Annotated in this window: 55 protein-coding genes, 22 tRNA genes, 1 rRNA gene, 1 pseudogene and 2 riboswitches (2 of these 81 cut by a window edge); of the genes and pseudogenes, 66 read left to right on the forward strand and 13 right to left on the reverse strand. The window is 44.9% G+C overall.

What is annotated here, in order from left to right; all coding sequences use genetic code 11:
• The 5 genes in view from VQ00_RS02270 to VQ00_RS02290 are tightly spaced (at most 45 nt apart) and all read left to right on the forward strand, a layout consistent with a single transcriptional unit that may run on beyond the window.
• Positions 1-144: the final stretch of a pyridoxal phosphate-dependent aminotransferase gene (locus VQ00_RS02270; protein WP_046178484.1), read on the forward strand. 1,050 nt of this gene lie to the left of the window's left edge; 144 of the gene's 1,194 nt are visible here — the last part of the coding sequence; its start codon lies beyond the left edge, outside the window; its stop codon occupies positions 142-144.
• Positions 145-189: 45 nt separating this feature from the next.
• Entirely contained in the window at positions 190-1,389 is a 1,200-nt protein-coding gene (locus VQ00_RS02275; protein WP_046178485.1) for a 2,3-diketo-5-methylthiopentyl-1-phosphate enolase, read from the forward strand.
• On the forward strand, positions 1,386-2,039 hold the full coding sequence (locus tag VQ00_RS02280; protein WP_172645529.1) for a 2-hydroxy-3-keto-5-methylthiopentenyl-1-phosphate phosphatase: 654 nt from the start codon (positions 1,386-1,388) through the stop codon (positions 2,037-2,039). Before VQ00_RS02275 ends, VQ00_RS02280 begins: the two co-directional genes overlap by 4 nt.
• Complete coding sequence (locus VQ00_RS02285) at positions 2,036-2,647, forward strand: methylthioribulose 1-phosphate dehydratase (RefSeq protein WP_046178486.1); 612 nt, start codon at positions 2,036-2,038, stop codon at positions 2,645-2,647. The genes VQ00_RS02280 and VQ00_RS02285 overlap by 4 nt, the downstream gene beginning before the upstream one ends.
• Before the next feature lie 3 nt (positions 2,648-2,650).
• Positions 2,651-3,178, forward strand: coding sequence for a 1,2-dihydroxy-3-keto-5-methylthiopentene dioxygenase (locus tag VQ00_RS02290; protein ID WP_046178487.1), 528 nt, complete (start codon positions 2,651-2,653; stop codon positions 3,176-3,178).
• Between the two features lie 89 nt (positions 3,179-3,267).
• On the opposite strand, the gene VQ00_RS02295 is transcribed toward VQ00_RS02290, so the two are convergent.
• Entirely contained in the window at positions 3,268-5,130 is a 1,863-nt protein-coding gene (locus VQ00_RS02295) for a transglycosylase domain-containing protein (protein ID WP_046178488.1), read from the reverse strand.
• A 94-nt stretch (positions 5,131-5,224) separates the two neighbouring features.
• Positions 5,225-5,617, reverse strand: coding sequence for a kinase-associated lipoprotein KapB (gene kapB, locus VQ00_RS02300; RefSeq protein WP_046178489.1), 393 nt, complete (start codon positions 5,615-5,617; stop codon positions 5,225-5,227).
• 134 nt (positions 5,618-5,751) lie between these two features.
• Here kapB and VQ00_RS02305 point away from each other — a divergent pair, with 134 nt between their 5' ends.
• The 6 genes and pseudogenes from VQ00_RS02305 to VQ00_RS02330 form a co-directional block, all read left to right on the forward strand.
• Complete coding sequence (locus VQ00_RS02305; protein WP_046178920.1) at positions 5,752-5,955, forward strand: hypothetical protein; 204 nt, start codon at positions 5,752-5,754, stop codon at positions 5,953-5,955.
• 33 nt (positions 5,956-5,988) lie between these two features.
• A riboswitch (PreQ1 riboswitch) is annotated at positions 5,989-6,032 on the forward strand.
• Between the two features lie 73 nt (positions 6,033-6,105).
• The gene (gene queC / locus VQ00_RS02310) at positions 6,106-6,768 is read left to right on the forward strand and encodes a 7-cyano-7-deazaguanine synthase QueC (RefSeq protein WP_046178490.1); all 663 of its coding nucleotides are present in this window, start codon (positions 6,106-6,108) and stop codon (positions 6,766-6,768) included.
• Positions 6,768-7,205 carry a 6-carboxytetrahydropterin synthase QueD gene (gene queD / locus VQ00_RS02315; RefSeq protein ID WP_046178491.1) on the forward strand — a complete coding sequence of 146 codons (438 nt, stop codon included), beginning with the start codon at positions 6,768-6,770 and terminating at the stop codon, positions 7,203-7,205. Before queC ends, queD begins: the two co-directional genes overlap by 1 nt.
• Positions 7,202-7,912 (forward strand): 7-carboxy-7-deazaguanine synthase QueE, encoded by a 711-nt coding sequence (gene queE / locus VQ00_RS02320; protein ID WP_046178492.1) that lies wholly within the window; start codon positions 7,202-7,204, stop codon positions 7,910-7,912. The genes queD and queE overlap by 4 nt, the downstream gene beginning before the upstream one ends.
• Before the next feature lie 276 nt (positions 7,913-8,188).
• On the forward strand, positions 8,189-9,124 hold the full coding sequence (locus VQ00_RS02325; RefSeq protein ID WP_046178493.1) for an acetamidase/formamidase family protein: 936 nt from the start codon (positions 8,189-8,191) through the stop codon (positions 9,122-9,124).
• A 167-nt stretch (positions 9,125-9,291) separates the two neighbouring features.
• A pseudogene (locus tag VQ00_RS02330) lies at positions 9,292-9,741 on the forward strand (transposase); the annotation flags it as partial.
• A 162-nt stretch (positions 9,742-9,903) separates the two neighbouring features.
• Here VQ00_RS02330 and VQ00_RS02335 read toward each other — a convergent pair.
• Positions 9,904-11,073, reverse strand: coding sequence for a MalY/PatB family protein (locus VQ00_RS02335; protein WP_046178495.1), 1,170 nt, complete (start codon positions 11,071-11,073; stop codon positions 9,904-9,906).
• Positions 11,074-11,126: 53 nt separating this feature from the next.
• Here VQ00_RS02335 and VQ00_RS02340 point away from each other — a divergent pair, with 53 nt between their 5' ends.
• The 8 genes from VQ00_RS02340 to VQ00_RS02375 all read left to right on the forward strand — a co-directional run bounded on the left by VQ00_RS02340 (position 11,127) and on the right by VQ00_RS02375 (position 18,186).
• Positions 11,127-11,390, forward strand: coding sequence for a DUF1871 family protein (locus VQ00_RS02340; RefSeq protein ID WP_046178496.1), 264 nt, complete (start codon positions 11,127-11,129; stop codon positions 11,388-11,390).
• 103 nt (positions 11,391-11,493) lie between these two features.
• Positions 11,494-11,994, forward strand: a complete 501-nt coding sequence (locus VQ00_RS02345) for an Lrp/AsnC family transcriptional regulator (RefSeq protein WP_046178497.1) — start codon at positions 11,494-11,496, stop codon at positions 11,992-11,994.
• Complete coding sequence (locus VQ00_RS02350; RefSeq protein WP_046178498.1) at positions 11,994-13,175, forward strand: aminotransferase; 1,182 nt, start codon at positions 11,994-11,996, stop codon at positions 13,173-13,175. The genes VQ00_RS02345 and VQ00_RS02350 overlap by 1 nt, the downstream gene beginning before the upstream one ends.
• Positions 13,176-13,448: 273 nt before the next feature.
• Positions 13,449-13,814 carry a S1 domain-containing post-transcriptional regulator GSP13 gene (gene yugI / locus VQ00_RS02355; RefSeq protein ID WP_046178499.1) on the forward strand — a complete coding sequence of 122 codons (366 nt, stop codon included), beginning with the start codon at positions 13,449-13,451 and terminating at the stop codon, positions 13,812-13,814.
• Between the two features lie 95 nt (positions 13,815-13,909).
• Positions 13,910-15,154 (forward strand): Glu/Leu/Phe/Val family dehydrogenase, encoded by a 1,245-nt coding sequence (locus VQ00_RS02360; RefSeq protein WP_046178500.1) that lies wholly within the window; start codon positions 13,910-13,912, stop codon positions 15,152-15,154.
• A gap of 237 nt (positions 15,155-15,391) precedes the next feature.
• Positions 15,392-16,549, forward strand: a complete 1,158-nt coding sequence (locus tag VQ00_RS02365; protein WP_046178501.1) for an iron-containing alcohol dehydrogenase — start codon at positions 15,392-15,394, stop codon at positions 16,547-16,549.
• A 107-nt stretch (positions 16,550-16,656) separates the two neighbouring features.
• On the forward strand, positions 16,657-18,012 hold the full coding sequence (locus VQ00_RS02370) for a glucose-6-phosphate isomerase (protein WP_046178502.1): 1,356 nt from the start codon (positions 16,657-16,659) through the stop codon (positions 18,010-18,012).
• Between the two features lie 101 nt (positions 18,013-18,113).
• Positions 18,114-18,186: transfer RNA gene (locus VQ00_RS02375), tRNA-Ala, on the forward strand.
• Positions 18,187-18,260: 74 nt separating this feature from the next.
• Here VQ00_RS02375 and VQ00_RS02380 read toward each other — a convergent pair.
• Positions 18,261-18,959 carry an MgtC/SapB family protein gene (locus VQ00_RS02380; RefSeq protein WP_245617999.1) on the reverse strand — a complete coding sequence of 233 codons (699 nt, stop codon included), beginning with the start codon at positions 18,957-18,959 and terminating at the stop codon, positions 18,261-18,263.
• A gap of 263 nt (positions 18,960-19,222) precedes the next feature.
• Between VQ00_RS02380 and rrf the strand changes: the two genes are divergently transcribed.
• The 27 genes from rrf (at position 19,223) to VQ00_RS02515 (ending at position 29,644) form a co-directional block, all read left to right on the forward strand.
• A 5S ribosomal RNA gene (gene rrf, locus VQ00_RS02385) occupies positions 19,223-19,338 on the forward strand.
• A 22-nt stretch (positions 19,339-19,360) separates the two neighbouring features.
• Positions 19,361-19,436 (forward strand) — tRNA-Val (locus VQ00_RS02390).
• 12 nt (positions 19,437-19,448) lie between these two features.
• Positions 19,449-19,524 (forward strand) — tRNA-Thr (locus VQ00_RS02395).
• Between the two features lie 7 nt (positions 19,525-19,531).
• Positions 19,532-19,607, forward strand: a tRNA-Lys gene (locus VQ00_RS02400).
• A gap of 9 nt (positions 19,608-19,616) precedes the next feature.
• Positions 19,617-19,698, forward strand: a tRNA-Leu gene (locus VQ00_RS02405).
• A gap of 139 nt (positions 19,699-19,837) precedes the next feature.
• A tRNA-Gly gene (locus VQ00_RS02410) sits at positions 19,838-19,912 on the forward strand.
• A 13-nt stretch (positions 19,913-19,925) separates the two neighbouring features.
• A tRNA-Leu gene (locus VQ00_RS02415) sits at positions 19,926-20,014 on the forward strand.
• Between the two features lie 25 nt (positions 20,015-20,039).
• A tRNA-Arg gene (locus tag VQ00_RS02420) sits at positions 20,040-20,116 on the forward strand.
• 112 nt (positions 20,117-20,228) lie between these two features.
• Positions 20,229-20,302, forward strand: a tRNA-Pro gene (locus VQ00_RS02425).
• Between the two features lie 11 nt (positions 20,303-20,313).
• Positions 20,314-20,389 (forward strand) — tRNA-Ala (locus VQ00_RS02430).
• 17 nt (positions 20,390-20,406) lie between these two features.
• Positions 20,407-20,483 (forward strand) — tRNA-Met (locus tag VQ00_RS02435).
• 54 nt (positions 20,484-20,537) lie between these two features.
• Positions 20,538-20,614, forward strand: a tRNA-Ile gene (locus VQ00_RS02440).
• 19 nt (positions 20,615-20,633) lie between these two features.
• A tRNA-Ser gene (locus tag VQ00_RS02445) sits at positions 20,634-20,726 on the forward strand.
• 17 nt (positions 20,727-20,743) lie between these two features.
• Positions 20,744-20,817, forward strand: a tRNA-Met gene (locus VQ00_RS02450).
• 5 nt (positions 20,818-20,822) lie between these two features.
• A tRNA-Asp gene (locus VQ00_RS02455) sits at positions 20,823-20,899 on the forward strand.
• Between the two features lie 24 nt (positions 20,900-20,923).
• Positions 20,924-20,999, forward strand: a tRNA-Phe gene (locus VQ00_RS02460).
• Positions 21,000-21,010: 11 nt separating this feature from the next.
• A tRNA-His gene (locus tag VQ00_RS02465) sits at positions 21,011-21,086 on the forward strand.
• An 18-nt stretch (positions 21,087-21,104) separates the two neighbouring features.
• A tRNA-Gly gene (locus tag VQ00_RS02470) sits at positions 21,105-21,178 on the forward strand.
• A gap of 17 nt (positions 21,179-21,195) precedes the next feature.
• A tRNA-Ile gene (locus VQ00_RS02475) sits at positions 21,196-21,269 on the forward strand.
• A gap of 10 nt (positions 21,270-21,279) precedes the next feature.
• Positions 21,280-21,354: transfer RNA gene (locus VQ00_RS02480), tRNA-Asn, on the forward strand.
• A gap of 10 nt (positions 21,355-21,364) precedes the next feature.
• Positions 21,365-21,455: transfer RNA gene (locus VQ00_RS02485), tRNA-Ser, on the forward strand.
• Positions 21,456-21,458: 3 nt separating this feature from the next.
• Positions 21,459-21,530 (forward strand) — tRNA-Glu (locus VQ00_RS02490).
• Positions 21,531-21,775: 245 nt separating this feature from the next.
• Positions 21,776-23,650, forward strand: a complete 1,875-nt coding sequence (glgB, locus tag VQ00_RS02495; RefSeq protein WP_046178503.1) for a 1,4-alpha-glucan branching protein GlgB — start codon at positions 21,776-21,778, stop codon at positions 23,648-23,650.
• Between the two features lies 1 nt (position 23,651).
• A complete protein-coding gene (locus VQ00_RS02500) occupies positions 23,652-24,815 on the forward strand; it encodes a glucose-1-phosphate adenylyltransferase (protein ID WP_046178504.1) in 1,164 nt (387 codons plus the stop codon).
• Positions 24,815-25,825, forward strand: a complete 1,011-nt coding sequence (locus tag VQ00_RS02505) for a GlgC family sugar phosphate nucleotidyltransferase (RefSeq protein WP_046178505.1) — start codon at positions 24,815-24,817, stop codon at positions 25,823-25,825. The genes VQ00_RS02500 and VQ00_RS02505 overlap by 1 nt, the downstream gene beginning before the upstream one ends.
• Positions 25,822-27,273, forward strand: coding sequence for a glycogen synthase GlgA (gene glgA, locus VQ00_RS02510; protein ID WP_046178506.1), 1,452 nt, complete (start codon positions 25,822-25,824; stop codon positions 27,271-27,273). The genes VQ00_RS02505 and glgA overlap by 4 nt, the downstream gene beginning before the upstream one ends.
• The gene (locus tag VQ00_RS02515; RefSeq protein ID WP_046178507.1) at positions 27,263-29,644 is read left to right on the forward strand and encodes a glycogen/starch/alpha-glucan phosphorylase; all 2,382 of its coding nucleotides are present in this window, start codon (positions 27,263-27,265) and stop codon (positions 29,642-29,644) included. The genes glgA and VQ00_RS02515 overlap by 11 nt, the downstream gene beginning before the upstream one ends.
• Positions 29,645-29,660: 16 nt before the next feature.
• Here VQ00_RS02515 and VQ00_RS02520 read toward each other — a convergent pair whose 3' ends face one another.
• Both VQ00_RS02520 and VQ00_RS02525 read right to left on the reverse strand, forming a co-directional pair.
• Positions 29,661-30,182: a TraR/DksA C4-type zinc finger protein gene (locus VQ00_RS02520; protein WP_052728289.1), complete on the reverse strand. Its 522-nt coding sequence runs from the start codon at positions 30,180-30,182 to the stop codon at positions 29,661-29,663.
• Positions 30,183-30,258: 76 nt separating this feature from the next.
• Positions 30,259-31,170 carry a 1,4-dihydroxy-2-naphthoate polyprenyltransferase gene (locus VQ00_RS02525; protein ID WP_082091440.1) on the reverse strand — a complete coding sequence of 304 codons (912 nt, stop codon included), beginning with the start codon at positions 31,168-31,170 and terminating at the stop codon, positions 30,259-30,261.
• 290 nt (positions 31,171-31,460) lie between these two features.
• On the opposite strand from VQ00_RS02525, the gene VQ00_RS02530 reads away from it, so the two are divergent.
• From VQ00_RS02530 to VQ00_RS17605, 7 genes are all read left to right on the forward strand, one after another.
• Entirely contained in the window at positions 31,461-32,849 is a 1,389-nt protein-coding gene (locus tag VQ00_RS02530) for an isochorismate synthase (RefSeq protein ID WP_046178924.1), read from the forward strand.
• Positions 32,842-34,545, forward strand: coding sequence for a 2-succinyl-5-enolpyruvyl-6-hydroxy-3-cyclohexene-1-carboxylic-acid synthase (gene menD, locus VQ00_RS02535; protein ID WP_046178508.1), 1,704 nt, complete (start codon positions 32,842-32,844; stop codon positions 34,543-34,545). The genes VQ00_RS02530 and menD overlap by 8 nt, the downstream gene beginning before the upstream one ends.
• Positions 34,542-35,336, forward strand: a complete 795-nt coding sequence (menH, locus tag VQ00_RS02540) for a 2-succinyl-6-hydroxy-2,4-cyclohexadiene-1-carboxylate synthase (RefSeq protein ID WP_046178509.1) — start codon at positions 34,542-34,544, stop codon at positions 35,334-35,336. Before menD ends, menH begins: the two co-directional genes overlap by 4 nt.
• Positions 35,326-36,144 (forward strand): 1,4-dihydroxy-2-naphthoyl-CoA synthase, encoded by an 819-nt coding sequence (gene menB / locus VQ00_RS02545; protein WP_046178510.1) that lies wholly within the window; start codon positions 35,326-35,328, stop codon positions 36,142-36,144. The genes menH and menB overlap by 11 nt, the downstream gene beginning before the upstream one ends.
• Positions 36,145-36,201: 57 nt before the next feature.
• On the forward strand, positions 36,202-37,644 hold the full coding sequence (locus VQ00_RS02550; protein ID WP_046178511.1) for an o-succinylbenzoate--CoA ligase: 1,443 nt from the start codon (positions 36,202-36,204) through the stop codon (positions 37,642-37,644).
• Positions 37,634-38,734: an o-succinylbenzoate synthase gene (gene menC / locus VQ00_RS02555; RefSeq protein WP_046178512.1), complete on the forward strand. Its 1,101-nt coding sequence runs from the start codon at positions 37,634-37,636 to the stop codon at positions 38,732-38,734. The genes VQ00_RS02550 and menC overlap by 11 nt, the downstream gene beginning before the upstream one ends.
• 75 nt (positions 38,735-38,809) lie before the next feature.
• Positions 38,810-39,349 (forward strand): LemA family protein, encoded by a 540-nt coding sequence (locus tag VQ00_RS17605; RefSeq protein ID WP_052728291.1) that lies wholly within the window; start codon positions 38,810-38,812, stop codon positions 39,347-39,349.
• Here VQ00_RS17605 and yidD read toward each other — a convergent pair.
• Both yidD and ytzI read right to left on the reverse strand, forming a co-directional pair.
• Positions 39,335-39,577, reverse strand: coding sequence for a membrane protein insertion efficiency factor YidD (gene yidD / locus VQ00_RS02565; RefSeq protein WP_046178513.1), 243 nt, complete (start codon positions 39,575-39,577; stop codon positions 39,335-39,337). The genes VQ00_RS17605 and yidD overlap by 15 nt on opposite strands.
• The gene (gene ytzI / locus VQ00_RS17935; protein WP_082091460.1) at positions 39,574-39,720 is read right to left on the reverse strand and encodes a YtzI protein; all 147 of its coding nucleotides are present in this window, start codon (positions 39,718-39,720) and stop codon (positions 39,574-39,576) included. Before ytzI ends, yidD begins: the two co-directional genes overlap by 4 nt.
• A gap of 118 nt (positions 39,721-39,838) precedes the next feature.
• Here ytzI and VQ00_RS02570 point away from each other — a divergent pair, with 118 nt between their 5' ends.
• Positions 39,839-40,279 carry a Dps family protein gene (locus VQ00_RS02570; RefSeq protein ID WP_046178514.1) on the forward strand — a complete coding sequence of 147 codons (441 nt, stop codon included), beginning with the start codon at positions 39,839-39,841 and terminating at the stop codon, positions 40,277-40,279.
• A gap of 63 nt (positions 40,280-40,342) precedes the next feature.
• Here the strand turns inward: VQ00_RS02570 and VQ00_RS02575 are convergent, their stop codons facing one another.
• Complete coding sequence (locus VQ00_RS02575; protein WP_046178515.1) at positions 40,343-40,585, reverse strand: DUF6154 family protein; 243 nt, start codon at positions 40,583-40,585, stop codon at positions 40,343-40,345.
• A 123-nt stretch (positions 40,586-40,708) separates the two neighbouring features.
• Here VQ00_RS02575 and VQ00_RS02580 point away from each other — a divergent pair, with 123 nt between their 5' ends.
• From VQ00_RS02580 to VQ00_RS02595, 4 genes are read left to right on the forward strand one after another with little or no spacing between them, the layout of a single operon-like run.
• The gene (locus VQ00_RS02580; RefSeq protein WP_046178516.1) at positions 40,709-41,017 is read left to right on the forward strand and encodes a hypothetical protein; all 309 of its coding nucleotides are present in this window, start codon (positions 40,709-40,711) and stop codon (positions 41,015-41,017) included.
• A gap of 34 nt (positions 41,018-41,051) precedes the next feature.
• The gene (gene ytkD / locus VQ00_RS02585; RefSeq protein WP_245618001.1) at positions 41,052-41,525 is read left to right on the forward strand and encodes an RNA deprotection pyrophosphohydrolase; all 474 of its coding nucleotides are present in this window, start codon (positions 41,052-41,054) and stop codon (positions 41,523-41,525) included.
• Positions 41,522-42,277, forward strand: coding sequence for an alpha/beta hydrolase family protein (locus VQ00_RS02590; protein ID WP_046178518.1), 756 nt, complete (start codon positions 41,522-41,524; stop codon positions 42,275-42,277). Before ytkD ends, VQ00_RS02590 begins: the two co-directional genes overlap by 4 nt.
• Positions 42,277-42,519, forward strand: a complete 243-nt coding sequence (locus VQ00_RS02595; protein ID WP_046178519.1) for a DUF2584 domain-containing protein — start codon at positions 42,277-42,279, stop codon at positions 42,517-42,519. Before VQ00_RS02590 ends, VQ00_RS02595 begins: the two co-directional genes overlap by 1 nt.
• 188 nt (positions 42,520-42,707) lie before the next feature.
• Here the strand turns inward: VQ00_RS02595 and pckA are convergent, their stop codons facing one another.
• Complete coding sequence (pckA, locus tag VQ00_RS02600) at positions 42,708-44,294, reverse strand: phosphoenolpyruvate carboxykinase (ATP) (RefSeq protein ID WP_046178520.1); 1,587 nt, start codon at positions 44,292-44,294, stop codon at positions 42,708-42,710.
• Between the two features lie 271 nt (positions 44,295-44,565).
• A riboswitch (SAM riboswitch) is annotated at positions 44,566-44,674 on the forward strand.
• A 120-nt stretch (positions 44,675-44,794) separates the two neighbouring features.
• Between pckA and metK the strand changes: the two genes are divergently transcribed.
• Positions 44,795-45,991 (forward strand): methionine adenosyltransferase, encoded by a 1,197-nt coding sequence (gene metK / locus VQ00_RS02605; RefSeq protein WP_046178521.1) that lies wholly within the window; start codon positions 44,795-44,797, stop codon positions 45,989-45,991.
• A gap of 213 nt (positions 45,992-46,204) precedes the next feature.
• On the opposite strand, the gene VQ00_RS02610 is transcribed toward metK, so the two are convergent.
• The gene (locus VQ00_RS02610) at positions 46,205-46,735 is read right to left on the reverse strand and encodes a gamma carbonic anhydrase (protein WP_046178522.1); all 531 of its coding nucleotides are present in this window, start codon (positions 46,733-46,735) and stop codon (positions 46,205-46,207) included.
• Between the two features lie 107 nt (positions 46,736-46,842).
• Between VQ00_RS02610 and VQ00_RS02615 the strand changes: the two genes are divergently transcribed.
• From VQ00_RS02615 to VQ00_RS02640, 6 genes are all read left to right on the forward strand, one after another.
• Positions 46,843-47,652: an alpha/beta hydrolase gene (locus tag VQ00_RS02615; protein ID WP_046178523.1), complete on the forward strand. Its 810-nt coding sequence runs from the start codon at positions 46,843-46,845 to the stop codon at positions 47,650-47,652.
• Positions 47,653-47,661: 9 nt separating this feature from the next.
• The gene (locus VQ00_RS02620; RefSeq protein ID WP_046178524.1) at positions 47,662-48,738 is read left to right on the forward strand and encodes a tetraprenyl-beta-curcumene synthase family protein; all 1,077 of its coding nucleotides are present in this window, start codon (positions 47,662-47,664) and stop codon (positions 48,736-48,738) included.
• Between the two features lie 16 nt (positions 48,739-48,754).
• The gene (locus VQ00_RS02625; protein ID WP_046178525.1) at positions 48,755-49,750 is read left to right on the forward strand and encodes an LLM class flavin-dependent oxidoreductase; all 996 of its coding nucleotides are present in this window, start codon (positions 48,755-48,757) and stop codon (positions 49,748-49,750) included.
• A 119-nt stretch (positions 49,751-49,869) separates the two neighbouring features.
• Entirely contained in the window at positions 49,870-50,823 is a 954-nt protein-coding gene (locus VQ00_RS02630) for an iron-hydroxamate ABC transporter substrate-binding protein (protein WP_046178926.1), read from the forward strand.
• Between the two features lie 12 nt (positions 50,824-50,835).
• Positions 50,836-51,864 carry a FecCD family ABC transporter permease gene (locus tag VQ00_RS02635; protein ID WP_046178526.1) on the forward strand — a complete coding sequence of 343 codons (1,029 nt, stop codon included), beginning with the start codon at positions 50,836-50,838 and terminating at the stop codon, positions 51,862-51,864.
• On the forward strand, positions 51,861-52,865 hold the full coding sequence (locus VQ00_RS02640; RefSeq protein ID WP_046178527.1) for a FecCD family ABC transporter permease: 1,005 nt from the start codon (positions 51,861-51,863) through the stop codon (positions 52,863-52,865). The genes VQ00_RS02635 and VQ00_RS02640 overlap by 4 nt, the downstream gene beginning before the upstream one ends.
• A 56-nt stretch (positions 52,866-52,921) precedes the next feature.
• Here the strand turns inward: VQ00_RS02640 and mnmM are convergent, their stop codons facing one another.
• Positions 52,922-53,494 (reverse strand): tRNA 5-(aminomethyl)-2-thiouridylate-methyltransferase MnmM, encoded by a 573-nt coding sequence (gene mnmM, locus VQ00_RS02645; protein ID WP_046178528.1) that lies wholly within the window; start codon positions 53,492-53,494, stop codon positions 52,922-52,924.
• Positions 53,491-54,447 (reverse strand): tRNA modification radical SAM protein MnmL/YtqA, encoded by a 957-nt coding sequence (mnmL, locus tag VQ00_RS02650; protein ID WP_046178529.1) that lies wholly within the window; start codon positions 54,445-54,447, stop codon positions 53,491-53,493. The genes mnmM and mnmL overlap by 4 nt, the downstream gene beginning before the upstream one ends.
• A gap of 250 nt (positions 54,448-54,697) precedes the next feature.
• Between mnmL and leuS the strand changes: the two genes are divergently transcribed.
• Positions 54,698-56,041 carry the 5' portion of a leucine--tRNA ligase gene (gene leuS / locus VQ00_RS02655; protein WP_046178530.1) on the forward strand. 1,068 nt of this gene lie beyond the right edge of the window, so 1,344 of the gene's 2,412 nt are visible here — the first part of the coding sequence; the start codon lies at positions 54,698-54,700; the stop codon falls past the right edge of the window.

Consider the following 56,041-nt stretch of genomic DNA (forward strand, 5'->3'; position numbering starts at 1 on the left):
GTAACAGCACCTGGTATTGGCTTTGGTACGTACGGTGAAGGGTATGTGCGTGTCGGATTGTTAACGGATGAAGACCGGCTGACAGAAGCCTTAGAACGAATTGGAGAACTCGGTCTGTTTATTGACAAAACAATCGAAAAATGACACAATCCCAGTAAACTAGTAGGCATTTAGAATGGAGAAAAAGCAATGAGTGAAGTGATCGCAACGTATCGTCTTTTTGATCAAAAAGGCGCATTTGAGAAAAAAGCAGAAGGTATTGCACTTGGTCTCACAATCGGTTCATGGACAGATTTGCCCATCCTCGAACAAGAGCAGCTGAAACATCATAAAGGACGGGTTTTATCGATTCGGAAAACGGGAATTGAAACGGCATATGGACAGGAAGCAGACATAGAAATCGCTTATCCTGCCGCGAATTTCAGTGCGGATTTGCCGGCGATTTTAGTGACGGTGTTCGGGAAGCTGTCACTTGATGGTGCGGTCCGTTTAATCGATTTATCTTTTTCTGAGGAGCTGGCCAGCCTTTTTACGGGTCCGAAATTTGGTGTTGAAGGAATTCGTGCGTTGACCGGTGCTTACAATAGACCTTTATTAATGAGCATTTTTAAAGGAGTGATCGGCCGGGATCTTGCTTATATGGAGGAGCAGCTAAAAGCGCAAATCGCGGGCGGCATCGATATTGTTAAAGATGATGAAATTTTATTTGATAACCCGCTGACACCGTTTGATGAGCGGGTAAAGCTTGGCCGGCAGGTTATTGAACAAAGTGAAGCAAAAGCGCTTTATGCCGTCAACTTATCAGGGCGCACAAGTGAATTAAAAGAAAAAGCACGTAGAGGCATTGAACTTGGGGCATCGGCGTATTTATTTAACGTATTCGCGTACGGGCTTGATGTGTTGCAGGAGCTGGCGGAAGACCCGGAGATCCATGTACCAATTATGGCGCATCCGGCTGTTTCCGGCGCGTTCACGTCAGCGCCGCATCACGGTTTTTCAACTGAGCTCATGCTCGGCAAACTCGTTCGGATGGCAGGGGCTGATTTCACCTTATTTCCCTCGCCATATGGGTCTGTGGCACTTGAACGGTCTGCAGCGCTTAAAACGGCAGAAATGGCGCTCGAAAACAGCGGACATAAGCAGACGTTTCCGGTACCTTCAGCAGGCATCCACCCGGGGCTTGTTCCGGTATTGTATGAAGACTTTGGAATGGATTCGATTATTAACGCAGGCGGCGGGGTTCATGGCCATCCGAGTGGAGCAACAGGCGGCGGAAGGGCATTCCGGCAGGCCATTGATGCAGTTACAGCCGGCCGGACATTAGAACAAGCAGCTGTTAAAAATGAAGATTTGCGTTTGGCGCTCGATTTATGGGGGACAGGCAAATGATGCAAAACCCGGTGTTAATATGTGACTTTGACGGCACGGTCACTGAAAATGATAACATTATCGCGATTATGAAAAAATTCGCCCCGCCGGAATGGGTGTTGCTCAAAGACGGTGTACTGTCGCAGGGGATTTCTATAAAAGAGGGAGTCGGCCGTATGTTTTCACTGCTTCCGTCTTCTCAAAAAGAAGAAATTACTCAATTTATTTTACAGGATGCAAAAATTCGTGAAGGATTTGTTGATTTTGTGACGTATACAAAGGAAGCAGGCATTCCGCTTTATATTGTAAGCGGCGGTATGGACTTTTTTGTTAAGTCGATTTTAAACGGTCTTGTGCCGGATGATCACATTTATTGCAACGAAGCAGACTTCTCGAACAGTCATATTCATATTAGCTGGCCACACACATGCGACGGGCAGTGTACGAATGAATGCGGCTGCTGCAAGCCATCGATTGTCCGTCGAGTCGCCCCAGAGCAGGATATTATTGTGGTTGGGGACTCGGTAACGGACTTGGAAGCAGCCAAGCTTGCCGATCTTGTTATTGCCCGGGATTTGCTCTTGGAAAAAAGTGAAGTACTCGGCTTGAATTACAAACCGTTTCAAACATTTTACGATGTCATTGAGCATGTGAAAGAGGTGGTGAAATGAACGCACTGCAATTAAGATGGAACGATCTTGCAGATGTAAAAAGTGAACTGGCGGCGCGCGACTGGTTTCCAGGAACAAGCGGAAACCTTTCCATTAAAGTGGATGAGCGTTCTTTTTTAGTGACTGCAAGCGGCAAAGATAAGCGAAAAGAAACAAATGAAGACTTTTTGCTTGTCGATCTGGAAGGCAATGCGATTGACGGGTTTGCCGGCAAGCCGTCTGCTGAGACGCTTCTGCACGTTGAAGTATATGGGAAAACAAACGCCGGCTGCAGCCTGCATGTTCATACAGTCGATAATAATGTGATTTCTGAATTATATGGCAAAGCAGGAGAAGTATCGTTCAGCGGCCAGGAAATTATTAAAGCGTTTGGCATCTGGGAAGAAAACGCGTCGATCACCGTGCCGATTATTCCAAATCATGCGGACATTCCAGCACTTGCAAAAGAATTTGGCCAGTATGTCTCGCAAGATGCCGGCGCGGTATTGATTTGCAATCACGGAATTACCGCTTGGGGCCGTGACGCATTTGAAGCGAAGAAATTTTTAGAAGCATACGAATTTTTATTTTCGTGGCATATTAAATTACTTATGTTGAAAGGGAGATAATAAATGGCAGTCATTCAATTTCAAGAAACAGGCGAACGCATTACCGACAAAAACGCAATTGACGCGTTTTTAGGCGCACAGGAAGTCATTTATGAAAAATGGGATATGTCCAAGCTTCCGGAAAATCTGCGTGAAAATTATACCTTATCAGATGAAGACAAGCAGCAAGTACTCGATGCGTTCAGTGCGGAAATTAAAGACATTTCTGAACGCCGCGGCTACCAAGCACAGGATGTTATTTCATTGTCTGAGGGCACACCAAACCTGGATGAGCTTTTAACAAACTTCCAAAAAATTCACATTCACACGGATGACGAAGTCCGCTTTATCGTGAGTGGACACGGCATTTTTGCAATTCAAGCGAAAGACGGTCAATTTTTCAATGTTGAATTGGAACCGGGTGACTTAATCTCTGTTCCTGTGAACACGCGCCATTACTTTACCCTGATGGAAGACCGTAAAGTGGTAGCGGTCCGTATTTTCGTTACAAAAGAAGGCTGGGTGCCAATCTACGACGAAACGAATGCTTAATCTTGATAAGAAGGACCAGGTTTCGAACCTGGTTCTTTTTTATTCAAAAAAATACCCCCGCGTCCAATCGGATGCGAGGGTAAAAGTGTTTATTGCATAATGCGTCGCCAGATCAACTGGTGAGGTGCATATTTTTCCATGTAACGAATGTTATCCCATTCTTCTTCATATTTATCTTTTCCGGTCCATACGGCAGCTGTATACCCTTCTGTTAAGCCAACAAACCATAAGTCCCGGTAGTTGTTTGTTGTACCGGTTTTTCCACCGATATATGAAGTAGCAAAGTTTGCTTTTTTTCCGGTTCCGTTCTTTACAACACTTGTCAGCATATCACGCATTTTATACGAGGTTGCGGTTGACCAGACACGGACAGGTTCTTCATTCCATGTGAATAAGGTATTTCCTTCGAAATCGGTTACGCGTTTAATTGCGTGTGGCTTCGTATAGGTCCCATCGATAAATGAAGTATACGCACTGGCCATTTCAAGTGAAGAAACGCCGACTTCAAAACCTCCAAGAGAGGAAGAAAGGTGTTCTCGGTCAGATTCTAGAATTCTATCAAATTCAAATTTATCTAAATAGCTGAATGACCGCTCCATCCCAGTCCTTACATATAAGCGGGCAGCTGCGGTATTATGAGACTTTGTCAACGCTTCTTTTAAAGTAACCATCCCATATTCTTTTTCGCTGTAGTTTTGTGGGCAGTCACCTTGATAACAGAACTTGTCTGCTGAAACAAGGTCGTTCACACCGGCACCGAACGTATCCATGTAAGGAGCATAGTCAAGCAGTGGCTTGATCGTCGACCCGGGCTGCCGGTATCCTTGATAGGCCCGGTTAAACTGTGTATTGTTATATTTTTTTCCGCCTGACAAGGCAACGATATCACGTGACTGATTCCCGATAACGGCTGCCGATCCTTGCACGGTCGATCCGGCAAGCACGTTATTGACACCTCCGACCGCTTTTGCTTGAATAGACGGATCAAGTGCAGTGTGAATGATTACACCTGATGAGAGTACTTCCGCGACACGGGCACTCAATTTTTCCTGAATCGCGTCCCGCGCATCGCCTTCTGCGTTAATAAGCTGCTGGTCAAACCCTTCTGACTCTGAAATGAGCTTTCTGAATTCTGTCATTGCATAAGTAGAATAATCAGGATATTTATCCAGGCGCTGACGTATATTCAACGTGATTTTTTCATTCTTAATTTGTTCAGCTTCTTCAGATGTAATAAATTCTTCCCGCGCCATGATGTCAATTAATCGTTCCTGGCGTTTCTTTGTATTCTCGAATCGCTTTTGTGGATCATAAAGGGACGGATTGTTCGGAATCGCTGCGATAAAAGCCATTTGCGCTTTAGACAGCTTGTCCACCGGCGTTTGGAAGTAATACTGAGCTGCTGCTTCAACGCCATAGACGTTATGATTGAAGAAAATAACATTCAAATACAAATCTAAAATTTCATCTTTTTCAAGCTTTTTTTCAATTTGATACGAATACAGCACTTCCGCAATTTTTCGGGCAAGTGTCCGGTCCTGCGTTAAATAAATATTGCGGGCTACCTGCTGGGTAATCGTACTTGCACCCTGCTCAATTTCATCCGATTGTGCATTCACCATAAAAGCGCGAATCACGGCGGCCGCATCAACACCAGAATGCTCATAAAAATGCTGGTCTTCTGATTGAAGAAACAGCTCCTTTAAAAAAGCGGGAATTTTGTCGCCTTCCACCACAATTCGATTTGGCTGATGAAGCTCAACATACACATTTCCATTTGTATCTTTTATCTTGCTTGCCTGTGGCAAATCTACTTCATTAATGACTATTTTTTCTTCTACGTAACTATCAAAATTTTGTACTTTTCCAGCTTCTGCATCGGCATAGTAAAAAGTCAATACAGAAAGCGGAACAAGCAAAATAATGAGTACGTATCCTAAAACCGTTCTCATTCACTAACCGCCTTTTTCGAGGTTTAAACGTGCATATGTACCATCATAAAGGAAACAAACATGGAAATAAAGGGCTGTTCTTCACAAAAGTGGGCTATTCGAACGAAACTTTATACATGAGTGCATATTCTTTTTTTACCGACTGAAGTGCTTCAAGACTTCGGGCAGAAAAAGCATCGTTCTTCGCGCTCAATCTCGTTTCAAGCTTCCCGACAGCAGCAATGAGCGAATCATTATACTCACCCGGCTCTTCTTCAAATGGGTGGACGGCTGATCCAGGAATATTTGCTTGTTCGTTAAACGCCAGCGCTTTACGCTCATGGAAAAAAGCCACATTCGCTTCGTTTGGATTATGAAGATCGCCCTGGGCGGGGTGACGCAGAACCGATGAGATTTTTACTGTATAGCCGTCAGGACGTACACCTGTAATCGTCCCGGTGTATTTGCCGGATTTATAATGTGCTGTCACTAAGTCACCAATATTCATTATTTCCCCTCCTTAATGGCTTATTGTATCAATTTTCCTGTGCGAATGGAAATGTCACAATCACGTTGTTGGAATTGTGATGTTCTCCTGCTATAATATACGGGGAACAATGAATGGAGGCATGACGTGTGCTGATGAATCTGTTAATTGGCTTCGGCAACTTTTTATATTTTCCGGAAGACAAAAGCGAATACATTCCGGCAGCGATTTCCATGGGTTTTTTTGTGCTGATGGCGATCGGCACTTTTCTTCTTATTAAGCGTATGTCTAAAAAAGAAGAGGAAAAAACAAAGCATTTAGAAGAACAGATCCGCAGAGCCAACGAGCAGACGAAATAATAATTATAAATGAAAGAAGACATTCCGCTAAAAGCGGGAGAGGTTCGCGAATTCCCTCTATAAAAAACTAAGGAAAAAACCGGCGGATGACGGTTTTTTTCTCGTGTCTTCGCGCACCTTTTCTTTCGAATAGGAAAGAAGGAAACCAATATGTTAAAAAATGAAAAAGCCGTTGTTGTATTCAGCGGCGGACAGGACAGTACAACGTGCTTGTTCTGGGCAAAGCAGACATTTAAAGAAGTCATCGCGGTGACGTTTAATTACGGACAGCGGCATGATGCCGAAATCGATGTAGCAAAAGACATTGCGGCGGATTTAGAGATTCCGCACCATGTTCTGGATATGGGGCTGTTAAATCAGCTGGCGCCAAGTGCACTGACCCGCTCTGACATTAAGATTGAAACAAAAGAAGGGGAACTGCCGTCCACGTTTGTCGAAGGACGCAACTTGTTGTTTTTATCATTTGCGGCGATTCTCGGCAAACAAGCCGGCGCCCGCCATATTGTAACAGGAGTATGTGAAACGGATTTTAGCGGCTATCCGGATTGCCGTGACGCATTTGTGAAATCATTGAATGTGACACTTAATTTATCAATGGATCATGATTTTGTCCTTCATACGCCGCTTATGTGGCTTGATAAAAAAGAAACATGGAAGCTCGCGGATGAGCTCGGCGCGTTTAATTATGTGCGTGAGCGGACGCTCACGTGCTATAACGGTATAAAAGGATCGGGCTGTGGGGAATGTCCGGCATGCTCGCTGCGCCAAAACGGCTTGGATCAATATCTCGAAGAAAAAGGAGGAAACGTGTAATGATGCAGCAAATTTATCCAGCACCGGCGCACGATTTCCGGTACGAATTAAATAAGGACTTTCATTTTGCAGCCGCGCATTACGTGCCGCATGACGAAGCTGGCGCCTGCCGGAAAATGCATGGCCATACGTATTTTGTCAATATTACCGTAGCCGGAGATGAATTGAACGACTCCGGTTTTCTCGTGAACTTTCAGCTCATTAAGTCGCTTGTTCATAAGCGCTTTGATCATACAGTGTTAAATGAAGATGGGTTATTTTCACAAGACATATCGGAACGGTTCCCGACAACAGAAGTGGTGGCCCGAGTGATTTGGGAAGTCATCCAAAAAGAATTGGATGAAACAGCAAACAAGCCAAAATGCTTGCAAGTATTCGTGCGTGAAACACCGACAAGCTATATTATATTTCGTCCGAAAAAAGAGGATTTCTCATGATTCCGGTTCTTGAAATATTCGGTCCGACAGTGCAGGGTGAAGGGGCAGTTATCGGCCGTAAAACAATGTTTGTCCGGACGGCAGGCTGTGATTATCGCTGTTCGTGGTGCGATTCCGCTTTTACATGGGATGGAAGTGCAAAAGATGCCATTCGTAAAATGTCCCCTGCAGAAATTTATGAAGAGCTTGTAGCGACAGGCGGAGATACATTTGACCATGTCACTATTTCTGGCGGCAATCCGGCGCTTTTGCCTCACATCGGCGGACTGCTTGAGCTGTTTAAAGAAAAGGGAATTACGTCTGCACTTGAAACGCAAGGATCGAAATATCAGCCTTGGTTTCATGACATTGATGAGCTGACCATTTCACCAAAGCCGCCAAGTTCAGGGATGAATACCGATTATGACAAGCTTGCACATATTTTAAATGAAGTAAAAGGACAGTCGGTCAGCTTAAAAGTCGTCGTTTTTAATGAGGAAGACTTAGCGTACGCTAAACAAGTGCATCAGGGGTTTTTAGATGTGCCGTTTTATTTGCAGGTTGGAAACGATCAGCTTGATGAAACAGACGACGGCAGGCTTCTTACTCATTTAGCCAACAAATATGAATGGCTGATTAATTTAGTGATGCCAGACTCGGATTTTAAACGTGTACGGGTTTTGCCGCAGCTGCATACATTTGTATGGGGAAACAAAAAAGGGGTATGACAAAAGCCACGACGGCTGGCGTGGCTTGAGGTTGTAGACAAAGCGGTTCTCAAATATTTGACTTGAGACTGCTTTGTCTTTTTTCTTTGCTTAAGGTGAATTACTTAAGCTGGCTGGCGAGCTTTTTATGACTGAGCCGTTTTTATGGCGTTTGGAAAAGCAACCGTAAAGACCCGTTCAATGTTTGTTTATACGACTTGAGTAGCTGGAATACTAAGATATTTGAAATTTAAAAAAGCTTTATGTAAACTATATAGAATAAAGGAGAGATAACCAATGTCGAAAACTCATTATTTTCCAAATGATATTGTGCATTTTGCATGGAGCGTGAACAATGAACCTGTCTTAACTATTCAAAGTGGCGATACAGTGGTTTTTGAAACAAGAGAAGTGACAGATGGACAGTTCAATATTGATTCGACCACAGAAGCCATCGCTGGACTTGACTGGAATCGTGTATATCCCCTTGCAGGACCAGTATACATTGAGGGAGCGGAACCTGGAGATACGCTGGCGGTTGAAATTCTGGATCTAAAAACAAAAGGCTGGGGATGGACAGCTGTTCTTCCTGGATTAGGCCTATTAGCAAAAGAATTTCCAGAGGCCTACTTGCGCACGTTTGATTTATCTGATGGCGAATATATTCACTTCAGGGACGACATCAAAGTACCAATTGAACCTTTTTTAGGTACAATGGGTGTTTGCCCTAAAGATGCGGACAATGTTCCTATTATGCCTCCTGGAACATTTGGGGGGAATATGGATACAAAACAGCTTATGATTGGGACAACGTTATACCTCCCTGTACAAGAAGTCGGAGCACTTTTTAGCTGTGGTGATGGTCATGCTGCTCAAGGTGATGGGGAAGTGTGTGTATCAGCTTTGGAGTGCCCAATGACTTCGAAATTAAAATTTACATTAATTAAAGGAAAATCAATTTCTGCTCCACAGTTTCAAACAAAAGGTGCTTTGACACCAAAAGTAAATCATGCAGGTTTCTATGGGACAACAGGTGTTGGGGCTGATTTGTTTAAAGCGTCCCAAGACGCTCTTCGCGGGATGGTGGACCATATTGCAGAAACATACAATATGCCCAAAGTAGATGCCTACTTGCTTTCCAGCCTATGCGTTGACCTTAAAATATCAGAAATAGTCGATGCTGGGCATTACGTAGTCAGCGCGGTTCTCCCACTGGCAGTATTTGAACAATAATTATTGAGTGCAAACTATACTATTTAATATTTCAGTAGACCCATGTTAAATCACCACCCTTCAAAAAAGTTGTGGTTTTCTGCTTATATTAGGCGCCTTGCGAGAGCGGTACGCCTTCAGGCAAAACAAAAGAACAGCAAAAGCTGTTCTTTCAGAATGTAGGCAAAAAGGAAGGCTTCATGCGAAAGAGCGAATACGCTTATGATGAATACTACAACTGCTATATCTGTCCGCAAGGAGAGATAGTGCGCTACACCACAACCACGAAGGAAGGATACCGCCAGTACAAGTCTGATCCGATGGTATGCGCCGGCTGCCCGTTGCTCGCACAGTGTACACAAAGCCAGAATCACCAAAAGCTGATCCAGCGCCATCTTTGGGAAGGCTGCGTAGAAGAGGCGGACCATCTTCGTCATACATCCGAAGTAAGAGAAATCTATGCGCGGCGCAAAGAAACGATTGAGCGTGTCTTTGCCGATGCGAAAGAAAAGCATGGTATGCGGTGGACAACCCTGAGGGGGCTTAAAAAATTGTCCATGCAGGCGATGCTGACTTTCGCTGCCATGAATTTAAAGAAGCTGGCCTGCCGGACATGGAAAGGTCCGGCAGCCGCCTAAAAATAGGCACTCGCAGAGGGCAAATTGCACAATCCCTGCTCATTTTGCAGTTAGTTTCTGAGAAAACCTCATTAAAATTTGAAAAGGGACTTGGAATGAGGTCATTCCAAGTCCCTTTTGTCTACAGTCTGAAGCCACGCCGGCTGGCGTGGCTTTTTCCTTTTAAAGAGATTCGACCGCTTTTTTCATCCGTTCCATCGTTTCAACAACCATTGAGCGCGGACAGGCGACATTAATCCGCATAAACCCTTCTCCGCCTGGTCCGTACTTGGCGCCGTTTCCAAGCGCGACGCCGTGGTCCAAAAAAAGCGCCAATAATTCTTTATCTGAAAGCCCAAGCGGCCGACAGTCCACCCAGACAAGGTAGCTTCCTTCCGGCTCCATTACGGTAAGAGGCTGAATATGCTGTTCCGCGTAGTCCTTTACAAGACGGGCATTTTCTTGTATGTAATCTATGGCTTCATCGAGCCACTCATGACCATGACGGTAGGCAGCTTCCATTCCGGCAATGCCCATTTGGTTGAGCGTAAACTGACCTTGTTTTGCAAATACCTTTTGAAGCTTGGCACGAACGGCTTTATCCGGAATAATTAAAGAAGATGCCTGCAAGCCTGCTAAATTAAACGTTTTGCTTGGCGCAATGAGTGTCACAGTAAATGCGGCATAACGTTCTGATAACGAGGCAATTGAAATATGCTTATGCGGTTCACGTGTCAGGTCCGCATGAATTTCATCTGAAATGAGAAAGACGTTATGTTTTTCGCAAAGGTCGCCAAGGGTTGTTAATTCTTCCTTTGTCCAGACACGGCCGCCCGGATTATGAGGAGAACAAAGAACAACCATTTTTGCGTGCTCCGTCTTGACTTTTTCTTCAAGATCCGCAAAATCCATTTCATAGCGGCCATCTTTTAACAAGAGTTCATTATAAACAAGTTTGCGCCCATTTTTTTCGATCATATCGAAAAACGGATTATAAACAGGCGGTTGCACGATGACAGCATCGCCAGGCTCTGTTAATGCTTCGACTGCCGCGCCAATCGACGGGACGACACCGTGGTTAAACAGGAGCCATTCTTTTTCAATCGACCAATTATGCCGGTCCGCCATCCAATTGATAATTGCTTCGCGTGTGGAATCTGGCACAATCGTATAGCCGTATACTCCATGCGATGCTGATTGCCCAATAGCTTGGATAACCACATCCGGCGCTTTGAAATCCATGTCTGCTACCCACATTGGCAGCACATCCTCGCGGCCAAAAACTGCTTTTAATCCATCCCACTTTACCGCGTTCGTACCGCGGCGTTCAATTACTTCATCGAATCTTGACATGACTCTCACTCTCCTTGACAATAAACATACATTAAGTTGAAAGGTGAATACAAATGAATGAAACTGCCCAATTAAATTTTGCGCTTGCAGATGTCCTGCAGGCGTTTGATCCCTACAAAGCCGGAGAAGGTTTTTATGAAACAGAAATGGCCGATGCGATTTACGCGGTTCACCAGCAGGAAGATGCGGTGCAGCTTGCGGCTGAAATCCGGCGCATTTATGAACACTCATTTGATGCGCCAATGCCTGGTGGAAACCCAATTAAACTAGCGGAAACATTGTTGATCATTAAAAACAACTCATCTTGCTCTTTGTGAAAAATCACAAAAATGATATGTTTTTTTAGTGTATAAAACAAATGAAGATGATTTTTGTTATAATGAACGATGTAGTTTTGACCATCTAGAGGAGGATTAAGTAATGAAGCTGAATGAAAAAGAAGTGGAAATTCTGGAAATTCTGCAAAAAGACGCGCGTTTTGAAGCAACGGACATCGCGAAAATGATTGGCCTTTCAGAAGCCGAGGTTGCGGAGACGATTCGCCGCCTGGAAGAAGAAAAGGTGATTGTGCATTATGCCACGCTCGTTGACTGGGCAAAAATGGATAATTACACAGGTGTAACGGCGATGATCGACGTGAAAGTGACACCGAAACGTGGCGTCGGCTTTGATGAAGTGGCAGAACGGATTTACCGCTTTAAAGAAGTCAGCTCTGTTTATTTAATGTCGGGTGTATATGATTTGTCGGTGACCGTTGAAGGGAAATCGATGAATGAAATTGCCCGTTTCGTATCCGAAAAATTATCGACGCTTGATTCGGTTGTTTCAACGACGACTCATTTCCAGCTGAAAAAATATAAGCATGATGGCATGATTTATACAACAAAACTTGAAGACAATCGAATCGTGGTGTCACCATAATGACTGTGACGAAAAGTTACGTAGCGAAATCAGTAGAACAAATGCGTCCATCCGGTATCCGGAAGTTTTTTGACTTGGCGGCGACAATGGAAGGAGTTGTGTCTCTCGGTGTCGGCGAGCCGGATTTTGTTACAACGTGGTCGGTACGGGAAGCAGCGATTAACTCGCTTGAACGTGGCTTTACTTCGTATACGGCTAATGCCGGTTTGATCGAACTTCGGCGCGAAATTTCCTATTACATGACTGGACGATTTCATGTAGAGTACTCACCAAAAGAAGAAATTATTGTGACAGTCGGAGCCAGCCAAGCGCTCGATATTGCCATGCGTGCCATCACCGATCCTGGTGATGAAATTATTGTTGTGGAACCTTGTTTCGTTTCGTATGCACCGCTTGTAGAGCTTGCAGGAGGGCGTGCTGTGACGATTGGGACAACGGATGAGACAGGATTTAAATTGCAGCCTGAGCAGCTCGAGGCAGCGATTACAACGAAAACAAAAGCAGTTCTTCTTTGTTATCCGAATAACCCGACAGGTACACAGCTCGACCGGGAGGATCTTGAATTAATTGCCGATATTGTGAGAAAACACGATTTGCTTGTCATTGCCGATGAAATTTATGCGGAACTCGCGTACGATCAGCCGCATACGTCGATTGCGGCACTGGACGGCATGCGTGAACGAACGATTTTAATTAATGGCTTTTCCAAAGGGTTTGCGATGACCGGCTGGCGGCTTGGGTTTACATGTGCGCCGAAAGAAATTTCAAGTGCTATGCTGAAAATTCACCAGTATGCGATGATGTGTGCATCAACACCCGCGCAATATGCAGCGATCGAAGCACTACAGCACGGCATGAGTGACGTGGAAAGCATGAAAAAAGATTACCGGCAGCGCCGTAATTACATGGTGCAGTCGTTTAAAGAAATTGGGCTTGACTGCCACCTGCCGGGCGGCGCGTTTTACGTTTTTCCGTCTATTCAGTCGACGGGTCTTACGTCAGAACAATTTGCAGAGCAGCTTTTGTTAGAAGAAAAAGTAGCCGTTGTGCCGGGATCGGTGTTTGGAGAAGGCGGTGAAGGCTACATCCGCTGCTCATACGCTTCATCAATGAGCCAGCTTCAGGAAGCAGTGAAACGAATCAGCCGATTTCTTGAGAAACGAAAAGGAAGAGCCATTTGAGGCTCTTCCTTTTTTAATTAAATGATCTAAGTGATTGAAATAAGGTGAACAAAATCGCCGCTGGTGCCGCAAATTTAACGAGTACATACCACACATTAAGTAATCTAATGCTCATAGTAGAACCGCACAGTACTTTTTTACCTAAAAATATTGAAATGACTACTGTACTTCTTTTTTTTCGAAAAACCAGTCACTAATTTCATGTCAAACAAAAGTGTGATATAATATCGCGACGCATAAAACAAGAAACCAACTAAAAACTGGAGAGATTTGATGGAATTAAAATTTAAGCCGGGGCAGATTGTGACCGGGAAAATTACCGGCATTCAGCCATATGGCGCATTTGTTGCGCTTGAGCATGGCCGCCAGGGACTTGTTCATATATCGGAAATCACACACGGGTTTGTCCGTGATATTCACGATTATTTGACAGTGGGCGATGAGATTACAGTGAAAGTGTTGTCTGTAAATGAAGATGAAAGCAAAATCAGCTTGTCGATCCGTGCAACAGATGAAGGCGCCCGAAATCAACGGCGGGGCATTCAAATTGATGACGACGGGGATGGCTTTCATCCACTTCAGGACAAGCTGCAAGAATGGATTGAGCAATCAATGAAAGAAGAACGAAAAAAAGGATGACGTAATTGCTTGCGAAGGCTCTATAGGGCGGCGTACAATGAAAGCGGAAGCACGAATCAATGTTGAAAAAATGATAATAAAAGAGGCGAAGGTACATGGCTGAAAACTTGAACTTATTCACATCAACCCAGAATGTCATTAAAGAAGCGCTGACAAAACTCGGTTATACAGAAGAAATGTACGAGCTATTGAAAGAGCCGCTCCGTATGTTGACGGTGCGCATTCCGGTAAAAATGGATGATGGATCAGTTAAAATTTTCACCGGCTACCGGGCACAGCATAATGACGCTCCAGGCCCGACAAAAGGCGGTGTCCGCTTTCACCCAGAAGTAAATGAAGAAGAAGTGAAAGCGCTATCGATGTGGATGACGCTAAAAGCTGGAATTGTCAATCTGCCGTATGGTGGTGGAAAAGGCGGCGTTGTATGTGACCCGCGTCAGCTGTCCATGCGTGAAATTGAAAATATCAGCCGTGGATACGTCCGTGCGATTAGTCAGATTGTCGGTCCGACGAAAGATATTCCGGCACCTGATGTGTATACGAACTCGCAGATCATGGCATGGATGATGGATGAATACAGCCGGATCCGTGAATTTGACTCACCGGGATTCATTACTGGAAAGCCGCTTGCACTCGGCGGATCACATGGGCGTGAAAAAGCGACCGCTCAAGGCGTGACGATTTGTATCCATGAAGCCGCTAAAAAACGTAATATTGATATTAAAGGCGCCCGTGTCATCATACAGGGCTTTGGAAACGCGGGAAGCTTTTTATCGAAATTTATGCATGATGCCGGAGCAAAAGTCGTTGGTATTTCAGATGCATACGGCGGACTTTACGACCCGGACGGTCTGGATATTGACTATTTATTAGACCGGCGCGACAGCTTTGGCACGATTACAACTTTGTTTGACAAGACGATTACAAACCAGCAGCTTCTCGAAATGGACTGTGACATTTTAGTGCCGGCCGCTATTTCTAACCAAATTACGGCTGAAAATGCCCACAATATTAAAGCGTCGATTGTCGTAGAAGCCGCAAACGGTCCCACGACACTTGAAGCGACGAAGATTTTGACAGAACGCGGCATTTTACTTGTCCCGGATGTGCTGGCAAGCGCTGGCGGTGTGACGGTTTCTTATTTTGAATGGGTGCAGAATAACCAAGGTTATTACTGGACAGAAGAAGAAGTGAATAAGAAATTGCATGAAAATTTAACGAAAGCATTCAATAACATTTATGAAGTTGCGCAAACACGCGGTGTCAATATGCGTCTTGCTGCCTATATGGTCGGTGTACGCCGCGCAGCAGAAGCTTCTAAATTTAGAGGATGGGTATAAACCGGCTGATCGGCAGCCGGTTTTTTGTGATGTCAGCTCCAGGCACCCTCGAGGCCCACAGGAAGCAGGTCACAAAAGCGTTGTGATGATCCGGATGATAAAAATGCTTCCGCCAGAGCTCGTCTTATGCTTGTCGCCGAAAGACGGGCGCCTTGCGTTTTTCTTATTTCAAGTTCAATTAGTTGAAAAACGAACGGCTCTTTTCGCATAATGGTATGGAAAAGGAGCTGAGTCATAGTGAATGAATTTGTTTATTGGAATCCGGTAAAGTGGATTTTTGGTAAAGACACGGTTACACAATTACGGGAAAATGTCGCTTCATTCGGTGAAAATGTTCTTCTCGTTTACGGAGGAGGCAGTATTAAGAAAAGCGGCCTCTATGATCTTGTTTTAAAAGAGCTCGCCGGCTTTACTATTACAGAACTGTCCGGCGTTGAGCCAAATCCGCGTCTTTCAACAGTTAATCGCGGTGCGGAATTGTGCCGGGCAAACGATGTGTCCTTTATTCTTGCGGTTGGCGGTGGAAGCGTCATTGACTGTGCAAAAGCCGTTGCAGCAGCTGCGAAGTTTGACGGTGATCCGTGGGACTTTATTACGAAAAAAGCAGCGGTTGAAGGCGCACTGCCGCTTGGAACGATTTTAACGCATGCAGCTACAGCATCTGAAATGAACGCAGGATCTGTTATCACAAATTGGGAAACGAACGAAAAACTTGGCTGGGGAAGCCCGTATGTATTCCCGAAATTTTCGATTTGCGATCCGCATTGGACGCTTACCGTACCACGTGATCAAACGACTTATGGCGTTGTTGATATGATGACCCACATGTTGGAGCAATATTTCCATAATGCTGAGCAGACGGATGTGCAGGACCGGTTGATTGAAGGGACGCTGAAAACGCTTGTGGAAAAAGCGCCAGCGCTTATGAATGATCTTCAAGACGAAAAGCTGCGTGAAACGGTTATGTTTGCCGGCACGATTGGACTGAACGGTATGCTGCAAATGGGCTACCGCGGCGACTGGGCGACTCATAATGTCGAGCACGCAGTATCGGCCGTTTATGACATTCCGCATGGCGGGGGGCTGGCCATCTTGTTTCCGAACTGGATGAAGCACAATCTGGACGTGAAGCCGGAACGATTTAAGCAGCTTGCTGTCCGTGTGTTTGATGTGGATCCGGAAGGGAAGTCTGACAAAGAAACAGGGCTTGAGGGTATTGAAGCATTGCGAAACTTCTGGACATCAATCGAAGCGCCGGTCCGTCTTGCTGACTACAATATTGATGACAGCCGGATTGAGGAAATGGCGGACAAAACACTATTTAACGGACCATTTGGGAATTTCACCAAATTGGATCGTAAAGATGTGATTGCTATTTTGCGTGCATCACTTTAACCGGGCAGAATTCAGCCCGGTTTTTCTCTGCTTTTTTTCTTGCGAAACCGCGTTCAGTCGTATACAGTAAAGTGGAAAAATACAGTTTAGACGGAGGGTTATTGAGCATGACGCATATTAAATTTGATTATTCAAATGCGCTGCCTTTTTTCGGCGAGCATGAAATTGACTATTTACGGGATGCTGTAAAAGTGGCACATCATTCTCTGCATGAAAAAACAGGCCAGGGAAACGAATACCTCGGCTGGATTGATTTGCCTGAAGATTACGATAAAGAAGAATTTGCCCGTATTCAAAAATCGGCAGAAAAAATCCGTAACGACTCTGACGTATTAATTGTGATTGGAATCGGCGGCTCATATCTTGGTGCCCGTGCAGCAATTGATATGCTGAACCACAGCTTTTACAATGTGCTTTCGGCTGAAAAACGCAACGGCCCACAAGTATTTTTTGCGGGCAATAACATTAGCTCTACATACATGAGTGACTTGATTGAAGTGCTGGACGGAAAGAACTGGTCAATCAATGTTATTTCCAAGTCAGGTACAACGACAGAACCAGCGCTTGCATTCCGCTTGTTCCGTGATCTTCTTGAAAAGCAATACGGAAAAGAAGAAGCGAAAAGCCGTATTTATGCAACGACGGACAAAGCGCGTGGTGCTTTGAAAACAGTTGCAGATGAAGAAGGGTATGAAACGTTTGTCATTCCAGATGATGTCGGCGGCCGTTACTCTGTACTGACAGCAGTCGGGCTTCTTCCAATTGCAGCATCCGGCGCGGATATCGAGGCGATGATGCAAGGTGCACGTGATGCACGCGAAGCCTACAGTTCATCTGAATTAGAAGAAAACGAAGCCTATCAATATGCGGCAGTCCGCAACGTGTTATACAATAAAGGGAAAACAATTGAAATGCTGATCAACTATGAGCCGGGCCTTCAGTACTTTTCTGAATGGTGGAAGCAACTGTTTGGTGAAAGTGAAGGGAAGGACTTTAAAGGTATTTATCCATCATCCGCTAACTTTTCAACAGACCTTCATTCATTAGGCCAATACGTGCAGGAAGGGCGCCGTGACTTGTTTGAAACCGTCATTCGCGTTGAAAATCCGCGTAAGTCATTGATCATTGAAAAAGCGGAAAATGATTTGGATGGCTTGAATTATCTTGCTGGCGAGACAGTGGATTTCGTGAACAACAAAGCATTTGAAGGAACGCTTCTTGCGCATACTGACGGCGGTGTACCGAATTTGACAGTGTCGATTCCGGCAATGGATGCCTATACATTCGGCTATACAGCCTACTTTTTTGAAAAAGCATGCGCGATCAGCGGCTATCTTCTCGGTGTCAATCCATTTGATCAGCCGGGTGTAGAAGCATATAAAGTGAACATGTTTGCTCTTCTTGGCAAGCCAGGTTTTGAAAAAAAGAAAGCTGAGCTTGAAAAACGACTTCGCGGGGAATAATCCCCCCGAAGTTTTTTTATAAATAGGCTTGCATTAAATTGAAAAATAAGTATAATTTATTCTAGACGTTAATGGTTAATGAAATAAACGTATTTCATATGGGGGGCTTAGCTCAGCTGGGAGAGCGCTTGCATGGCATGCAAGAGGTCGTCGGTTCGATCCCGATAGTCTCCATCATATTTTAGCGTAAAAAGGACTGCTCACAGGTGTGAGCAGTCCTTTTTACGAAAATTGAAGAGAAGGAACATTTAAGCACTTTCTACATCGACAAATTGTATGTTTGGAATTTCAGAAAGTATGTAATAGACTTCTGTTGTTCTTCGTTTAAAGTATACTCCAGCTGTCAGTTCCAATAAATGTGTGTGGTTTTTCTCGTCATATAAAATATGAATTCTTTTCACTGAAATGTTCTCTTGCTCGACAGCGCGTATAATGTCCTGAACATGATGATGAGAGGCAGTACGGAGTTTTATATACAACATTTTTTCTCGAAGACGACTTGGACCTGCGAATCTAAGTATAAGGGGTAAAATCTCTAACGCTAAAAGGATCATAATTACACCTGCAAGAGCAGCAGCGTAAAAACCGGCGCCTACGACTATCCCAATACCTGCTGCTCCCCATATCATAGCGGCCGTCGTTAAGCCGGAAATGCTGTCATTTGCTCTATGCAAAATAACACCCGCTCCAAGAAATCCGATTCCGGAGACGATTTGAGCAGCAAGCCGTAACGGATCCATCGTTATATTTACATTCGTGTCTTTATGGTAAAAGTAGACGGACTCAACTGAAACAATAGTTAACAAACAGCTAATAATAGAAATAACAATACTGGTTTTTAATCCAACGGGTTTTCTTTTTAATTCACGTTCAAGGCCAATTACAGCACCGAGACCGCCGGATAATCCCAGCTTCATTAAAGTAGCTGTATCCATTACCCATTCCATCGAATAAGCACCTACTTTCGATTGAATCCTTTGTTCGTATTATACATGACACAAACAGGATCTAGACTGGTTTCTTAAAAGTCATATTTAAAACAAAATGTTCTTTTTAAAATGCTTGCATAATTACTTGCATAATTATAAGAAATTATGGTATATTACTTTTTGTCCGTTACAGATGAACAAAGAAATTCTTTCGAAAATTTATTATGAAAATGATTGCTAAATATTTTTGTTGTGCTATAATAATGATTGTCGCAAAATAGTCAGGTGGCTACAGCGAAGAGGTCACACCCGTTCCCATCCCGAACACGGCAGTTAAGCTCTTCAGCGCCGATGGTAGTTGGGGGTTTCCCCCTGTGAGAGCAGGACGCCGCCTGGCGAAGTGTTATTTATACATATGTGGAGGATTAGCTCAGCTGGGAGAGCATCTGCCTTACAAGCAGAGGGTCGGCGGTTCGATCCCGTCATCCTCCACCATTTCTTTTTTGTGCCGGTGTAGCTCAACTGGTAGAGCAACTGACTTGTAATCAGTAGGTTGGGGGTTCAAGTCCTCTTGCCGGCACCACAAATCCGAGCCATTAGCTCAGTTGGTAGAGCATCTGACTTTTAATCAGAGGGTCGAAGGTTCGAATCCTTCATGGCTCACCATTTTATATTGCGGGTGTGGCGGAATTGGCAGACGCACCAGACTTAGGATCTGGCGCCGCAAGGCGTGGGGGTTCAAGTCCCTTCACCCGCATCGTTGTAAAGCGGAAACGCCTGTCCAGAAACGGCAGCTTATAGCTGAGTTTCTAGGCGTTGCAGCTATGAGCAGGAAGTTCTCCTAATAACGCACATGTCCTGTGTGCAACAGAGAATCCAGAACATCCTGTTCAAGTGCGGAAGTAGTTCAGTGGTAGAACATCACCTTGCCAAGGTGGGGGTCGCGGGTTCGAATCCCGTCTTCCGCTCCAATTTTGATCCCGTGCCGGGGTGGCGGAACTGGCAGACGCACAGGACTTAAAATCCTGCGGTAGGTGACTACCGTACCGGTTCGATTCCGGTTCTCGGCACCATTTTTTCTTTGAAGTAAATAGCGCTGCGCCCGTAGCTCAATTGGATAGAGTACTTGACTACGAATCAAGCGGTTAGAGGTTCGAGTCCTCTCGGGCGCACCATATATATTTTCAGAACAGTATTTTGTTGAAAGGCTATCATCTTTAGCAGCGTCCTATCCCAAAAGGAACTTCTGCTAAGAACGTGCAGAAGCCAGAGCATCCTGTTCAAGTCCGGGAAGTAGCTCAGCTTGGTAGAGCACTTGGTTTGGGACCAAGGGGTCGCAGGTTCGAATCCTGTCTTCCCGATCGTTTTACATGGGGCCTTAGCTCAGCTGGGAGAGCGCCTGCTTTGCACGCAGGAGGTCAGCGGTTCGATCCCGCTAGGCTCCACCAATACTTTTTTGATTTATGGCGGTGTAGCTCAGCTGGCTAGAGCGTACGGTTCATACCCGTGAGGTCGGGGGTTCGATCCCCTCCGCCGCTACCATATAACGCTGCATTGTACGGTAACACATTCATGACTCACATCCTGTGAGCCCAAGGACCTTTAGCTCAGTTGGTTAGAGCAGACGGCTCATAACCGTCCGGTCGCAGGTTCGAGTCCTGCAAGGTCCACCACTTGAATCATTTTAAATTTGGAGGAATACCCAAGTCCGGCTGAAGGGATCGGTCTTGAAAACCGACAGGCGGGTTAAACCGCGCAGGGGTTCGAATCCCCTTTCCTCCTCCATTTTCATTTTTTATTGTCGCGGGGTGGAGCAGCCCGGTAGCTCGTCGGGCTCATAACCCGAAGGTCGCAGGTTCAAATCCTGCCCCCGCAATCGTTGGTCCGGTAGTTCAGTTGGTTAGAATGCCTGCCTGTCACGCAGGAGGTCGCGGGTTCGAGTCCCGTCCGGACCGCCATTTTTTATACATATTATTTTAAGTGGCTCAGTAGCTCAGTCGGTAGAGCAAAGGACTGAAAATCCTTGTGTCGGCGGTTCGATTCCGTCCTGAGCCACCATTTATATAGTGGCGGCTATGGCGAAGTGGTTAACGCATCGGATTGTGGTTCCGACACTCGTGGGTTCGATTCCCATTAGCCGCCCCAAATGATTTTAATTCGTATGCGGGTGTAGTTTAATGGTAAAACCTCAGCCTTCCAAGCTGATGTCGTGGGTTCGATTCCCATCACCCGCTCCATACATATAATTCGCTGCGGGCCTGTAGCTCAGCTGGTTAGAGCGCACGCCTGATAAGCGTGAGGTCGATGGTTCGAGTCCATTCAGGCCCATTCTAACTGTTCCGCAGTAGCTCAGTGGTAGAGCAATCGGCTGTTAACCGATCGGTCGCAAGTTCGAGTCTTGCCTGCGGAGCCAAATTTTATACGGGGAAGTACTCAAGAGGCTGAAGAGGCGCCCCTGCTAAGGGTGTAGGTCGGGTAACCGGCGCGAGGGTTCAAATCCCTCCTTCTCCGCCAGCTGGCCCCTTGGTCAAGCGGTTAAGACACCGCCCTTTCACGGCGGTAACACGGGTTCGAATCCCGTAGGGGTCATACGAAACACCAGGAAGTTATTTTTAACTTTCTGGTGTTTTTTTATTTGTGAAATTTTAACATGCAGTTTATAGTTATTTTTTTAAAAAACAGGGAAAATAATAAATAAATAAATAAATGTTGAAAATAAAGAAGGAAAACCAGGTATTTTTAAAGAATACTAACAATATGGAAATAAATACTGAATTCTCTGCATTTTCCTCTTTTCCACTTCACCAAGAATACATAAATAAAGGGTGTGGACCATGTCATCAAAAACTTTTTATCCAAGCAATTTTGATCTCCATTTATTCCATGAAGGAAATCTTTTTAAGGCGTATAAACTATTCGGGGCTCATATCCAAAATGAAAAGACATATTTTGTTTTATGGGCGCCAAATGCAAAGAAAATACGGGTTATTGGTGATTTTAACAATTGGGATGGCTCAGAATTCGAAATGAATCGAATATCAGCTGAAGGCGTATGGTTTTTAGAAGTTCCGCTTAACTTAGAAGGTTCATTGTACAAATATGAGATTGTAGCTCAAAGCGGCAGAGTTATTCATAAAACGGACCCGTTTGCATTTATGACCGAACTCCGCCCAAAAACAGCAGGTGTAGTTAAAGCGCTTAATGGATATGAATGGCGCGATCAAGAATGGGTTAATAATAGACAGCCTTCACACATATATGAGGAGCCACTGGCTATTTATGAAATGCACCTGGGTACATGGAAACGAAAAGGAAAAGATGAAAATGATCTTTATACGTACCGGGAATTAGCTGAAATGCTTATTCCGCACGTGAAAGAACAAGGATTCACCCATATTGAAGTGATGCCTATAACAGAGCATCCCTTTGACCGTTCCTGGGGCTACCAGGGCACTGGTTATTTTGCAGCAACGAGACGGTATGGTGAACCGAAAGATTTTATGTACTTTATTGATGAATGCCATCGTGCAGGATTAGGTGTCATTATGGACTGGGTGCCTGGTCATTTTTGCAAAGATGCACACGGACTTCATAATTTTGACGGCAACTTCAGCTATGAATATGAAAATAGCTGGGACCGCGAAAATTATGTATGGGGAACGGCTAATTTTGATTTAAGTAAAACAGAGGTACATAGCTTTTTAATTTCAAATGCTCTTTTTTGGATGGATTATTATCATATTGATGGTTTTCGTGTAGATGCCGTCTCCAATATTTTTTATTGGCCAAACCGGGATGGGCTTGAAGCTAATCCGCATGGTATATCTTTTTTGCAAAAACTAAATAAAGCTGTTTTTTCATTTAAGCCGGAGGCACTTATGATAGCGGAAGATTCAAGTGATTGGCCGCAGGTAACCGCCCCTGTTCATCAAGGCGGAATAGGTTTTAATTACAAATGGAACATGGGCTGGATGAATGATGTGCTTGAATACATGGAGACCCATTGGAACGAGCGTCCGGAAAAACATCACTTGATGACATTTTCACTTATGTATGCATACTCGGAAAATTACATTTTGCCGTTTTCACATGATGAGGTTGTTCATGGGAAAAAATCGCTGCTTGATAAAATGCCCGGTGACTATTGGCAAAAATTTGCTCAACTGCGCCTGCTGCTTATGTTTATGATTGCACATCCTGGAAAGAAACTCTTGTTCATGGGAACAGAGCTTGCTCCATTTTCAGAGTGGAAAGATCTTGAAGAAATAGATTGGCATTTAATGGATTATGATATGCATCGTAGCTTCAATCATTACTTTACGAAACTCATGGATTATTATAAAGCAGAACCAGCGTTATATGAGCGTGACCATAGTCCAGAAGGCTTTGAATGGATCGATGTGCATAATCATAAACAAAGCGTTTTGTCATTTGTTCGCAAAGATAAAGATGGAAACACACTCTTGATTGTGTGTAATTTTGGTGAATATGGGTACAGTGATTATAAAGTGGGTATTCCGGAAGAGGGGCTTTATGAAGAAGTTCTCAATAGTGACAGTGCTTTATATGGAGGCTCTAATCAAGTAAACAATAACCTTATTAAAACATTTTCAGATTCATTTCATGGGCAGCCGGCTTTTGTTGAAATAAATGTACCGCCATTTGGCGCAGTTTATTTGCGCCGCGTAGATAAAAAAGGGAGGAACTAACATGGCAAAACAAAAATGTGTAGCAATGCTTCTGGCTGGAGGAAAAGGAAGCCGTTTAAAAGAATTGACGGAGAGCCTTGCGAAACCAGCGGTGCCATTCGGTGGAAAATACCGTATTATTGATTTCCCGCTATCTAATTGTGTAAATTCAGGTATCCATACAGTTGGTGTATTAACACAGTATCAACCACTTGTGTTAAATTCATACATTGGAATTGGAAGCGCCTGGGATCTTGACCGTAAAAACGGCGGAGTAACCGTTTTACCTCCTTACAGTGAATCGTCTGAAGTGAAATGGTATTCTGGCACAGCAAGCGCCATTTATCAAAATTTAAATTATATTAAACAATATGACCCCGAGTACGTCCTTATTTTATCTGGTGATCATATTTATAAAATGAATTATGACACAATGCTTGATTATCATGTTGAAAAACAAGCCGATGTCACGATTTCTGTAATTGAAGTGCCTTGGGACGAGGCAAGCCGCTTCGGAATTATGAATACGGACGACGAATATAATGTAACACGCTTCGATGAAAAGCCTGAAAAACCGGAAAGCAACCTGGCTTCTATGGGGATTTACATCTTTAAATGGTCAGTTCTTCGCAAATATTTAGAAATGGATGAAAGCAATCCAGATTCATCGAATGATTTCGGCAAAGATGTTATTCCGGCGATGCTTGCAGATGAGTTGAAACTCATGGCTTATCCTTTTAAAGGATACTGGAAAGACGTAGGAACAGTAAAAAGCCTATGGGAAGCAAATATGGACTTACTCGATGACGAGCAGGATTTAAATTTGTTTGAACATTCGTGGCGTATTTATTCGGTCAATCCAAATCAGCCGCCTCAAATTATCGGAATGCAGGCAAAAGTAAAGCACTCACTTGTGAACGAAGGCTGCGTAATTGATGGATCGATTGAGCAGTCAGTCATGTTCCAGGGAGTAGAAGTAGAAGAAGATACGATTATTAAAGAATGTGTGGTTATGCCGAATGCCCGTATTGGCCGCGGTTCTTTTCTTGAACGGGCAATCGTTATGAGTGACTTGGAAGTACCGGAAAACACAGTCATTCGAAATAATTCTAATGACATCTTGCTCATAACAGAATCCTTTTTAGCAGAGTTCGCTGAACAACAGACAAGAGTGGAGGAAGCCTAATGAAAAAATCGATGCTTGGTGTCATTGATGCAACAATGCTCCCGGGAGAGATGGGTGAGCTCGCAGCTCACCGCTCTCCTGCGGCCATTCCATTTGCGGGACGATATCGGCTTATTGATTTCGTGTTATCCAATATGGTCAATTCGGACATTCAAAGTGTAGCCATTTTTCCACGGTCTCCATACCGTTCATTAATGGATCATTTAGGTTCTGGGAAAGACTGGGATTTGAATCGCAAGCGCGATGGGCTTTTTTTCTTCCCGGCCCCTGCAAAAGAAGGGCAGTTTAGCCGACTGGCGGAACACCTTGATTATTTCAACCGCAGTGATCAAAAATATGTCCTTTTGTCAAATTGTACTACTATAGCGAACATGGACTTTGCGCCTGCGTTGGACCGGTTCATTAATGAAAAATGCGATATTTTAGAAATTGTCCATAAAGGCGAATCTGCCCATATTTATCTTTTATCATTGGGTCTTTTGCTTGATTTAATTAAAAATCGTAATGAAACCGGCTATCAATCCGTACAGAATGTCGTCGAAGATTCTAGCTCTTCACTAACAAAATGCCAATATGAATTTGAAGGTTTTCTAAAGCGGATAAAATCCGTTGGCGATTATTATCAAACGAGCATGCAGCTGCTTGAAAAAGATAAATGGAGCGAGTTGTTTAATGAGTTTCAGCCAATTTATACAAAAGTTAAAGATGAACCACCAACAAATTATTTAGCAGGTTCATATGTAACAAATGCCATGATTGCGAATGGCTGCATTATTGAAGGAGAAGTAAATCATAGTATTGTGTTCCGTGCGGTAACCGTCGGGAAAAATTCAACAGTGAAAAACAGCATTGTTATGCAAAAAAGTAAAATAGGTCAAAATTGTATTTTAGAACATGTGATTCTTGACAAAGACGTATCAATAGAAGACGGTGCCGTGCTGCGCGGGACACCGGACAATCCACTTGTTATAAAAAAAGGATCTGTTGAAAGAGCGGTGGCAAACTCGTGAAAGTTTTATTTGCGGTCTCAGAGTGTGTACCGTTTGTTAAATCAGGGGGGCTTGCGGATGTGGCAGGCGCCCTTCCAAAAGAATTAGCCAAAATGGGAGTAGACGTGCGGGTTATTATGCCGAAATACGGTCTTATTTCCGAAAAATATGAAAAAGAAATGAAACAAGTGGCGGTTTTTACCGTGCCTGTCGGTTGGCGTAATCAATATTGTGCTGTTTTTGAGCTAGAGCAGGATGGTGTCACCTATTATTTTGTCGACAACCTTTATTATTTTAGAAGAGATAGTTTATATGGTCATTACGACGATGGGGAACGTTTTTCTTATTTTACGAGAGCGGTTCTAGATTCATTGTATCAGCTTGACTTTTTCCCGGATATTCTGCACTGTCACGATTGGCATACTGCAATGATTCCGTTTATGCTCAAGGTTGAGCATCAGCATCGCCCGGGATATGAAAAAATCCGCTCGATTTTCACTATTCATAATTTAATGTTTCAAGGCATCTTTCCACCTCAGGCTGTGACAGATTTATTAAACTTACATAGCCAGCACTATCAGACAGGACAGCTTGAATTTAATGGGAATGCGAATTTTATGAAAGGAGCACTTGTCGCTTCCGATGAAATTACGACCGTCAGCCCAACATACAGGAATGAAATTTTAAATCCCTATTTTGGTGAGCAGCTTGAAGGCGTACTTCAAGAACGGCAGGACGATTTAACCGGCATCTTAAACGGGCTCGATTATTCGATTTACAGCCCGGAAACGAATGAAGCGATTGAACCCTACAGCGTCGATGATATGTCTGGAAAAGGAGAAAACAAGCGCCGACTTCAAGAGTTTTTCCATTTGCCGTTACGTGAAGATGTTCCAGTTGTTGGGTTGATCTCACGTCTGACAAAACAAAAAGGGCTTGATCTCGTTCGCCATGTATTCCATGAAATGATCCGGAAAGATGTTCAATTCATCCTGCTTGGCAGTGGAGACCCGGAATTTGAGCATTTCTTTCGTGAGATGGAGTGGGTATACCCGGAAAAGGTTCGCTCTTATATTGGGTTTAACGAAAAGCTAGCGCATCAAATTTATGCAGGATCCGATTTGTTTTTAATGCCTTCTCAGTTTGAACCATGCGGCCTTGGACAATTAATTGCGATGAAATATGGTTCTCTCCCGCTTGTTCGGGAAACGGGCGGCTTAAACGATACGGTTCGTTCGTACAATGAAGAAACAGGGGAAGGCAATGGCTTTTCATTTAGGAATTTCAATGCGCATGACATGCTGAATACATACCAGCGTGCTCTATATCTTTATCAAGAAGAGCCCGCAGTCTGGGCGAAAATTGTCGAGAGTGCAATGCAAGCAGACTACAGCTGGTCGCAATCTGCAAAAGCGTATATGAAACTGTATGAGGATGTATCCAACAGGAGGGAAAGTCATGTTTTCTGATAAAAAAGCGTTTCAGGATTCGTTTAAAAAGCGGCTGGAGCAATCCTATAGTGTCAGCTTTCAAGAGTCAACACGTGCTCAGCAGTTTGTCACACTTAGCAGTATGGTGCGGGAACATATTAGCACCGAATGGATTGAGACGAACGAGCGTTATCGGAAAGGCGATAAGCAAGTGTATTATTTATCCATTGAATTTTTGCTTGGCCGCCTGCTCGGACAAAATTTAATCAATCTTGGTTTATATGAAACGCTTGAAACGTGGCTGGCTGATTTAAGCATTCCACTTGACGAGCTTGAGGAGATTGAGCCGGATGCCGCGCTTGGAAATGGCGGCCTTGGTCGTCTTGCTGCCTGTTTTTTAGACTCGCTTGCTTCTTTAAACTTGCCTGGTCACGGATGTGGTATTCGTTATAAACACGGCTTATTTGAGCAAAAAATGGTAGATGGCTTTCAAATGGAGCTGCCAGAAAATTGGCTTAGTTATGGATATGTCTGGGAAGTACGAAAGTCGGATTTATCGGTAGATGTCCCGTTTTGGGGCAGTGTAGATGTTATTGAACGTGAAGAAGGCACCAAATTTCGCCACGTAGATGCAGAATATGTAAGGGCAGTTCCGCACGATATGCCAGTTGTTGGTTATGGCGGCGAAACGATCAATACATTGCGTCTATGGAGTGCGGAAATGTCGACAATGACACCGATGCACGATGTGCTAAAATACAAGCGGGAAACAGAAGCCATCTCTGAATTTTTATACCCGGATGATTCCAATGACGAAGGGAAAATTTTGCGCTTAAAACAGCAGTATTTTCTCGTTTCTGCGAGTATTCGCTCGATTTTGCGCCGATTTCTCGGCAATGGCGGTGAGCTGAAGGATTTGCATGAACATGTGGCTATTCATATTAACGATACACATCCGGTTTTGGCAATTCCAGAATTGATGCGTTTGTTGTTGGATGAATATCAACTTTCATGGGATGCCGCATGGTATATTACGGAAAGAACCTTTGCTTATACAAACCATACGACGCTTTCAGAAGCACTGGAACGTTGGCCGATTCGGATTTTCAAGCCACTTTTACCGCGCATTTTCATGATCGTAGAAGAAATTAATGAACGGTTTTGTAAAAGTTTGTGGGAAGAGTATCCAGGAGAATGGAATCTAATTGAGAAAATGGCGATAGTTGCCAATAGTGAAGTTCGGATGGCACATTTAGCGATTGCCGGCAGCCATAGTGTAAATGGTGTAGCCTGGCTTCATACCGAAATTTTGAAAAACCGTGAAATGAATGATTTTTATCAATTCCAGCCGGAAAAATTTAATAATAAAACAAACGGGATTACCCATCGCCGCTGGTTGCTAAAAGCGAATCCGGAATTGACTTCTCTTTTGACAGATACAATTGGTAACGGGTTTCAAAAGGATGCTGCTGAGCTGTCCAAACTTGCACCTTATGCAAACGATTCCGCATTCCTTGAAAAGCTATGGAATGTAAAAACGAAGCGGAAAGAAATTTTGGCGAAGCGTATTTTTGACCAGAATGGTATTAAAGTCGATCCAACATCTATTTTTGATGTACAGGTAAAAAGGCTTCATGCGTACAAGCGACAGCTGTTAAATGTCCTTCATATTTTGGCGCTGTATAATAAAGTAAAAGCCGATTCTTCTTATCAAATGGCGCCGCGCACGTTTATTTTCGGTGCCAAAGCATCGCCAGGCTACTTTTATGCGAAGCGGATTATTAAGTTAATTCATTCAGTCGCCGATCTGGTGAACAACGATCCAGCAACAAAAGGGCTGATTACGGTTGTCTTTATGGAAAATTACCGTGTTTCGCTTGCGGAAGATATTATTCCGGCGGCGGATCTAAGTGAACAAATTTCCACGGCGAGTAAAGAAGCATCAGGTACCGGCAACATGAAATTTATGATGAATGGTGCGCTTACAATGGGGACGCTGGATGGAGCAAACGTGGAGATTTTAGAACAGACAGGTCCGGATAATATTTTCATTTTTGGGCTGAAAGCGGAAGAAGTTATGGCGTATGATAAAGAAGGCGGCTACCGTTCTATGGATTATTATCATCATGATCCGCTTATTCGCCGAACGCTTGACCAGTTGGTGGATGGCACGCTTGATGATAAGGGGCTGTTTGGCGTTATTTACGACTCTCTGTTAGGGGAAAATGATCAATATTTTGTCTTGAAAGATTTTGAATCGTACCGAAAGGCGCAAGAAGAAGCCGGGCGTATTTATGCAGACGATCCAGAACGATGGCGCAAAATGATGGTTCACAATATTAGTGGCTCCGGCATTTTTTCCAGTGACCGGACGATCAAGGAGTATGCGAAAGATATTTGGCACATTTAAAAAAATCCAGCGGCGGTTACGTCGCTGGATTTTTTTCGTCTTCCTCTTCTTTATACAATTCATTGTAATTTTCTTTGTCTTCACTGAAGTCCGATGGCGTTTCAGATGTCCCATCGTTTGCTGCGTCACTGAAGCTGTCAATCCCGTCATCCGGGTGAGAGATACGGTCTTCCGGCACGCGGTCAGTCTCGGGAGTCTGATCAGGAGAGTTCTCAACCGAATAAAGAGTGGTTGGAACAGCCTGTAGCCGTTCAAAAGGAATTTCTTCGCCGCTTTTTTTGCAAATGCCGTATGTACCTTCTTTCATTGCTGCAAGAGCGGCATCAATTTTTTCGAGTTCCACGCGGCGGTGCTCGTCAAGCGCTTTATCCCGCTCACGCTCATACAGCTCGGTGCCCGTATCGGCCGGATGATTGGCGTATGAAGACAGGTCACCAACATCTTGATTCTCTTCATCTTGCTCAAGCTGTTCAGTCAGCTGTTGTTTTTGGCGGAGCAGTTCCTGCTTCAATTCAATCAATTGTTCTTTCGTCAACATAAGTCGCCTCATCCTTTCATCTATATCTCTCTATAACCGTTTTGTCATAAAAAAAAACCCGATTGGAAGGATCGGGTTAAAAAAGGTAGCTGATGCATAGGCCGGTTGCTAACAGAAATCCGTAAATCGTGTTTGTCTGCGCAGTCGCTTTCATCGCAGGCATCATGTGAAGCGGATTTGATTTTTCTTTAAACCCATTAATGGATTTGATCGCTTTCGGAATACTTAAATATGAAAGAAACAGCCAAAAAGAGCCTAGATCTGTAAACAATAAAACAATTATCCACAGAAATGCAATGACAAACGAAGCAGCGAGAAGCATAACAGCACGGTCATGGCCAATTAAAATAGCGATCGTTTTCCGTCCGGCTTCTTTATCGCCAACACGGTCCCGAATATTGTTTGCCAAATTAATGCCACCCACGAGTAAAATAATCGGAACCGAAAATAATACAGCTGTCATTGAAAGAAAGCCAGTTTGAATGAAAAATGAAATGTAAATAATGACGCCGCCCATAAAAAATCCGGACGCGGCTTCACCAAATGGGGTATAGGCAATTGGAAGCGGGCCGCCCGTATACAAGTAGCCAACAGCCATGCAGATTAACCCGATTAAGCCAATCCACCAGGAAGAAACGGCGCAAATGTAAATACCAAGCAAAAGAGCAATGCCAAAGAAAGCAAATGCCATATTCAGCACGGTTTTTGGCTTTACACCGTTCCGGACGATGGCGCCGCCAATGCCAATCGATTTCTCCGTATCGAGGCCACGCTTAAAATCAAAGTATTCATTAAACATATTTGTTGCTGCCTGGATGAGCAGGGACGCGGTCATCATGGCTAAAAACAAGGGAACGTGCAGGTCTGTATGCGCAATGGCGAGCGCTGTCCCGAGAAAAACCGGCACGAACGCAGCGGTTAACGTATGAGGCCGCATAAGCTGCCACCATATTTGAAAACCGGTATCCGCCGAAGGGGTTTGATTCATTATTCTTCTCTCCCAATCCATCATTGTGAACGATTAAACAAATGTCCTTTATCAAGTGTAGAAAACGGAACCAAAAGTGTCAATCATTTTTCAATATTGCAGCCGTCCGGAATGTTTTCGGAAAAATCGAACATTGTCATTCAGAAATGAAAATGTGATATAAGTGGTATATAATAAAGAGTAAAGATAAAGAGCGCGGCATTTGCCGCAACGTCTTAATGCCCTGTAAAATAAGAGGCTAAAGAAGTTTGACCGTATGTGGTCGGCACAATGGAGGGATTTCATTGGCTATGATAAAGGGGCATCCGCTTAAAGGGGCCTTTGTTGATTTTATAAATGATATAAACAGTTCGACTTTGTTCAGCTATGTAGAAAAAGTAGAAAAAGGCGATCCGATCCGTTTTTATGAAAACGGAAAAGAATGGTATAAAGGAGAGCGGTTTTATTTTAAAGACCGCGACGGCGAGCGGATCATTGCCGGATTGGGAAGTGTCCGGACCATCCAAAGCGCAAGTTTCGGCCGTTTTGCGGATGTGGAATCGCAGTGGGATGCATTTATAGACCGTTCGTCGATACACAACCCGTATGATATTTATGGAACAGGTCCTGTCGCATTTGGCGGTTTTTCTTTTGATCCGATGCGGCCTCAAGGAGAAGAATGGTCCCGGTTTGCGCCTTCTTTTTTTTATGTGCCGGAATTGATGATGACGGTTTATGGTGGTGAAACATATGTGACTGTCAATGTAGTTTGTGAGGACGTGGATTCAAGTCTTTTGTTTGACCGAATTGAAGAACGAAAGCATGCGATCTTATCGGATATGAAGCGTCCATCTGAAAAAGAAGCGGTGCTGATGGAGCTTCGTGCCGGTAATACAGCTGCTTGGAAGAAGTCGGTTCAGGCTGCTGTCGATGAAATCGAAACAGATACCGAATTGAAAAAAGTCGTGCTCGCTCGGAAAGTAACAGCGGCTTTTGATGGAACGGTATCATCTGACCGCATTCTTCGGCGTTTGAATGAAGGACAGCCAGACAGCTTTGTTTTCTCAATTGAAGCAATGGACAGTTGCTTTTTAGGCGCTTCTCCGGAAAGGCTTGTGAAAAAGCAGTCTCAAATTGTATTGACGACGTGCCTGGCCGGTTCAACTGCCCGTGGTGCAACAGAGCTGGAAGACACAGAACTAGCTGAAGCGCTATTGCATGATGACAAAAATCGGATTGAACATGACTATGTTGTGCAAATGATTCGCCAGGAAATGCAGTCGATGTGCCGGCGTGTGACGGTACCGGATGCACCGGTCGTCATGAAGGTAAGAGACATCCAGCATTTGTATACACCGGTTGTTGGCGAAGCAAATGAAGAAGATTCGATTTTGCGATTTGTGGAAACACTTCATCCAACACCTGCATTAGGCGGGCTGCCAGGTGAGAAAGCACTCAGGGTCATTCGTGAGTTAGAAGAAATGGATCGCGGTTTTTATGCGGCACCGGTCGGCTGGATGGACTACCGAAAAAATGGCGAGTTTGCCGTCGCTATCCGTTCCGGGCTGATTGTGCAAAATGAAGCCTTTTTATATGCAGGCTGCGGGGTCGTGCCGGACTCCAATCCGGAAACAGAGCTTGATGAAACAAATATGAAACTGCGGCCGATGCTGCGGGCGATTGGAGGCGGCAATGAGTAACCATCAAGACAATATGACGCAGTATAACGCGCATTTTATCGACAGCCTCGTCCGCTCTGGCGTCAAGGTGGCAGTCATCAGCCCGGGCTCCCGCTCAACACCGATGGCTTTGTTAATGGAAGAGCATCCGCGGCTGCGTACCTTTATTCAAGTAGATGAACGGTCGGCCGGCTTTTTTGCGCTCGGTTTGGCGAAAGCTTCGCAAAATCCGGTTGCGCTTTTGTGTACGTCGGGCACGGCAGCGGCAAATTACATGCCAGCTGTCGCTGAAGCAAAAATTTCACGGGTTCCGCTTATTGTATTGACATCGGACCGCCCGCCGGAACTTCGCGACGTTGGCGCACCGCAAACGATTGATCAGCTTCATTTGTATGGACATACGGCAAAATGGTTTGCGGAAATGGCGATGCCGGAAGCAGCGGAAACGACTTTACAATATGTTCGCACACAAGGCGCGCGCGCTGTGTTTGAATCACTTACTGCCCCCGCTGGACCAGTTCATTTGAACTTTCCGTACCGGGAGCCGCTGATGCCGGATTATGATGGCGTTTATGAACGAATGTCAATCCCGGCACCAGTCCGGCTGATTTCTGGTAAAAAAGTGCCGGATCCAATTATGATGGATGACATTGCCCAAGCGGTCCAAGTTGAAAAAGGGCTTATTGTCGCAGGTGAAATCATGAAACCGGGAGCTGCTGCTGCCATTGTGTCACTTTCCGAAAAAACAGGCTGGCCAATTGTTGCTGACCCGCTTTCGCAGCTTCGGAAAAATGATAAAGTGATCGACAGCTATGACGCTTTTTTACGCGATGATGAAGTAAAGGACGCATTAAAACCGGAAGCGATTATTCGGTTCGGTGCACTGCCAGTGTCTAAAGCGCTTATGCTCTTTATGAAACGCCACCACGATATTCCGCAAGTAATTATCGATGCGGATGGAGGCTGGCGTGATCCGTCACACATCGCAACGCATATGATCAACGTCGATGAATCAGCTTTTTGCAATGAAATGGCTAATCGGCTGGAGCAGAAGCCATCCGATTGGCACGAAATATGGCAAGACGTGAACGAAGCAGCCCGATCTGAAATGAAAAAAGCGGAAGGGATGGATGAAGGGGCTTTGTTCCGACGTTTTTTGCAGGCAGTGCCGAACGGTGCTTCTGTTTTTACGGGCAACAGTATGCCGATCCGAGACCTTGATTCGTTTTTATTTTCAGGAGAACAAAATGTCCGCCTTCATGGAAATCGCGGTGCGAATGGCATTGATGGACTCGTCTCGACGGCGCTTGGTATTGCAGCGAGCGGTGAGACTGTTTTTGCTGTCATGGGCGATTTATCTTTTTTCCACGATGTAAACGGACTGCTGGCGGCGAAAATGAACGGCTTGTCGATGACGGTTCTTATCATGAACAACGATGGCGGCGGTATTTTTTCTTATTTGCCGCAAGCGGGTGAACAAAAGCATTTTGAGAGGCTGTTTGGTACACCGTCCGGCTTAAAGTTTAATCATGCAGCGGCATTGTATGGCTGTCATTATGTTCCGATTACAAGTGCTGCCCAGCTGGAGAAAGAACTAACGGAAAAACGTGAAGGCGTAACCATTTTAGAAGCGTTTACAGACCGGGCAGAAAATACAGCTATTCATCGTAAGCTATGGCAGAATGCAATTGAAGCAGCAAAAAAGGTAATTCAATGATGTTTTTTTTTCACATAAAAGGAGAGGGAGAACCTGTGCTTTTCTTGCATGGGTTCACCGGAAGCTCCGGCACGTGGGATGGGATGGAAAAGCTTCTCCCATTTCAACTGATTATGCCGGATCTCGCCGGTCATGGACAGACAACACGCCTTTCAGCCAACCTTGAAGCCGAAGCTGAAGCATTAAAGCAAATGATGGACAAAATAGGATTTACAGCTTTTCATCTTGTTGGCTATTCAATGGGCGGGCGGCTGGCTTTGGCTCTGGCACTTCTACACCCTGAAGCTGTCCGCTCTCTCGTCCTTGAGAGCACTTCACCTGGACTTCAAAACGAGCAGGAACGCGCGGCAAGAAGATCTTCGGATGAGAAGCTGGCGCAAAAGATTGAAAAAGGCGGCATTGCTTCATTCGTCGATTTTTGGGAAAACATTCCGATGTTTGACTCGCAAAAAGCGTTGTCGGTGCCCATACGGGAAACCATTCGTTCTGAGCGCTTGAAGCAGTCAATAGAAGGACTTGCATCATCGCTTCGCCAGATGGGAACAGGAAGGCAGCCATCCTACTGGGACCGGCTTTCCGGTCTGAATATGCCTGTATTGCTTCTCACTGGCACAAAAGATAAAAAGTTTACTGGCATCGCCCGTCAAATGAGCGAATTGATCCCTTTTTGCGAATGGATTGAATTTGATGAAGCCGGTCATGCAATTCATGTGGAGCAACGTGGAAAATTTGGTACAATAGTAAAGACGTTTTTGTCGAACATAAAAGGAGGAAAAGAAGATGGCAGTTAATTGGGTAAAAGAACGTGAATATGAAGATATTAAGTATGAAACGTATAATGGCATTGCCAAAGTGACGATTAATCGTCCGGAAGTACATAACGCATTTCGTCCGAAAACGGTCATGGAAATGATTGATGCATTTGCTCGTGCGCGTGATAATTCAAAAATTGGCGTTATTATTTTAGCAGGAGAAGGTGGAAAAGCATTTTGCTCCGGCGGCGACCAGAAAGTGCGCGGGCACGGCGGCTATGTTGGAGAGGATGAGATTCCACGCTTAAATGTGCTCGACTTGCAACGCTTGATCCGTGTCATTCCAAAACCGGTTATCGCGATGGTAGCGGGTTATGCGATCGGCGGCGGCCACGTGCTTCACGTTGTATGTGATTTAACGATTGCAGCGGACAATGCGGTGTTCGGCCAAACAGGTCCAAAAGTCGGCTCATTTGATGCTGGGTATGGTTCAGGTTATCTTGCCCGCATTGTCGGACATAAAAAAGCGCGTGAAATTTGGTTCCTTTGCCGTCAGTACAACGCACAAGAAGCGCTCGATATGGGTCTTGTCAACACCGTTGTACCGCTTGAAAAGCTGGAAGAAGAAACGGTGCAATGGGCGGAAGAAATGCTTGAGAAGAGCCCGACGGCACTTCGCTTTATTAAAGCAGCAATGAACGCGGATACAGATGGCCTTGCAGGACTCCAGCAGTTTGCAGGCGATGCGACACTTCTTTATTACACAACGGATGAAGCAAAAGAAGGACGCGATTCATTTAAAGAAAAACGCGATCCGGACTTCGGCCAATTCCCGAGATTTCCGTAAGCAATAAGAAAAAGGGTGTCCACTTTATGGACACTCTTTTTTCAGGTGGAAAGGATGATGGTAATGAATATGCCGAACTGGCTGAAGCAGCGCGCTTTTTTAACACCAGATCGGAGCGCGCTTGTTTTCAATGAACAAAAATGGACGTTCTCCCAGCTGTTCGATGAAACACGCCGGACAGCAGACCGATTATATTCAGCAGGTATTAAAAAGGGTGACTATTGCGGTATACTGGCAGCAAACCGGCCTGAAACCGTATTTACTATATATGCGCTCCAGCAGATTGGTGCGACGGCTGTTATGTTGAACAGCCGGCTGACAACGGATGAAATCGCCTGGCAGCTTCATGATGCGAAGGCGGTTTATTTGCTGTACGATCAGGAACACACTGAAAAAGCACAGCTTATTTCCAGAGTGCGGTCTTTTTGCATAACCGGCATTGAGGGCGTTGCACCTGCTGAAACACGTCAGACATTTTCCTTGGATGAAACATGTTCCATTATGTATACATCAGGTACGACCGGCCGCCCAAAAGGAGTCATTCAAACGTATGGAAATCATTATATGAGTGCTACGGCTTCCGCGCTAAACCTTGGTCTTCATTCAGATGACACCTGGCTTTGTGCTGTGCCCCTTTTTCATATTTCGGGCTATTCAATTCTGATGAAAAGTGTACTGTATGGCATGGAAGTACACTTAATGGGAAAATTTGAACCAGAACGTGTGAATCAACTGTTGAAATCAGGTAATGTAACAATGATGTCTGTCGTGACGGCGATGCTTTCAGCGATGCTGCATGAGCTGGAGGGTGATTACAGTTCTCGTCTGCGCTGTATGCTTCTTGGCGGCGGGCCGGCGCCTGTTCCCATTCTTGAAGCATGTAAAGCGAAAGGAATTCCCGTTTTCCAAACGTACGGCATGACTGAAACAGCGTCCCAAATTGTTACACTTACGCCAGAAGATTCACTTCGAAAGCTCGGTTCAGCAGGAAAGCCATTATTTCCGTGTGCGGTCAAAATTGACAGAGCAGATGAAGGTGAAATTCTGGTAAGTGGTCCAAATGTGACACCGGGCTATTTAAATCGTCCAGAGGCCAATAAACAAGCTTTTCAACATGGCTGGTTTCGAACGGGCGATATTGGCCGTCTCGATGAAGATGGTTTTTTATATGTGCTGGACCGTCGCTCCGACTTAATCATTTCCGGAGGAGAAAATATTTATCCAGCTGAGATTGAGTCTGTGCTGACTGGACATCCAGCGATTCTTGAAGCGGGCGTCACCGGTGTGCCAAATGACCAATGGGGAAGCGTGCCGGCCGCTTTTTATGTAAACAAAGAACCGATTTCTGAAGAAGAACTAATCGATTTTTGCCGGGAAAAGCTGGCCCGCTATAAAGTACCCGCTTATTTTGTGAAAGTGGACACACTGCCAAAAAATGCTGCAAACAAGCTGCTTCGGCGTGAGCTGGCGAAGCAATGGAGTGGACAGGATGAAGATTAAAAAACTGAAGATGTATGTCGTTTCAATGCCGCTTAAAAAGCCATTTCATACACATTTGGAAACGGTAACGAAGCGGGAAGCGATTATTATTGAAGCAGAAGATGAGCACGGAATAGTCGGCTGGGGAGAGGCGTCTGCTTTTTCCACGCCGTGGTATACCGAAGAAACAGTCAAAACGGAATGGCACATCATTAAAAATCTTTTATTCCCACTGCTTAAAGACAGCCAAATCAATCATCCGGAAAAAATCGCTCATCTATTTTCTGTGGTCCGGGGCAATCGAATGGCTAAAGCAGGAGTAGAGTCGGCTATTTGGGATTTATATGCGAAACAGGTAAACAAACCGCTTTTTGAGGTATTAGGCGGAACACGCACGTCGATTCCGGTCGGAGCAGTAGCAGCCGGAAATACAATAAATGAAATGTTAGAGCGAATTCATACATTCATTGAGGCGGGTTATGAACGAATCAAAGTGAAAATCAGCCGTGAAGAGGATATTTCTTTGTTAACAGCAATCCGTCAATCATATCCTCACATATCATTAATGGCAGACGCCAATTCTGCGTACTCTATACAAGATAAGGATCATTTAAAAAAGCTGGATGATTTTGGGCTCATGATGATCGAGCAGCCTTTTTCTGTAGATGATATGTGGGATCATGCGAAGCTGCAAAAAGTACTCCACACGCCTGTCTGTTTAGATGAGAGCATCCGGTCGCTTCATGATACAGTTTGTGCACTTGAAATGGGAGCCTGTCAGGTTATCAATCTTAAATTCAGCCGCGTTGGCGGTTTATCGGAAGCGAAACGCATTCACGACTGCTGTCTTCGGCAAAATGTGGACATATGGGCAGGGGGGATGATTGAATTTGGTATTTCACGCGCTCATAACATTGCTCTCGCCTCGCTTCCGGGATTTACAATCCCGGGTGATATCATGTCTACGGATTACTATTGGGAAGAAGACGTCATTGAACCAGGTATTTTTGTCGAAAAGGGCCGCATTCAGCTGTCTAAAAAAGCCGGGATTGGTTATGAAATCAACAGAAAATGGCTCGAAAACAAAAAAGAAACTGTTTATTTTGTCTGAATTGTCGTTTTATTGAAACTTTTTTGGGGAAAAGAAGTAAAAAGGAGTAAGCAAAACAGAAAAGAGGTGCAGCCTATGGAAGTTGTAATTTGGATGGCATGTACCGTGGCGGCTCTCACTTTTTTTCTGTTTATCCGCAAAAAGCGATGTTTGGAAGATCTTCATGTGAAACTTAATGATTCGTTTCGTGATGTGGATCTTTTTATGAAAAAACGAGTAGAGGTGCATGCGAAATGGGCGGAAAAAGTAGCCGCTTATGACCTTGATGCACAAGGGATTTTAGCAGAAATGACCGCTTTACATGACCGCTTTGATTATATGCCCATCGAGGAAAAGGTGCGGCTGTGTGAAAAGCTGGATAAGCTGTCAGGTCAAATGATTGCATCTGCTGAGCGCTGTCCACGTCTTCGAACATCTGCATCCTATATTCGTCTTCGTGCCCAAGCTGAGAATTTGATAGCGGAAATGCCGAACGCCTGCTGTGCTTACAATACACAAGCTAACCAATTAAATGAAGCTCTCCGTCGTTTCCCGGCAAACATTACAGCAGGAGTGGCCGGCTTTGAGCAAAAAGAGCTGTTCAGCCATCCCGAAAAAAAATCAGCCGAGGTCTGATTTTTTTTTTGGCCATTTTTCAGGAACTTCATCAAAGCCGCCTGGATGAAAGGGGTGGCATTTTAAAATACGGATCGTAGTAAGCAGCCCGCCTTTCAACGCCCCGTGTCTTTGAACAGCTTCATGTCCATAATGAGAGCAGGTTGGATAAAAGCGGCATGTCGGCGGTTTCAATGGTGACAGTACTTTTTGATAAAAACGGATTAAAAGCAAGAACAACTTTTTCATTTATCTTCACGCGTCTCATCAGATGAATTGCGTTTCGGCGGGTCGATTGTGTGCTTGTAGCTGTACCCTTTATTAATTGTTAAAACGGATAAAGCAAGCACAACCAGAACAACGATAATAGATATAATAACGACAATGATCATAGTCGACATGAAAGATCCTCCTTTTTCATAGTGTAACACGTTTTTGTTTACTTTCGCACAAGGCGGGTATAATGTAAGTATCGGTATAAATTACATACAAGCTGGAGGGGATTTTTTTATGTCAAAAAAACTAATTAACAGCGTAAACAAACAGGTTTCAAACTGGACGGTTCTGTACACGAAGCTTCATAACTACCATTGGTATGTAAAAGGACCGCAATTCTTCACTCTTCATACAAAATTCGAAGAGCTTTATACGGAAGCGAGCGTTCATATTGATGAATTGGCGGAGCGTCTACTAGCGCTGAACGGAAAACCGATTGCAACGCTTAAAGAATCACTGGAAAAATCAAGTATAAAAGAAGCGGAAGGAAAAGAGTCAGCGGAAGAAATGGTTCAATCTATTGTAGATGATTTCACTACGCTGACAGGCGAGTTAAAAGAAGCGATGGACCTTGCGGATGAAGTGGGCGATGAAACAACGGGAGATATGCTTCTTGCGATTCACCAAAGTCTTGAAAAACACGTATGGATGCTGAAATCGTTTCTTGAAAAATAATTGACGAATCGATGAATGGCAACAAAAAAGCGGAGAATTTGCTTCTCCGCTTTTTTTTATGTATTAATGAAATTGGCGATTGTGACGAACCGGAATCTGATCTTGATTAAACTTTTCTTTTAACCCTTCGTACAAATACACTCGGAACAGCCAGGCAAGCTCGTCTTTCGGCATTTCTCCAATGACCGACAATATATCCGCTTCAGACATTTCGCCCAGAACGGTCAGCGTGATCATATCGAGGTCGTCTTCCGTTCCCTGCAGCCGGCCACGATATAGTTCAAATAACTCATCCACGAATTTCATCGCTGTGCCTCCTTTTCAAGAATATATATATAGTTATACATGAAAACGTTATCATATTCCAACTTTTTTTCGTTGAATGAATGAAAAGAAAAGAGAGCATCCTGTAAAAAGGAGGAGATTCATGTGGAAAAGCAGCCTTATTATATTCAAGTTGCCAGTGGGGAAATCCAGTCGCAGCCTGATGTATCGCCTTGGAATTTTCGTGTTTTCGCCAATGAAAAAGAAATCCGATCGTTGCGAGAGCTTTTGAACGGGATGAATGGTGCTGATTTCGGTACGTTTTGGCGGGCACATCTCCCGGCCATTCCGTATCATGAAGATGCCGACAACGACCAATATGACCGGCACATGACGGCCGTGTATGAAAAAATATATGAACTCGGGGATGATGAGGCGCGTGAGTATATAAAAAAATGGAGAAATGACGTATAATAGAGAGAAAGCAAGCAAGGGTGAGGGATGCCGGTTGCGTATATTTACGGACGAAAATGGCTATACCGTTACAATGACGTTTGAAAAAGGTGCATTCGGTCAAACACCGTCTCACGTTCTCGTCTTATGCCGAAAAGAACAAGCATGGCTTTTAACGAAGCACAAGGTGCGCGGAATTGAATGTCCCGGCGGAAGAATAGAGCCGGGTGAAGCACTTGAAGCCGCAGCCCGCCGGGAAGTAGCTGAAGAAACAGGTGCTGTTATATCCGGCTTGCATTTCATTGGTGAATACTGTGTGAATGTTCCGGAAAAGCCCTTTTTAAAAGCGGTTTTTTTCGCGCAAGTAACGGATATAGAAAAGAAAGACGATTATTTGGAAACAGACGGTCCTTACGTTGAAACAGAAGATTTGCTGCATGTGCGTTTTCAAGACAGCTATTCGTTTTTAATGAAAGATGACATGATTGCGCTTGCGTTGTCTGAAGTGAAAAGGAAGGGATTGGTATGATGACCTGCACACCGTATCCATCGCCAAATCCACATGTTCGTCTTTATATGGTCCGGTATGAATCTGCCGGTCTTTCAGTCAAAGGATTTTTAGCAGAACCAGCTGATGACGAGCGCTATGATGGACTTTTATATTTGCGCGGCGGCATTAAAGGCGTTGGTATGGTGAGGCCGGCTAGAATTGCCGAATTTGCAGCAGAAGGATTTATTGTATTTGCGCCGTTTTATAGGGGTAACCGCGGCGGTGAAGGGAATGAAGACTTTGCCGGAGATGACCGAGAAGACGCTTTTTGCGCATTTGACTGGCTGGAACAGCATCCGCGTGTGAGAAGCAGCTGTGTTCATGTTTTCGGCTTTTCCCGAGGCGGCGTCATGGCGATTTTAACAGCGATTCATCGGCCGGCAGCCTCTATGGTTACGTGGGGCGGCGTGTCGGATATGACGCTCACATACGAAGAGCGAAAAGATATGCGCCGAATGATGAAGCGTGTCATTGGCGGGACACCGCAAAAAGTGCCAGAGCAATACGAGCGGCGGACACCATTACGTGATGCCCACCGCATGAAAGCGCCCGTGTTGATCATTCATGGGCGGCTTGATAAAAATGTATCGGCGGAGCATGCGTATAGGCTGGAACAAGCTGTGCCACATGCGGAAACGATGTATTTTGACGAATATGATCATTACATACCACCTGCAGTCAACCGGCAGATTGTCGGTCATATTGCGAAATGGATGAAGGGGGACAAATGATGGGAATGCCGATGGAATTAAATACAATGATTGTCACAAAAGGAAACGAAGTGCGGGAGGAAGAAAACCGGTTTGTATTGAAAAAAAGCGGCTATCGATTGTACCCGATTGATATTCCTGTCGCTGTTCATAAAACAATCGACAGTGAACAAAGCGGCACAGCGCTCATCAAAAAAGTAGAATGGCAGCAGGACTCCACTACAATCACGTATACACTCGTTTCATTAAAGTCAACGAATTAAACAAAAAAAGGACCACAGGATAATTCCTGGGGTCCTTTTTTTGAAAAGATTAAGAAAGTATATATTTTTGAACGATATTGGTGATGCCAGCTAAAGGAGCCTAGGAGCCTTCCGCATGGGACCCGCAGGAGGTGAGTCATAAAGGCGTTGCGGCACGATGCCGCGCTCTTAGCCTTTGATCTTATTTTCTAAAGCAGTGGCCCGCCTTTTTCCTCAATATCGACAGCAACACCGGCGAATTTTTTGAAGTTATTACGGAACTTGGCAGACAATTCTTTTGCTTTTTCCATAAATGTGTCCTCGTCCACCCATGCTTTGCGCGGAATTAATACCTCATCCGGGACACCCGGTACGTGAAGTGGGATTTCAAGGCCGAACACTTTTGTTTTGTACGTTTCAGTATGATTCAGCTCACCTTCTAGTGCAGCCTGAATCATAGCGCGCGTGTAAGAAAGCTTCATACGCTCGCCTGTTCCGTACTCGCCGCCTGTCCAGCCTGTGTTGACTAAAAATACTTGTGCATTATGCTCATCAATTTTTTTGCCGAGCATTTCAGCGTATACGTTTGCCTGTAGCGGCAGGAATGGAGAACCGAAGCAAGTAGAGAACGTCGCTTGCGGGCTTGTGATGCCGCGCTCCGTTCCGGCAAGCTTTGATGTGTAACCGCTCAAGAAGTGATACATTGCCTGCTCTTTCGACAATTTGCTGATTGGAGGCAGTACGCCAAATGCATCTGCTGTCAGGAAAATGATCGTATTCGGATGACCGGCTACACTCGGATCGACAATGTTGTCAATCGCTTGAAGCGGATATGCGGCGCGTGTGTTTTCGGTCAATGTGTTATCGTCGTAATCTGGCAGTCGTGTATCGTGGTTGAGGACCACATTTTCAAGAACAGAACCGAAGCGGATCGCATCAAAAATTTGCGGCTCTTTTTCCCGTGTTAAACCAATTGTCTTTGCGTAGCAGCCGCCTTCGATGTTGAAAACGCCATTTGCAGACCAGCCGTGCTCATCATCCCCTATAAGGCGGCGGTGCGGATCAGCGGAAAGAGTTGTTTTCCCTGTGCCGGAAAGACCGAAGAACAAAGCAACATCGCCTTCGTAGCCGACGTTAGCCGAGCAGTGCATCGACAATACATTGTTTTCAGGAAGAAGGTAGTTCATAACGGAGAAAATAGATTTTTTCATTTCGCCCGCATATTCTGTTCCACCAATTAAAATTACGCGCTGTTCAAATGAAACGATAATGAATGTTTCAGAATGAGTACCGTCTACAAGCGGATCTGCCTGGAAAGAAGGCGCCGACAAAATCGTGAAGCCCGCTTCGTGCATGTGAAGTTCTTCTTCAGTTGGGCGAATGAACAGTTGATGAGCAAATAGATTATGCCATGCATATTCATTGACGACTTGAATCGGCAAGCGGTGTTTTTCATCCGCACCAGCAAAACCTTTAAAAACAAACAGTTCGTCTTTTTCTTTCAAATGACGGACGACTTTTTCGTACAAATGGTTGAACGCTTCTTCAGATATTGGCTGGTTGACTGAACCCCAATCAATTTTGTCTTTAACAGAGGCTTCTAGGGCGATAAACTTATCTTTCGGAGAGCGGCCCGTATATTTGCCTGTTTCGGCGCGAACCGCACCGGATGCGGTTAAAATGCCTTCGCCGCGTTTAAGCACCTTTTCAACAAGAACAGGTACGGAAGGCTGAACGAGAATGTTTGAGCCTTTCAGCAGCTCGACGATTTCGCTGGAAACAGTTAAAGAGTTCATAGTGTACGACCATCCTTTATCCAAATTTTATATGTGTTTGCTTAACATGAAATTAGTATAACACATTGACGTTAATAATCTATACTATTGGAGGGATTTTTTTGTTTATTTTTATATTTTTTGTGAAATACTAATCAATATGTGTGCTTATTAAATAGGGAAGAAAAAAATAAAGAATGAAAAAAATGAAGACAGAAATTGTTTTGTTTTTAGAAGGAAAACGGGTTGACACGAAGCGCGATATTTCGTAACATTGACACTTGAACGGATACTCTTATCCTGAGCTGGTGGAGGGACAGGCCCTGTGAAACCCAGCAACCTGCCGCAACGCGCGGAGAAGGTGCTAAACCTGAGCAAGGATCAGCCTTGGACGATAAGAGTGAAAGGCCCGAGTAAAAACAACCTTTCCTCTCTCAATACCGGGAGAGTTTTTTTATTTTCTGGATCACCTGAGGGAAATGAGTACCGTACACATACTGTTTTTAAGGAGGAATTTTTTCATGACAAAGCAGCGCCGCCTGTTTACATCAGAGTCCGTAACGGAAGGACATCCGGATAAAATCTGCGATCAGATTTCCGATGCGATTCTTGATGCTATTCTTGACAAAGACCCGAATGCCCGTGTGGCAGCGGAAACATCTGTAACGACTGGACTTGTTCTCGTTGCAGGCGAAATTACTACTTCATCTTATGTGGATATTCCAAAAATTGTTCGTGAAACAATAAAAGAAATCGGCTACGTCCGTGCAAAATACGGATTTGACTCAGAAACAGCAGGGGTCTTAACATCAATTGACGAGCAGTCTCCTGATATTGCGGCAGGTGTTAACGTTGCTCTTGAAGCGCGCGAAGGCCAAATGACCGATAAAGAATTAGATGACATCGGGGCAGGAGACCAAGGCTTAATGTTCGGCTTTGCCTGCAACGAAACGGAAGAGCTTATGCCGCTTCCAATTTCTCTTGCTCATAAATTAGCGCGCCGTTTAACAGAAGTGCGTAAAACAGAAACGCTTGATTACCTCCGTCCAGACGGAAAAACGCAAGTAACGGTTGAATATGATGAAAACGGCAAGCCGGTTCGTGTTGATACGATTGTTATTTCAACGCAGCACCATCCGGAAGTAACACTTGAGCAAATTCAAAAAGAAGTTCGTGAGCAAGTCATCAATGAAGTTGTTCCGGCTGAATTGATCGATGCGGAAACGAAATTCTTCATCAACCCGACAGGCCGTTTCGTTATTGGCGGACCGCAGGGGGATGCAGGCTTGACAGGCCGTAAAATTATCGTTGATACGTACGGTGGATATGCACGCCATGGCGGCGGTGCTTTCTCCGGTAAAGATCCAACAAAAGTAGACCGTTCTGCCGCTTATGCAGCACGTTACGTAGCGAAAAACATCGTTGCAGCAGGCCTTGCTGATAAATGCGAAGTACAGCTTGCGTATGCAATTGGTGTTGCACATCCCGTTTCAATCGCTGTGGACACATTCGGAACAGGGACTGTTTTGGAAGAAGTGCTCGTTGATCTGATTCGTCAAAACTTTGACCTTCGTCCAGCAGGCATCATTAAAATGCTTGATCTGCGCCGTCCAATTTACCGCCAAACAGCTGCATACGGTCATTTTGGACGTACAGACGTGGATCTTCCATGGGAGCGTACAGACAAAGCAGATGTGTTAAAATCAGCGGTGAAGTAAGAAAAGCATAAGGCGGCCGCTCAGGCCCGTAAGACGGACCGGCAGTGGCGCTCTTTGCCACACAGCTGTGACGGCTTTTTGGAACAAAAGCTAAGAACGCAGCATCCTGCTGCAACGCTTTCGTGACCCACATCGTGTGGGCCTCGAGGCCTGGTTGCTTGAAGCTGGACAACGATTAAAAAAATATTTTCTTATCTAAACCAAAAGACCGTCTCATTTATTGAGTCGGTCTTTTTCTTGAATTCCCTTATAGTATTGGCCTTTTTCCGCATACTCCTGGACGATCCGCTCCATGTCTTTTCGATCGGCATCGTTTACTTCCCGTATGACTTTCGCCGGCCGTCCGAACGCCATTGTGTTTGGCGGAATCACTTTGCCCGGCGGCACGAGGCTCCCTGCACCGATAAACGCCCCTTCTCCGATTTCGGCATTATCTAAAATAATCGAACCCATGCCAACAAGTGCGCCTTTCCGAATTTTGCAGCTGTGTAACATCACTTGATGGCCAATCGTCACGTCATCCTCTATTAGGAGCGGATTGTTAGGGCTTTGATGGAGGACCGAATTATCCTGCACGTTTACCCGTCGGCCGATTACGGTTGGTGCCACATCGCCTCGAATAACCGTATTATACCAAATAGTAGATTCTTCACCGATGATAACGTCGCCTGTAATAGTTGCAAAGTCAGCGACAAAAACTGATTCCGCAATCACTGGCTTCTTGTCTTTGTATGGATAAACCATCATTGTAACCCCTTTCTTTTAGTTATTGTACCGTTTTATTTTATCGAACGGCAAAAGATTTGTATAATAGAAAAAACGACTGTCGTTTTTGAAGGAGAGAGAACGTTATGTGGAAATGGGAATGCGAAGAAAAGCCAAAAGGGGTCATCGTCATCGTTCATGGCGCATTTGAGCACCATGGGCGATACGGCTGGCTCATTGAAAGGTGGCGGCAAAATGGATTTCATGTCGTCATGGGTGACCTGCCGGGTCAGGGCATGACATCGCGTGCGCGCCGGGGTCACATTTCATCTTTTACAGAATATACAAATGAACTATCCGATTGGATTCAGGCAGCTTATCAGTTTGACGTGCCGGTGTTTTTGCTTGGCCACAGCATGGGGGCGCTCATTGTCACCCGTTTTTTGCAGGAGCAAAAGCCAGAAATCGCGGGTGTGATTTTGTCGTCCCCGCTTTTTAAAATGAAGCATATGCCGCCGAAACATTTAAATGTAATGACGCACGGCTTAAATACCGTTACGCCTTCACTAAAATTCGATTCGGGCTTAACATCCGATATAGCGACCCGAAATGAAGAAATTTGGGCATTTGATGCGGAAGATTCTTTATTCGTCCGAAAAGTATCAGTCCGCTGGTATCGGGAAGTTGTTCAGGCCATTAAAATTGCAACAGCTGGTCCGGGCGAAATTCCCGATATCCCGCATCTGATTATGCAGGCAGGGGATGACCGGGTCACAGACGCAAGCGCCGTCCGCATTTTTGCTAAAAAGCTCAGTCTGTCAGAATTACAGTACAGAGAATGGCCAGGCCTGTATCACGAAATTTTTAACGAACCGGAGCGCGATGATGTGTTTAAGTATGCGCTCGATTTTGTTCACAATCGGCTGCGGTCACTCGGTTTTATCATTGAAAAGTGAGGTAAGAGAATGACGGTCCCTACAAATTCGCTTCTATTAATGCGAAAAATATACAAAAACATTTTTCCGTCTGTAAAAGCGGAATGGAGAAAATGGAAAGTGCTGGCGGAACAAATCCCGGATTCGGAATTAAGACAGCAGGCACTTGATGTTTACGAAAAAAAATATTTTCATTGTGAAGCAGGCGGCGTCATTTCGATGCTCGCCGGTGCTCGTTCTAAAGACGCTATTTCGTTTATCGTACCGTATCAATTAATTTGCGATTATCTGGACAATTTGTGTGACCAGACGACATCGTTTAATCCGGATGATTTTGCGGCGCTTCACGAAGCGCTTCATGACTGCTTTTTTCCGAGGCAGGCAAAAAGCGATTACTATCGATTCCGCCAGTCGAAAAACGATGGCGGTTATTTGAATGCACTTGTTGATGGCTGCCGCCGCATTGTCGAGAACACGCCATCGTTTGCAGCTGCAAAACCGCATGTACTGGATTTAAGCCGTTACTACAGCGAGCTTCAAATTCATAAACATGTCCGTGCGGAAGAAAGGGAAGAACGACTGATCCGCTGGTTTGACAGATATAAAGCAGACTTGCCGGACATGACATGGTATGAATTTTCAGCCTGCACAGGTTCTACGGTTGGGGTGTATTGTCTTATGTCATGCGCGATGCAGCCGGCGTTTACACCGACATATGCCAAAATGGTACGTGACTGCTATTTCCCGTATGGACAGGGTATTCACATTTTGCTGGATTATTTTATTGACCAGGAAGAAGACATGGAAGACGGTGAACTGAATTTCTGCACTTATTATAAAAGCGAGACGGAAATGATGGAACGGTTCCTTTACTTTTTACAAAAAGCAAAAGAAGGAACGGAGCGTCTTCCTCATGCGAAGTTTCATTCGTTCTTGATTGAAGGCATCGTGGCCGTTTATTTGTCAGAAGAAAAAGCAACGGATAAAAAAAGCGTGCGGAGCCATTGCCGCAAGCTGGTGCACACAGCCGGGTCCGCGAGCATTTTCTTTTATTGGAACGGACGCACGTATAAAACATATCGAAAAATGCGTAAAGTCTACAGATAAAGGAGGGGATGCCTGGATGAAGATCAGTATATTGGATCAGTCCCCCATTTCAGAAGGACAGACAGCGATTGAAGCCTTGAAAGAAACAATCGAGCTTGCCGGCCTTGCTGAAAAGCTTGGCTATGAACGATTTTGGGTGTCGGAACACCATGATACAGCAACACTCGCAGGATCATCACCGGAAGTGCTGCTGGCACATTTGGCAGCGAAAACAACAACAATTCGGCTCGGTTCAGGTGGTGTCATGCTGCCGCACTATAGTGCATATAAAGTGGCCGAAAATTTCAAGCTGCTGTCTGCACTAGCGCCGCAGCGGATTGATCTTGGTTTAGGGAAGGCACCTGGGGGCATGCCCCGGGCTTCATTTGCGCTGTCTGACGGACGCAAACGGGAAGTAGATCGATATCCGGAACAGATTGATGATGTCCTTGCGTATTTGCATGATCAGCCGGTCCCGCATGTGTATACAGGAGTGAAAGCGACGCCGATTGTGGATATGCCGCCTGACGTATGGCTGCTTGGTTCTAGTCCTTCAAGTGCCGTTTTAGCGGCAGAAAAAGGACTTCCTTATACATTTGCAAAGTTTATAAATGGGGATGGCGGCAAAAAGGAAATTCATGAATATCGGAGCCAGTTTCAGCCATCTGCTTACTTGAATGCACCTAAGACAAACATTGCGGTCTTTCTCATTTGTGCGGAAACGGATGAAGAAGCCCAATATTTAGCCAGCAGCTTGGAGCTGTCGTTAATGATGTCAGGACAGGGCATTCCGTCAAACGGGACGCCATCACCGGAAAAAGCGGCTGCGTATTCCTATGGGAAATTTGAAATGATGCATGTAGAAGAAAACCGGAAACGAATGATTGTCGGCGGACTAGAAACTGTTCGAAAGAAACTGGACCAGTTAGTGGAAGAATGCGGAACGGATGAAGTGATGGCGGTTACCATTATGTATGATTTTGAGAAAAAGAAACGATCATTTGAACTGCTTGCTCAAGCGGCTGATTTATAGGAAGAAGTTCCCTTTTTAAAAGGGGACTTTTTTATAAAATATAATTGACAATGAGAATCATTTTCGGTAGTATTTTAGTAGTCATTGATAATCATTTTCATTGGAAAGGAATGAATTACATGAAAAAGAATAAATTATTTTCTGTTTTATCATCGCTTGTGATCATGAGTGCTATTTTTCTGGCCGCATGTTCACAAAGCGAAGAAGAAGGGAACGAGCAGGAAAGCGAAGACAACGCAGCGGCGGAAACACGCACGTATGCATCAGAAGAGGGTGACATTGAAATTCCAGCCAATCCGGAACGTGTAGCTGTTATGGCAGCCACGTATCCTGGGAATTTTCTTGAGCTTGGCGTTACACCGATCGCCATCACAGACTGGTCAGCAAACAGCCAATTTTTCGGTGACCAATTAAAGGGCGCGGAAGTTGTTGCGCCGGATGATTATGAAACGCTAATTGAATTAGCACCGGATTTAATCATTACATATACAGGCGATGAGAATATGGCGAAATATAAAGAAATTGCGCCAACGATCGGGATGACGTATGAAAAATATGGCTACATCGAGCAGCATCTTGAAATCGGCAAAATTCTTGGTAAAGAAGAAGAGGCGCAAAGCTGGGTAGACGAATGGAATGCAAAAGCGGAAGAAGCGAAGAAAACCGTTCAAGCAGCAATTGGTACAGACGTGACGGCAACAGTTGTGGAAACATTCGGGAAAGATACGTATGTATACGGTCAAAACTGGGGACGCGGCACAGAAGTCATTTATCAGGCACTAGGCATTAAAGCGCCTGAAAAAGTCGAATCTGAAGCATTTGGACCAGGATACAAGGCTATTTCAGCTGAAGCCATTCCAGATTATGCAGGCGACTACATTTTTGTAGGAGAGGGTGCAAACGTGTCATCTTCTACTTTTATGGAAACAGACCTGTGGAAAAACATCCCGGCTGTACAAAAAGGAAATGTCATTAAATTTGATTCTGATTCTTTTTATTTTAATGATCCGATCTCTATTGAAAAAGAATTGGAATTCATCGTGGACGCTTTAACAGAAAAAGCGGCACAATAAAGGGCTGTTTTTATGAATAATATAAAAGAACCAGCGATTACCTCCCGTCCTAAGACGGGAGTGTTCGTCATTTTAGCGGGATTTGCGGGATTGTTATTTAGTCTGGCTCTTTCTGTCTCGGTCGGTGCAGCAGAGTTAACGTTAAAAACGGTTTGGGAAGCAATTTTTTCTTATAACCCGAGCCGTGAAGCAGATCAAATTATTATTGGTATCCGCCTGCCGCGTGAAGTCGGCGCGGCCCTTACCGGTGCGGCTTTTGCAACTGCAGGGGCGATCATGCAGGGTATTACGCGCAATCCACTTGCGGAACCAGGGCTGCTTGGGTTAAATGCAGGGGCAAGTTTTGGACTTGCCTGTCTGCTCGCTTTTTTTACGAATACTACGTATATCATGGCGATTTTGTTTTCGTTTCTTGGTGCTTCTTTAGGAGCCAGCTTATTATTTGGACTTGCTTCTTTAAAAAAAGGCGGATTTTCACCGCTTCGAATTGTTTTGGCTGGCGCCGCGATCTCAGCGCTTCTAACCGCTCTTGGTGAAGGAGTCGCGATTATGTTCAAGCTGTCCCAGGACCTGGCTTTCTGGATGGCCGGCGGTGTTTCCGGAACAAGCTGGTCACAGCTGCAAGTGATGGCGCCGATTGTCGGCATGGGTCTTCTGACAGCCATTTTCTTTTCAAGATCGCTGACCCTTTTAAGTTTTGGCGATGAGATGGCTAAGGGTCTTGGACAGCGGACAACGCTTATTAAAGTGATCCTTATTCTTGCGGTACTCGTGCTTGCTGGCGCGGCAGTGTCTGTCGCCGGACCCATCATGTTTGTCGGCTTGATGACGCCTCATATTGTACGGGCGCTCGTTGGAACTGATTACCGGTGGATTATTCCCGGCTCGGCGCTTGCCGGCGGTATCCTGCTTGTTTTGGCTGACACCACAGCCCGTATGATTAATCCGCCATTTGAAACACCAGTGGGCGCTGTCATATCTGTTATCGGTGTGCCGTTTTTCCTTTATTTAATTCGGAAAAGGGGGCGGCTGACTCAATGAACGGTCATTTAAAAAGAAAAGCGGGCCTTACATTAACCGTTTCCTTTCTTCTGCTTTGTTTCTTGTTTGTCTTAAGTGCGGCATTAGGAAAAGCGTCGCTTCCCCCCGCAAGGCTGGTAGAAACATTGCTTGGCAATGGGACACCGAGAGAGGAGCTTATTTTATACAGCTTCCGCCTGCCACGTATGGTCATTACGATGCTTGCCGGCTCGGCATTGGCCGTTTCAGGTGCTATTTTGCAAAGCATTTCACGCAACCCGCTTGCGGATTCAGGCATCTTGGGAATTAATGCCGGTGCAGGGTTGATGGTGGCGGTTTATGCGATGATTTTCACACCGCAATCTTCCACATTTCTGTATATGGTGCCGCTTTTTGCGTTTATTGGCGGCATGGCAACGGCCGGCATCATTTCTGTCATTTCGTATCATAAAACAGAAGGACTTGATCCAATGCGCCTTGTGCTCGCAGGTGTAGGTATGGCGATGGCTATGTCGGGAAGCATGCTTATTTTGGCCTCTCAGTTTGATTCGCGCGAATATGAATTTATTGCCGGATGGCTTGCAGGGTCGATTTGGGGGAACGACTGGAATTTTGTCATGGCACTAATTCCATGGGTTGGGATTCTTATTCCATTGGTTCTTTGGAAATCAAACGTTTTAAATTTGCTGAATTTAAACGAAGGCACTTCAGCAGGGCTTGGCGTAAAAGTGGGAAAAGAGCGGATCCTGCTTCTGTTCGTTGCGGTAGCTCTCGCGTCAGCAGCCGTTTCTGTCAGCGGCGGTATAGTATTTATCGGACTGATGGCACCGCATATTGCGAGAAGTTTAACAGGCCCCCGGCATCAGCACTTTGTTCCGGCCGCTGCTGTTATTGGCGCGTTACTGCTATTAGCTGCAGATACTGCAGGACGGCTTATGCCTTTTACAACAAGCGTCCCGGCCGGCATCATTGTCACATTAATTGGCGCACCGTATTTTATGTATTTAATGGTAAAAAAATAAAAAAAGCCTTATCCCTCATCGCATTAGCGCGGCGGGAGTCAGGCTTTTTCAATCACTTACCGTTTTTCAATTGCCACAATTAACGGCGGCGTGTTCATTTGATTAATAAAACCATACTGCATGACATGTGCCGTTTGCTGATCGAGAGAAGCGGCATATTGAACAACCGCGTCCCGTTCGTCGGCACCGCCATCATGTCCGAGATAAATAACAAGCACGATCAAGCCGCCCGGTTTTATCATTTGAAATAATTGATGAACCGCATCGATCGTTGTATCCGGTTTTGTAATAATGGACTTGTCGCCTTTTGGCAAACAGCCTAGATTGAAAATCGCCGCGTTCAGCTTTCCATGATAACTTTCTGGAATGAGCGTCTGCGCATGCTCATGACCAGCATGAAATAAAGATGCGCGGTCAGCAATTCCGGCATTTTGAAGCCGCACTGTTGTATTTTCAATTGCCCGATGCTGAACGTCAAAGGCAAAAACGTGTCCGTCACTGCCAGCTAAATTTGCTAAAAATAAAGTATCGTGTCCGTTACCCGCTGTCGCGTCGACGAAATAATTTTTATCTGATACCGTTTTTTGGATTAATAGGCGTGCAAACGGCAAAATCCCCTCCAGAATCATGGCTGCATAACGGCTCCTTTATAAAATTTGCCTTGCCATGTATCACGCTGCAGCATTTCTGCATGGATTGCGTTTAACACTTCCCACTTGTTGACGCTCCACATCGGCCCGACCATCAATTCAATGGGCCCATCACCGGTAATGCGGTGCACAATCATTTCAGGCGGCAAAATTTCAAGCTGGTCGACAACAAGTTTTGCATATTCGTCCATTGATAAAAAGTCGAGCATCCCTTTTTCGTACTGCTTCACAAGCGGTGTGCCTTTTAACAAGTGAAGCAAATGGATTTTTATGCCTTGCACGTCCAAATTCGCGATTGCCTGGGCTGTTTCCATCATCATCTCTGGTGTTTCGAGCGGAAGGCCGTTAATTAAATGCGAGCAAATGCGGATGTTGTGCTTGCGCAGTTTTTCCACGCCTTCTACATACGTTTGGAAATCATGGGCACGATTAATAATACGTGCGGTTTTTTCGTGAACAGTCTGGAGTCCAAGCTCCACCCATAAATACGTACGTTCATTCAATTCAGCTAAATACTCGACAACATCATCAGGCAGACAGTCTGGACGTGTCGCAATGGAAATCCCGACAACATCGTCCTGCTTTAACACAGTTTCATATTTTTCACGGAGCACGTCAACAGGTGCATGTGTATTTGTATACGCTTGAAAATACGCCATGTATTTGCCGTGTTTCCATTTTTCGTGCATTTTATTTTTAATATCGTGAAATTGTTTTTCAAGCGGGTCGACCCGGTCGCCGGCAAAGTCACCTGAGCCTGCTGCGCTGCAAAATGTACAGCCGCCAAACGCCACCGTGCCGTCACGGTTCGGGCAGTCAAACCCGCCATCAAGCGCAACTTTAAACACTTTGTGACCGAAATGCTCCCGTAAATGATAGTTCCATGTATGATACCGTCTGTCGTCACTAGCGTGCGTAAACGGGTTTGTCATGATCCATTCCTCCTTTAAAGCTCGTTTTAAATTGTAGCATGAACAGCAGCACTGGTAAAATGCGCTTGCATAATGACTAAAGTTTTTCTAGAATGAAAGGTAAAGATTAAGGAAGAAAGCCGTTGAGTTTTTATTCAGCATTGGGTAGAGACACACTTTTCCTGTCCCATTACCTGGGAGGGAGTTTTTTTCATTAGAGCTCCCGAGAAGGGAAAAAGACGGCTTACATAAATGGAAGGCAGGTTCAATAATGAATTTTGATCATAAGCAGATTGAACAAAAATGGCAGCAATATTGGGAACAAAATAAAACCTTTAAAATGAACAACCATTCTGATAAACCGAAGTTTTACGCGCTCGATATGTTTCCGTATCCATCCGGTGCCGGTCTTCACGTCGGACACCCGGAAGGCTATACAGCGACGGACATATTAAGCCGCTTTAAACGCCTGCAGGGCTATAATGTGCTTCATCCGATGGGTTGGGATGCATTCGGTCTTCCAGCGGAGCAGTATGCGCTTGATACTGGAAATGATCCGGCTGAGTTCACGGAGCAAAACATTAACAATTTCCGCCGCCAAATTAAAGCGTTAGGTTTTTCTTATGACTGGGATCGTGAAATTAATACCACAGACCCGGGTTATTACAAATGGACACAATGGATTTTCCTTCAATTGTATAAAAAAGGTCTTGCCTACGTAGATGAAGTGCCGGTGAACTGGTGCCCGGCGCTTGGCACTGTCTTGGCGAACGAAGAAGTCATCGACGGCAAGTCAGAGCGTGGCGGACATCCGGTCGAACGCCGTCCAATGCGTCAATGGATGCTGAAAATTACCGCTTATGCGGATCGATTAATTGAAGATTTGGATGAACTTGACTGGCCGGAAAGCATTAAAGACATGCAGCGCAATTGGATCGGACGGTCTGAAGGAGCAGAAGTGACATTTAGCATCGATGGATACGATGAAACATTTACTGTTTTTACAACGCGTCCGGATACGCTATTTGGTGCCACGTATGCGGTTTTAGCTCCTGAACATCCATTTGTAGCAAAAATCACAACCGATGCGCAAAAAGAAGCTGTGAATGCGTACATTGACCAAATAAAGTCAAAAAGCGACTTGGAGCGGACAGACCTTGCTAAAGATAAAACAGGCGTTTTCACTGGCGCATATGCGGTAAATCCTGTCAATGGCGAAAAAATGCCGATCTGGATTGCTGACTATGTACTAATCACATACGGAACGGGCGCGATTATGGCAGTTCCAGCGCATGATGAGCGCGATTTTGAATTTGCGAAAAAGTTTAATCTGCCGATTCAAGAAGTCGTTGCTGGCGGAAATGTAGAGGAAGAAGCATACACGGGTGACGGAGCCCATGTGAATTCCGGATTCGTAGACGGCTTAAATAAAGAAGATGGCATTGCAAAAATGATTGAATGGCTTGAAAAAGAAAGCGTCGGCACAAGAAAAGTAACATACCGCCTGCGTGACTGGCTGTTCAGCCGTCAGCGCTATTGGGGTGAGCCGATTCCAATCATTCATTGGGAAGATGGCACGACGACAGCTGTTCCGGAATCGGAATTGCCGCTTATA

Origin of the sequence: Domibacillus tundrae (assembly GCF_000970675.1) — a bacterium.
In the GTDB taxonomy this organism is placed as follows: domain Bacteria; phylum Bacillota; class Bacilli; order Bacillales; family Domibacillaceae; genus Domibacillus; species Domibacillus tundrae.

Coding starts and splice junctions, on each gene's coding strand:
- VQ00_RS02275 (WP_046178485.1), top strand. CDS start 190: ATGAGTGAAGTGATCGCAACGTATCGTCTTTTTGATCAAAAAGGCGCA.
- VQ00_RS02280 (WP_172645529.1), top strand. CDS start 1,386: ATGATGCAAAACCCGGTGTTAATATGTGACTTTGACGGCACGGTCACT.
- VQ00_RS02285 (WP_046178486.1), top strand. CDS start 2,036: ATGAACGCACTGCAATTAAGATGGAACGATCTTGCAGATGTAAAAAGT.
- VQ00_RS02290 (WP_046178487.1), top strand. CDS start 2,651: ATGGCAGTCATTCAATTTCAAGAAACAGGCGAACGCATTACCGACAAA.
- VQ00_RS02295 (WP_046178488.1), bottom strand. CDS start 5,130: ATGAGAACGGTTTTAGGATACGTACTCATTATTTTGCTTGTTCCGCTT.
- kapB (WP_046178489.1), bottom strand. CDS start 5,617: ATGAATATTGGTGACTTAGTGACAGCACATTATAAATCCGGCAAATAC.
- VQ00_RS02305 (WP_046178920.1), top strand. CDS start 5,752: ATGAATCTGTTAATTGGCTTCGGCAACTTTTTATATTTTCCGGAAGAC.
- queC (WP_046178490.1), top strand. CDS start 6,106: ATGTTAAAAAATGAAAAAGCCGTTGTTGTATTCAGCGGCGGACAGGAC.
- queD (WP_046178491.1), top strand. CDS start 6,768: ATGATGCAGCAAATTTATCCAGCACCGGCGCACGATTTCCGGTACGAA.
- queE (WP_046178492.1), top strand. CDS start 7,202: ATGATTCCGGTTCTTGAAATATTCGGTCCGACAGTGCAGGGTGAAGGG.
- VQ00_RS02325 (WP_046178493.1), top strand. CDS start 8,189: ATGTCGAAAACTCATTATTTTCCAAATGATATTGTGCATTTTGCATGG.
- VQ00_RS02335 (WP_046178495.1), bottom strand. CDS start 11,073: ATGTCAAGATTCGATGAAGTAATTGAACGCCGCGGTACGAACGCGGTA.
- VQ00_RS02340 (WP_046178496.1), top strand. CDS start 11,127: ATGAATGAAACTGCCCAATTAAATTTTGCGCTTGCAGATGTCCTGCAG.
- VQ00_RS02345 (WP_046178497.1), top strand. CDS start 11,494: ATGAAGCTGAATGAAAAAGAAGTGGAAATTCTGGAAATTCTGCAAAAA.
- VQ00_RS02350 (WP_046178498.1), top strand. CDS start 11,994: ATGACTGTGACGAAAAGTTACGTAGCGAAATCAGTAGAACAAATGCGT.
- yugI (WP_046178499.1), top strand. CDS start 13,449: ATGGAATTAAAATTTAAGCCGGGGCAGATTGTGACCGGGAAAATTACC.
- VQ00_RS02360 (WP_046178500.1), top strand. CDS start 13,910: ATGGCTGAAAACTTGAACTTATTCACATCAACCCAGAATGTCATTAAA.
- VQ00_RS02370 (WP_046178502.1), top strand. CDS start 16,657: ATGACGCATATTAAATTTGATTATTCAAATGCGCTGCCTTTTTTCGGC.
- VQ00_RS02380 (WP_245617999.1), bottom strand. CDS start 18,959: ATGGAATGGGTAATGGATACAGCTACTTTAATGAAGCTGGGATTATCC.
- glgB (WP_046178503.1), top strand. CDS start 21,776: ATGTCATCAAAAACTTTTTATCCAAGCAATTTTGATCTCCATTTATTC.
- VQ00_RS02500 (WP_046178504.1), top strand. CDS start 23,652: ATGGCAAAACAAAAATGTGTAGCAATGCTTCTGGCTGGAGGAAAAGGA.
- VQ00_RS02505 (WP_046178505.1), top strand. CDS start 24,815: ATGAAAAAATCGATGCTTGGTGTCATTGATGCAACAATGCTCCCGGGA.
- VQ00_RS02515 (WP_046178507.1), top strand. CDS start 27,263: ATGTTTTCTGATAAAAAAGCGTTTCAGGATTCGTTTAAAAAGCGGCTG.
- VQ00_RS02520 (WP_052728289.1), bottom strand. CDS start 30,182: ATGTTGACGAAAGAACAATTGATTGAATTGAAGCAGGAACTGCTCCGC.
- VQ00_RS02525 (WP_082091440.1), bottom strand. CDS start 31,170: ATGAATCAAACCCCTTCGGCGGATACCGGTTTTCAAATATGGTGGCAG.
- VQ00_RS02530 (WP_046178924.1), top strand. CDS start 31,461: ATGATAAAGGGGCATCCGCTTAAAGGGGCCTTTGTTGATTTTATAAAT.
- menD (WP_046178508.1), top strand. CDS start 32,842: ATGAGTAACCATCAAGACAATATGACGCAGTATAACGCGCATTTTATC.
- menH (WP_046178509.1), top strand. CDS start 34,542: ATGATGTTTTTTTTTCACATAAAAGGAGAGGGAGAACCTGTGCTTTTC.
- menB (WP_046178510.1), top strand. CDS start 35,326: ATGGCAGTTAATTGGGTAAAAGAACGTGAATATGAAGATATTAAGTAT.
- VQ00_RS02550 (WP_046178511.1), top strand. CDS start 36,202: ATGGTAATGAATATGCCGAACTGGCTGAAGCAGCGCGCTTTTTTAACA.
- menC (WP_046178512.1), top strand. CDS start 37,634: ATGAAGATTAAAAAACTGAAGATGTATGTCGTTTCAATGCCGCTTAAA.
- VQ00_RS17605 (WP_052728291.1), top strand. CDS start 38,810: ATGGAAGTTGTAATTTGGATGGCATGTACCGTGGCGGCTCTCACTTTT.
- yidD (WP_046178513.1), bottom strand. CDS start 39,577: ATGAAAAAGTTGTTCTTGCTTTTAATCCGTTTTTATCAAAAAGTACTG.
- ytzI (WP_082091460.1), bottom strand. CDS start 39,720: ATGATCATTGTCGTTATTATATCTATTATCGTTGTTCTGGTTGTGCTT.
- VQ00_RS02570 (WP_046178514.1), top strand. CDS start 39,839: ATGTCAAAAAAACTAATTAACAGCGTAAACAAACAGGTTTCAAACTGG.
- VQ00_RS02575 (WP_046178515.1), bottom strand. CDS start 40,585: ATGAAATTCGTGGATGAGTTATTTGAACTATATCGTGGCCGGCTGCAG.
- VQ00_RS02590 (WP_046178518.1), top strand. CDS start 41,522: ATGATGACCTGCACACCGTATCCATCGCCAAATCCACATGTTCGTCTT.
- VQ00_RS02595 (WP_046178519.1), top strand. CDS start 42,277: ATGGGAATGCCGATGGAATTAAATACAATGATTGTCACAAAAGGAAAC.
- pckA (WP_046178520.1), bottom strand. CDS start 44,294: ATGAACTCTTTAACTGTTTCCAGCGAAATCGTCGAGCTGCTGAAAGGC.
- metK (WP_046178521.1), top strand. CDS start 44,795: ATGACAAAGCAGCGCCGCCTGTTTACATCAGAGTCCGTAACGGAAGGA.
- VQ00_RS02610 (WP_046178522.1), bottom strand. CDS start 46,735: ATGGTTTATCCATACAAAGACAAGAAGCCAGTGATTGCGGAATCAGTT.
- VQ00_RS02615 (WP_046178523.1), top strand. CDS start 46,843: ATGTGGAAATGGGAATGCGAAGAAAAGCCAAAAGGGGTCATCGTCATC.
- VQ00_RS02620 (WP_046178524.1), top strand. CDS start 47,662: ATGACGGTCCCTACAAATTCGCTTCTATTAATGCGAAAAATATACAAA.
- VQ00_RS02625 (WP_046178525.1), top strand. CDS start 48,755: ATGAAGATCAGTATATTGGATCAGTCCCCCATTTCAGAAGGACAGACA.
- VQ00_RS02630 (WP_046178926.1), top strand. CDS start 49,870: ATGAAAAAGAATAAATTATTTTCTGTTTTATCATCGCTTGTGATCATG.
- VQ00_RS02635 (WP_046178526.1), top strand. CDS start 50,836: ATGAATAATATAAAAGAACCAGCGATTACCTCCCGTCCTAAGACGGGA.
- VQ00_RS02640 (WP_046178527.1), top strand. CDS start 51,861: ATGAACGGTCATTTAAAAAGAAAAGCGGGCCTTACATTAACCGTTTCC.
- mnmM (WP_046178528.1), bottom strand. CDS start 53,494: ATGATTCTGGAGGGGATTTTGCCGTTTGCACGCCTATTAATCCAAAAA.
- mnmL (WP_046178529.1), bottom strand. CDS start 54,447: ATGACAAACCCGTTTACGCACGCTAGTGACGACAGACGGTATCATACA.